Origin of the sequence: Veillonella montpellierensis DSM 17217 (assembly GCF_000426745.1) — a bacterium.
Taxonomy (GTDB): Bacteria; Bacillota; Negativicutes; order Veillonellales; family Veillonellaceae; genus Veillonella; species Veillonella montpellierensis.
Map to the genome: position 1 here is coordinate 57,672 of NZ_AUFY01000001.1, position 57,671 is coordinate 115,342.

The window sequence follows — 57,671 nt, forward strand, 5'->3', positions numbered from 1 at the left end:
ATGCTTGTCGTTGACCTACGCAAAGAAATACCAAGAAAAATAGTACTATGGCTAACAAAAAATTGAAAACAGCACCGGCTGCAATAACAATAAATCGTTTCCATACAGATTTGTTTAAAAAAGAACGTTCATTCAATTCCTCTTCATCCGTCATACCTGCTATTTTATTATAGCCACCCAAAGGTATCAGACGAATAGAATATAATGTTTCTCCTTTTCGTACTTTTACTAAGGCAGGCCCAAATCCAATAGCAAATTCATCGACTTGCATACCAGAAGCTTTAGCAGTAATGAAATGTCCAAATTCATGAATGAACACAATAATACCAAACACAAATATGGTAGCTAAAATCGTTGTCATATAGTCTCCTAATTATCTCTATCTATAATAAACTGTGCTTTTTCTCTTGCCCATCTATCAATGGCCAACAGATTTTCTAATGTGAATTCAGCAGCAGACTCCATGGATTCTAGTACTTTTACAACTGTACTATAAATTTGAGGAAATGATAGTTTGTCATCTAAAAATGCATATACAGCTGTTTCATTTGCTGCATTAAATACAGCAGGTGCAAAACCGCCTTGGCGTCCCACTTCAAAGGCTAATCGTAGTGCTGGGAAATCATCATACCGTGGGGGCATAAACTCTAATGTTAATGCTTTAGTAATATCCAATGTATCCATAGACAATGCTTCTCTCTTCGGGTATGTCAATGCATATTGTATAGGCTCACGCATATCTGGATTTCCCAATTGTGCTAATATAGCACCGTCTTTCATCATAATCATTGAGTGCACTATACTTTGCGGATGTACTACTACATCAATATGATCAAAATCAAAGCCAAAAAGCCAATGGGCTTCAATAACTTCTAATCCTTTATTAAAAAGACTCGCTGAATCTATAGTTATTTTATTGCCCATATTCCAAGTCGGATGTTGTAAACAGTCCTTAGCAGTAGCTTGTTTGATCCTTTCTGATGTCCAAGTTCGTAAAGGACCACCAGATGCAGTGATAATCAATTTATCTACATTATCTCTCTGTTGTCCTTCTAAACACTGAAAAATAGCACTATGTTCACTATCGATTGGCAAAATATCTACACCATGTTCTCGTGCTAATGATGTAATTAAAGGGCCTCCTGCTACTAAGGTTTCTTTGTTAGCTAGGCCAATCGTTTTATGATGCTTAATAGCTTCCACAGTAGGTTCGATACCTGCTGCACCAACAATAGCTGTAATTACCATTGTTGCTTCTGATAAAGTAGCTGCCTCTATCAACCCTTCTTTACCACATACTAATCGCGTATTACCTGTATATCGTGATTTTAATAAGCGATACGCCTCTTCATCAACTACACCTGCCATAATAGGGGCAAATTTATTAATTTGTTCTTCCAGCAAATCAATATTATGATAAGTAACTAACGCTACCGTCTTAAATAAATTAGGATGCTGCGATACTACATCTAATGTTTGCGTTCCAATAGATCCTGTACTACCTAGAATACTTAAAAATTTCATATGCTATCCTTCTTATATACGCAATAGTGACATAACTACACTAATGATAAACATTAGAATAATAAACCTATTTAAACAAAAAATAAATATATAACTGTTAGTGGTGCTGTAAATAGCAAACTATCAAAACGATCTAATACACCACCATGACCAGGAAGTAACACACCTGAATCTTTCACATGGCAATCTCGTTTCAACTTTGATTCCATTAAATCTCCTAAGGGAGCAAAAATGCCTGCTAATATACCTATAGAAAAACCTATATGTATAGGAAAATTAAAAATTAATCCCAATATAGTTCCTGTTATAATAGAACCAATAAATCCACCCACAAAGCCTTCTAATGTTTTATTGGGGCTAATGAGGGGAACAATCTTATGGTTTCCCCACGCACGCCCTGAAAAATAGGCAAATGTATCACTAGCCCATGTACAAAACAATAGTAGCCATAATACAAGTTCGCCCATATTAGTAGATACAACTGGTATATTAAAAAACGAGTAGATTTCATTTTGACGCAATACTAATAAAGCCCCAAATCCAAGAGTAATATATAACAAGCCCCATAGAGCATGTGCTATATCACTAATAGTATAAGATTTTGGCTTAAGAATATATAATAATCCCCCAAGAAATATAGACATCAAAGTTACAGTAATAGCTATGCTAAACGCATGCATAGCTATAGAAGCAAGAATAATGATTGCTAAAATATAACCTCCTAATACGGGAGGATGTATTTTATTATTCGCCATCATAGTGATAAATTCTCTCCATCCAATCAAGGCCAATAAGATAATTAACCCATCATAGATGTTTCCACCTGTAGTAATCGCAAAGATAGCAACTATAAAGCCAATCAAAGCGGTAATAACTCGTGTTTTAAGCATCCTTTACTCCTCTGTTTTTAAGCCACCAAAGCGACGTTCTCGCTGTTGAAAGTCCCATACAGCTTCACGTAATGTAGCCTCTGTAAATTCCGGCCAATGCAGATCAGTAAACCAAAATTCTGCATAAGCTAATTGCCATAATAAAAAATTACTAATTCGATAATCTTTACTTGGACGAATTAATAAATCTACATCAGAAAATTCTTTAGTCCATAATCTTGATCCTACATACTCTTCTGTAATAGCATTAACGTCTAATAATCCTGCTTTTACATCAGAGGCTATTTCTTTCATAGTACTCACAATTTCAGCACGACCGCCATAGTTGATAGCCAATTGTAAAGTAAGGCCTGTATTATTCATAGTTAATAATTCGGCATCATGAATAATTTTTTGTAATTCAGGAGCTAGTTCACCGATATTCCCTATAAAGCGAATTTTAACATTATGAGAATGCATATCCTCCATATTATGGCTTAAATATTCATGAATTAATGTCATTAATAGCGACACTTCTTTAGACGGACGTTTCCAATTTTCTGTAGAAAATCCATACACTGTCAACGCTTTAATCCCAATTTTATCAGCAGCAGTTACTATTGTTTTCAGTGTATCTGCTCCTGCTCGATGTCCCATTGCACGAGGTAAGCCACGTCGTCTAGCCCATCGACCATTACCATCCATAATAATAGCCACATGTTTTGGTATGTTATTAGGGTCAAGATTTTTCTGTACTACACTCTTAGGTTTTAAAAATTTCTTTAGCATATTCTACCTCTTTGCAGTCTTGAAAATTACTAGTAATCATAGGCCTATATAGTAAAATGTGCCATTCACCATCCTGGTAAGTTACACGACCCACATAAAATCCTTGTTCAGAAACATCAAAAAACCGATTAAACGAACCACCTATAGTTACTTTAAATGGAATAGAAGCAGCCTGCAAAATAGGTTTCACAAGCTGCCAAGGTAGTCCTACTATATGTTCAGAAATATTCATTATACTTCTAAAACATCCTTTTCTTTCACATTTTTTAATTCATCGATCATTTTGATTTTTGCATCTGTTAATTTTTGAATTCTATCTTGGCCATCTTTAGCTACATCTTCGGTAATTGTTTTTAATTTTTCTTCTTTTTTAATAGCATCATTGGCATCGCGACGAATATTGCGAATCGCCACTTTAGCATCTTCAGCTTTTTTATGAACAACTTTTACAATTTCTTTACGACGTTCTTCTGTCAATTGAGGAATAGCCAACCGAATTTGCGAACCATCATTATTGGGATTAAGACCTAAATCTGATTGTAAAATTGCCTTTTCAATAGCCCCAATCATAGATTTATCCCATGGAGCAATAATGATCATTCTTGGTTCTGGGGCAGATACGTTAGCTACTTGATTAACTGGTGTAGGTGTACCATAATAATCTACCATAACCTTGTCCAATAAAGATGTACTAGCGCGGCCTGTCCGAATCGAAGCAAATTCGTGTTTCATAGCATCGATCGTTTTATCCATACGAATCTCTTGTTGTGTTACTAATTCATTTAATTCCATTATTTCTCACCTCTTACGATAGTTCCAACGTCTTCACCCATTGCAGCACGAGTGATATTACCAGGAATATCCATACTAAATACTACAATAGGAATATCATTATCTTTGCATAGAGTTGTAGATGTAGCATCCATCACTTTTAATTCTCTACTAATAACATCCATATAAGTAAGTTCTTCAAATTTCTTAGCTTCTGGATTGATTTTTGGATCAGAATCATATACACCATCTGCAAATTTTTTAGCCATTAAAATTGCATCAGCTTCAATCTCAGCTGCTCGTAACGCAGCAGTTGTATCAGTAGAGAAATAAGGTTTACCTAAGCCCGCGCCAAAAATTACGATACGTTTTTTTTCTAAGTGACGAATTGCACGACGGCGAATATATGGTTCCGCAATTTCTTGCATTACAATAGCTGTTTGCACACGTGTATCAACGCCAGCTTGTTCCAATGCATCTTGTAGAGCTAACGAATTCATAACAGTCGCAAGCATCCCCATATAATCAGCAGTGGCTCTATCCATGCCTTTATTACTTCCAGCTAATCCACGCCAGAGATTACCACCACCTACAACGATAGCAATTTCCAAGTCTGTATTCTTAGCCAAGGCAGCAATTTCCTTAGCAATTTCTTCTACAGTTACTGGATTAATACCATATCCTTGTTCACCAGCTAATGCTTCACCACTTAATTTTAATACAATCCGTTTAAAGTCACGTTTTTTTGACATCTTATGTTACTCCTCTACTATATTGCAAAAATAAGAGAACACTATTCGGTGTTCTCTTATCTATATCTTACTTACCAGCGAATGCCATTACTTCTGCTGCGAAGTCATCATTACGTTTTTCAAGGCCTTCACCTAAACCATAACGAACAAAACGGCGTACGTTAATGTTTTCACCGATTTTTGCAATATTTTCATTAATGATATCAGTAACTGTTTTGTCACCATCTTTAATAAATACTTGCTCCAATAAGCAATTCTCTTTATAATATTTTTCAATACGGCCATTAACCATTTTTTCCAATACTGCCGCAGGTTTTGGTTTACGACCAGCTTTAACGTCTTCTTCTGCTTCTGTCTTAGCCTGTTCAAGAAGAACTGCTTTTTCATGCTCAATAACAGTTGCTGGCACATCTTCACGTTTTAAATATGCTGGATTAGTAGCAGCAATTTGCATAGCAATATCTTTTGCCAATGCTTGGAAATCATCTGTTTTAGCAACAAAGTCAGTTTCACAGTTAACTTCTACTAATACGCCAATACGTCCGCCGCCATGAATATAAGATGCAACAACACCTTCAGCAGCAATACGTCCAGCTTTTTTAGCGGCAGCAGCTAACCCTTTTTCACGAAGAAGATCAATCGCTTTTGCCATATCTCCATCAGTTTCAGTCAATGCTTTTTTGCAGTCCATCATTCCTGCACCAGTAGTTTCACGTAATTCTTTTACTTGAGCAGCTGTAATCGCCATTCTATTATCCTCCATTACACTAATTAAGGTAAGGATTATCCTTACCTTAATTATATTAAGTCATAAAAATAGTATAGTCTTATCTATTAAGCTTCTTCAACCTGTTCGCCTTGACGACCTTCCAAAATAGCATCGGTCATTTTACCGGCTAATAATTTGACTGCACGAATTGCATCATCATTAGCTGGAATTGGGAAATCAATTTCATCAGGATCACAATTAGTATCTACAGTAGCAACAACTGGGATACCCAATTTTTTAGCTTCTGCAATAGCAATACGTTCTTTTTTAGGGTCAATAACTAGCAATGCTCCTGGCATTTTAGGCATATCTTTAATACCACCAAGGTATTTTTCTAATTTTTCCATTTCATGGCGAAGACCGATAACTTCTTTTTTAGGTAATACTTCAAATGTACCGTTTTCAGCCATTGTTTCTAATTCTTTTAAACGTTTAATACGAGTTTCAATTGTTTTAAAGTTAGTTAACATACCACCCAACCAACGTTCATTAACATAGAACATGTTGGCACGAATGGCTTCGTCCTTAATAGATTCTTGAGCTTGTTTTTTTGTACCTACGAAAAGTACTACATCGCCGTTAGCAGCAACGTCGCGCAAGAATGCATATGCTTCTTCTACTTTTTTAACTGTTTTTGCAAGGTCAATAATATAAATACCATTGCGTTCTGTAAAAATATACTTCGCCATTTTAGGGTTCCAACGACGAGTTTGATGTCCGAAATGAACACCGGCTTCTAATAATTGTTTCATTGATACTACTGACATGGTAGTTACCTCCTGTTACTAAACCTCCGCAACTTCATCCTCCGGGCCACTCAAAATCGAGCACAGTACCGAAGTCCATCAACGTGCGTATTTTTTATACTGGTAAATTATACCATAAAGAAAGATAGAGTAGCAAGTATGTTTTTTACTTATATCGATAGACTGATGGCAATGATATATGCATATGATTATCTCCTAAACTAGTATCTATTAAAACTAGTTCTATCTATTCATCTGTTACTTGCCCCTATATATTAAGCTTTTAGTTGTTTAATGACAGCGGCTCTATCACGTGCTCCAAAAATCGCAGATCCAGCTACTAATAATTCAGCGCCCGCCCTCTTGACTGCTTCACATGTTGTAGTATTAATACCACCATCCACCTCAATGACTACGTGAGTGTTATCCATCAACTTTAATAGTGAGGATACTTGTTTAATTTTATCAATTGTTCTCGGTATAAAAGACTGTCCCCCATATCCAGGATTAACACTCATGATCAGCACCATATCTAGATCATTAATAATATTTTCTAACATAGCAACTGGAGTTGACGGATTTAAAGCAACCCCAGCTTTCATACCTGATGATTTAATTTGTTGAATCAATCGATGTGCATGTGGTGCAGCCTCCACATGAAATGTAAAGTATTCCACACCAATATTGGCATACTCATCAATATATGTTTCTGGATTTGTCACCATAAAATGAACATCAAAAGGCAATGTTGTATAAGGACGAATAGCCTTTACAATAGGCGTTCCAAATGTAAGATTAGGTACAAAGTGACCATCCATTACATCAATATGTAACATATCAGCGCCACATTGTTCAATATCTGCTAATTCCTTGGCTAATTCTGCAAAATTAGCCGATAACATAGATGGTAACACTTTAACCATAACTAATTCCTTTCTTATGAAGATACTTCTCTACACATACTAGTACTGCCTATATAAAATCCTATTTTCTATGATATATATACCTAGATTGTTAATTCAATACAACAAGAATGCTGTATATAACGCCATAATTATAGTGCGTATTCACGTGCCCGTATATAAATCTAGAACGTTTCAATATATTAACGCTGTCTTTGCTTGATGATTTCCTCTCGAATCGCCAGATACGATGCATATCGTTGTTCACTAATATATCCATTCTGCAAAGCATCTTTGATTCCACAAATTGGCTCATGATCATGATAACAAGGACTAAACTTGCACTGTGATTCATACTGTAAAAATTCTGGGTATAAAGAGGTTAACCGTTCCAATGATATATGGGTAAATCCAATGGCACTAAAACCAGGTGTATCCATAATAAACGACTCATCATTCAAGCTAAACAAAGACGCATGGCGAGTCGTATGACGACCACGCTTAATTTTTTCACTAACTTGACCTGTTTGAAAGGAAAAACTTGGCTCTATCTCATTAAGTAAACTACTTTTACCTACTCCAGATGGACCTGCAAAAGCACTTACCTTGCCTTGTAAACAATCTCTTAATTCATCAATCCCCTCATGTGTTCGAGTTGATGTAGTTAATACGCTGTACCCTAATTGACGATATTCATTAACCAATGCACTCGTTGATGCATCAGCTAAGTCGTATTTATTAATACAAATTCGTACATATATATCGGCATCTTCAATCATCACTAATAATTTATTTAGCAGTAATGTATTAATATCTGGGTCATGAGCCGCTACTACTAAAATAACTTGATTGATATTAGCAATAGCTGGACGAATTAAAGAATTGACTCTATGATGAATGCGTTCTATAAAAGCATCCTCTGATATATCAACATAATCCCCCACTAAAAGGGAATATCTGGTTTTTTTTAATCTTCCTCGCACTTTACATTCATGTACAATTCCATCCTTAGATTGTACATAAAAATAACCATTCATATTTTTTATTACAATACCTGTAGTCATATAACTCCTATAATGTTGAATCTTGTACTAATGCACCATCTAAATAGACTTGCACTCGCACTGTACCCACGCCAGATACTTTTTTCACTATACGGTCACCCGATTTTTTTACATCATCATAAATTACTTTTGTGCCTGTATCATCTGTGGTAAGAATTTTTAAATGTTGATTATTAGATCCAGATGGCACTGTTACATCGACTGTACCACTCGTTCCATCTGCATTAGATGCATTATTTTCTCGTTTTTTACTATCTTGCATTTCAGTAGTAATCGTAATGCCAGCTCCTACATCTACAGACTCATTAGCTTTCAAACTTTGCTTAGTTACCAATGCAGACTCATCAATTGATCCTTGAATATTTAATAATGAAAGCTGTGCAGAAGCTAATGTTTCTCTCGCTTCTTTTAAAGTCATTCCAATAACACTAGGAACTGTTGTTTTCTTGGCCACTAATTTATTAACAGTAATATTAACAATAGTTCCCTTAGAAACTTTAGCATTACCTGATGGATCTTGCATAATAATCACACCGTCAGGTTGTTCTGAATCATTCGCCGTCGATATTTTCCCAATGGCAAGCCCCAAATCCTTGAGTTTTTCCTTAGCTTGATCGATAGTGAGTCCTGTTAAATCCGGTATCGTAATATCTCCAATTCCTTTACTTACTACTAAATGAACTGTACGCTGTTCCTTAACCGTTTCTCCTGCCTGTGGTGTTTGTGAAATAACTTGTCCTGCTGGTACATCTGGATTAGTTACTTCGCTCACAGAAACTCGCAAATGCTTATCTTCCAAAATATGCTTTGCTACAGAGACTTGTTTACCTACTACATTAGGAACATCTACTGTTGCATTGCTCCAGAAATTTCCAAAACTCAAAAAGGCCCATAAAAAAGCTACTACAAAAATAGCAATAGATCCTAATAAAATATATTTTTGTGGAATACTTGCTAATTTATTTAATATACCTCTTTTTGACTCTCTATCACTAGGCTCATACTCATCTTCATAATCGCTAAGTGCATCCGCATTAACAGATGGTAATACTTGCGTCGCAAAGTCATGAGGAATCAAACGGCTACTTTTCGAATTAACAAACCCTTGAGACAATCGTAAATCACTAATCATGTCGGAAATAGAATGAAACCGCTCAATTGGATTTTTAGCCAATGCTTTCACAACAGCAGCCTCTAACAAAGGAGGTATACTTGGATTATACCGAGTAGGTGGGCATAGAGGTTCTCGTACATGTTTTAGAGCTACACTAATAGGCGTATCCCCTTCAAATGGAACATGACCTGTTAACATTTCATATAGGACTGCACCCAAAGAATAAATGTCTGTACTACCTGTTACTGGCTTTCCACTTGCTTGTTCTGGTGATAAATAATGTGCTGACCCCATAATAGAATTAGTATACATCATGGTATTAGTCGTATTCATAGCTCTAGCAATACCAAAATCAGTTACTTTAACACGCCCCTCTTTAGTAATTAATACATTATGAGGTTTAATATCACAGTGAACAATCCCCATAGCATGAGCATGTTCAAGTCCTTCAGCAATAGAAATCGCAATTTTAACAGCTGTATCAATGGATAAACGACCATGTCGTAAGATATACTCTTTTAATGTTTCTCCATCTACATACTCCATAACAATGTAGTGTAATCCCTGATCAAACCCAACATCATACATATTTACAATATTAGGATGGCTTAACTTTCCTGCTGCTTGTGCCTCTCTCTTAAAGCGACTAACAAATTCATCATCATTTGCAAAATTTTGGTGCAAGATTTTAATGGCCACTGTGCGACCTAATAAAGAATCTATTCCTTTATATACATCAGCCATACCACCGATGCCGATTTTTTCTAAAATTTTATATCGATTATCGAGGATGATTTCTTGATTATCATGTATTATATTCATCATTTCACCACTTTCCAGATTACACTGTTCCAATAATAATTGTTACATTATCACTAGCACCTAAATCATATACCATAGACATTAAATGGTTTAACGCCTCTTCATCTGACGAAATCTGTTCTAATGTGTCAGCAATGATTGTATCATCAGCATAACCTGTCAATCCATCTGAACATAATAATATACGGTCACCTGATTGTACTGATATTTCACCACTATCAACCTGAACCGTGCTCTCTACCCCCACAGCACGAGTTAACAAATTCCTTTGTGGGTGTTGTAACAACTCTTCCTTTTTAAGATGCCCATCCACATACAATTGGTGTACCATCGAATGGTCTGTTGTAATTTGTTCTAACTGATGATTAGAATACACATATAAACGGCTATCTCCTACATTAGCCCAATATAGTGTTTTATTAACCACAGAAGCTATAACAGCAGTAGTTCCCATCCCTTTCAACGCCGGTTCTTCTTTTGCCCGTCTAGAAATGCTCGTATTAGCACAAGTAATCGCATCAATTAATGTGCTTTGTTGAATCGGGCTATGAGACTCTAAAAAATGAACAATTTCATCAATAGCTAATGTACTGGCTAAAGCACCACCCTTATAGCCCCCCATACCATCTGTAACAATACAACTCGTACGAGTAATAGCAAATCTATCTTCATTTTGTTTGCGAACTAGTCCAATTTTACTCATGCCAACGCTTTTCATTGCATCGCCTCTTTCTTATATACTGCATGCTGCGCTTTCAATTGTCCACAAGCAGCTTGAATGGCATCACCCATTTCTTTTCTAACTGTAACCGATATACCGTAAGAAAAAATAATTTTTTTAAAATCAGAAATATCTTTTATCGTAGGTTTATATAAGTGAATATGTTCATTACCATTCACCGGGATTAAATTAACATTACAATTAGGAAAATTAGCTGCGATTTGACCTAATTGATGGGCACATTCTTTAGAGCTATTGATTCCTTCAATTAAAATATATTCAAATGTAACTCGTCGCTGTGTTTTTTCATAATAATACTGGAGGGCTTTCAAAATTTCCTCTAATGAATACGTAGCACCTATGGGCATAATTTTTTGTCGCATATCATCTGTCACTGCATGTAATGATAGAGCTAATGTAATCGGTAACCCCTCATCTGCTAATAAGTAAATATTTTCTACAATACCACATGTAGATATGGTAATTTTACGATAACTAATCATACATGTTTCTGATGCATGAATAAACTTCAAGGCTTTCATAACATTATCATAGTTCTGTAATGGTTCACCAGCACCCATAACCACTAGCGAATGGATATTCTCTTGCAGCATATAGGCAAATAGTAACACTTGTGAAACTATTTCATGAACTTCTAAATTTCTATATAGACCATTAACAGTAGATGCGCAAAAGATGCATCCCATAGCACAACCTACTTGAGAAGATACGCATACTGAATTTCCATAATGTTGTTTCATGAGCACTGTTTCAACACGGCTACCATCATTAAGTTCTAGTAACAATTTACGTGTCTTACCATCAGGTGCTACATGTTCTGCTATAACACGAGGTATCGATATTATACAATTTTCTTTTAACCACGTTCGTAGAGACTTAGGAAACTGTAGCATACTATCAAAATCAAAAATATATCGTTTATAGATATAATCCATCAATTGTTTAGCTCTGAATTTTTGTATATGATAAGTTATAAATAATTCTTGCAGTTCCTGTAAAGATTTACCTAGTAATTCTATCATAATTTCTCCTTACGCAACCGAGCCATAAAAAAACCATCCATACGATCCGTTGCTGGATTGATGGCAAGCATTTTATTTGGCGTAGGTAAATGAAGATACTCTGATATATCATCTACTATAAAATCTTTATGTGTCATTAAAAAATGATTTACTACATCTTCATTTTCCAAATGATTAATCGTACATGTAGAATACACTAATATACCACCTTCTTTCACTACTTTAGCTGCTTCATCAAGAATCATAGATTGCAATTTTGGCAATTCCTCAAGATGTTTCTCATTTTTTCTCCATCTCATGTCTAATTTTTTCTGTAAAATACCTAAACCTGAACAAGGGGCATCAACAAGAACTTTATCAAATGATTGACCATATAAGTCATGCAAATCTCTACCATCTTGCAGGCGCGTTTCTACATTGGTAACTCCCAATCGTTTAGCATTTTGATTCATCAATGCCAACTTATGCTCATGTATATCACTAGCTATAATATGTCCAGTATTATGCATCATGGCAGCTAAATGCATTGTTTTACCGCCTGGTGCGGCACAAACATCTAAAATGTAATCGCCATCCTTAGGTGCTACCACATGTGCCACAAGCATCGATGCTATATCCATAAAGGTAATTTTTCCTGTTACTACTAAAGGATGAGTAGATAGAGATTCCTTATGAGATATAATGTAAACTGCCTCTTTTATATACTCATGTTGCTTGATAGTCCATCCAGATTGCTCTAATTCTATCAAACAATCTTCTATAGATATTTTTAATGTATTAATGCGTGCTATTAAGCATGGTTGCTCATTAAACCATTCACATAAGCCAATTGTTTTAGATAAACCCATCTCACGTTGCCAACGTTGGATTAACCATAGTGGCTGATTATACGTATAAGCAATTCGCTCATCTTCATCATGAGCAAGTTTATCAATACTTAAATTATCTATTTTTCGAATGGCATTTCGCAATACACCATTAACAAATCCAGATAATCCTCGTACAAATTTTTTCGCTAATTTGACACTTTCATTGACGGCCGCCGTATGAGGTACTTTATCCATATAGAAAATTTGATATAAGCCTAATCGTAAAATTTCCACCACTATCGAGGATAATCTATGTATCGGCTTATTCGTTAAAGCTACAATAATTGCATCTAAATAATTTCGCCTACGAATAACGCCATATACTAACTCTGTAAAAAATCTCCGATCTAAATCATGCAATTCATAGGTCCTAATATAATGTGCCAATACGATATTAGCATACGCACCTTGCCGATTAATTTCCGTCAATGCTTTAATTGCCAGCAAACGAATATTTATTTTATTTATAGTAACTTGATTTTCTCCCATCAATTAGTCCTTCTACGATACGTCTAACTTTTTTTACGTCAACTCTTGTATTACAACAAGGTCCATTTGGTCTTTCATTTAATACGCCAATAACTGGTATGGGAAAGACATCAACCATTCCACTAGCCAAGTCACGTTCACAGGCAATTGCCACAATTGCTTTTGGCTTTATTTTTTTTACTTGCATACGAGCCAACGTGCCTCCCGTGACAACTATAAATTGACATCCATAGTCATTAGCAATTTCTAATAAGTCCCCTACTTGACACCTACCACATTGCTTACAATTATGTATATCATGTGTTACTTTATGAACACATGTACTTTCCTGTAAACAGTGAGGCGTTAATAATAAAATTTGACGAGCCTCTACCGTATACATATGAGAAGCAACTAAATGATTTATCATATCAATCATAGATTGCCTAAATTCATCTTTACTAATTCTACATAGCCATGCAATGCCAAGACTAATAGTAGAGCATGCATAGACAAATCGATTACTCATACGTAAAAGATAAGGCGGTACACGATAGATACCATAAACAGCTATCAGTAATATCCCGTATAAACTCCAAATTATCACAGGTAATATCAATATAGTACATTCGATGCCTAGTGCCACACTAAAGCCAAATTGACATAAACCTGGCCACAAAAGATACATAAACAAAGCAATCCATAATGTAATGATGATAAAAGTAACTGTCATCATAGCAATATAGAGATGATATGTTTTATAACTTTGTTCTTTCATATACTACACTCATTCCTCAAATTGTAAGCCTTTACTAATTTGATACCCTCTACAGTAATCACCTGCGTTAACCGCCTTTTTATTTTCTGGTTGAACCATTGTAATCTCAATAGTTCCTGCGCCAGTAAGAACAACAAAGGAACGTTTAGTAACTGCTAAAATAGTGCCAGGTTTTTCCATAGTAGTCGGCATATCACTAATGGTTGCTTCCCATATCTTTAACCGTTTCCCATTAATAAAAGAATAGCACCCTGGTGCAGGATTTAAAGCACGTATTCTATTTACAATATTTCTTGCACTATCTTTCCAAGAAATTCGCCCCATATCTTTTGTGATTTTATTAGTAAAAGTAGCCTTATCATGATCTTGTGGAGTTGGAATGAGCTTTCCCCCTACATAATCGCTGATTACTTTATTGATGCATGAGCCACCTAATATGGATAATTTGTGGAATAATTCGCCTGTTGTTTCTTTCTCATCAATCATAACTCGATGAATATAAAGAATATCACCTGTATCGAGGCCATTATCCATTTTCATAATCGTAACACCCGTCTCTGTATCACCGTTTAAGATGGCCCAATGGATTGGTGCCGGTCCACGATAAGACGGTAAAATAGAGGCATGTACATTAATACAACCATATTTTGGTAATGCAATAAGCCAAGGTGGTAAAATTTTACCATACGCCACCACAACTATAAGATCAGGTGCTAAGGACTTTAACAACTCTTCTGTTTTAGAATCCCGTAAAGTAACTGGCTGATAAACTGATAAATTATGAGATAACGCCACTTCTTTAACTGGTGGTTTCTGTATTTTTTTACCCCTCCCACTTTGCTTATCAGGTTGGCAAAACACGCCAACAATTTCATGTCCCTCCTCGATAAGAGCTTGTAATGTAGGAACTGCAAAGCTTGGTGTTCCCATATATACAATTTTTAACGGGCTCATAATAACCTCCCTTGCCAATCCACACTAGTCAACGTTATTTTGAACAACATTCTTCAAATCAGTTGCTTTCTCAATAAATAAAATTCCATCGAGATGATCGATTTCATGTTGTAAAATGCGTGCTAAAAAGCCTTCAGCCCGAATAACAACCTTTTTATTATGTTTATTAATAGCATGAACTACAACTTTATTAAATCGAACAACATCACCATAATATCCAGGTACACTTAAACAACCTTCTAACCCAATTTGTGTGCCCTCTTTATGTACAATAACTGGATTAATTAGTTCTAATAAACCATTTCCGTCATCTAACACAATAATTCGGCTGGATACACCAATTTGTGGTGCTGCCAATCCACATCCATCAGTTTTGTACATGGTTTCTGCCATATCTACTAATAAACTTCGTATCTTTTTATTTACAAATGACACAGGCTCCGCTACCTGTTTTAAAACTGGATTTCCTGCTTTTAACACGTCTAATACTGCCATATTACCTCCATTAAACAGGATCTACATCAATCAATACACCTTCTTGTGTAAATATCCACGAATTATATATATATTTCTTAATATGATTGAGATGTGATCCTCGTAACATAATCGATAACCGATATAAATCTCTAATTTTAGAAATTCCTTCTTCATAAGGGCCAAAAATACTAACTGATATATCCGCCTGTGCCGATATATCATCAACAATCGAAGTAGCAATTTTATCTGCTACTTCTTTATGTTTATGACGAACCACTATATGAATCATTTCTCCATAAGGTGGATACCCTAGGTCTCGTCTATTTTTAATTTCTTCATTGTAAAAGCCCACATAATCATGGGTCTTACTTTTTATTATAGCATAATGTAGCGGATTATATGTTTGAATCACTGCTTTTCCTGATTTATTTCTGCGTCCTGCTCGGCCTACTGTCTGTGTTAATAAATCAAAAGTACGTTCAGCTGCCGTATATAAAGGAATATTCAACACTGAGTCAGCTGTTAAAACGCCAACTGCTGTAACATTTGGAAAGTCGTGTCCTTTCGATACCATTTGTGTGCCCAACAAAATATCATAAGCACCTATTGCAAAATCATGTAAAATAGCATCGCCTTGTCCTTTTTTAGTAGCTATATCTTGATCTAATCGAGCAACCTTCGCATAGGGATACCGTTTTTTTAGTTCCTCCTCCACTCGTTGGGTACCAGAACCAAAGTATTTAATCTTTTTACTTTGACAGTGAGGACAAACCATAGGTATAGGCTCATGATATTCACAATAATGACACTTTAACTCTTTAGCCGATTGATGGTACACTAACGCCACGTCACAATGAGGACATAAAATTGGCTTTCCACATTCACGACACATAACAAAAGTACTATACCCACGACGATTTAATAAAATAATCATCTGTTCCCGTTTTTCTAATGTTTCTTGAATTAATGATGATAATGCATCAGAAAAAACAGAATAATTACCATATAATAATTCTTCTTTCATATCTACCAATTCAATGTGTGGCATCGGTTGATCAAAGATACGATGTGGTAATTCCAATAAATGATATTCAGATTGTAATGCTTTATAATAGGATACTACCGATGGAGTAGCTGATCCTAATATAACTGGGCATTGATGTGCTTGCGCCCTCCACAAAGCCACCTTTCGTGCATGGTACCTCACCATGTCTTCTTGTTTATAAGAGTTATCATGCTCTTCATCAACTATAATTAATCCAATATCATCCGATGGGGCAAATACTGCTGAGCGTGCCCCAATAATAATATGACTATCCTTTCGCCGTAATCGTTCCCAGTTATTATAACGTTCTTGTACAGTTAACTTACTATGAAAGACAACAACTTCATCACCAAAAGTATCTACAAATCGAGTAACAATTTGATCCGTTAGTATAATTTCTGGTACTAATATAATAACTGATTTTCCTTTTTCTAAACATGACGCAGCCGCACGCAAATATACTTGCGTTTTACCGCTTCCAGTAACACCATGTAATAAAAATGGTTCATAGATATCATGATTAATTGCATGTTCGATAGATATAAAACACTGTTGCTGTTCTTCTGTTAAAGGAATATGTATATGTCTATGGTCCACATATTGAAATTGAGTAGTTGTCTTAGATAGTCTCTCTTCTACTACCACTAAAGGATGATTCATCACCTGTTTAATCACAGCTAGTGTAAACCCTTTTGCCTTCACCAGCGATAGTGGCGCCACTTCTACTTCTTCTAAATAAGTAGCCAATGCTCGTTGCTTTTTTTTGCGTATTTCAAATTGTTCATGCGAAAAGCCTGGCAATATACGAATCCATTTTTCTTTAGGCCGCTCATAGCTTTTTAATTGCTTTTTAGTAATAGTAAATAATCGTAATGCATCACCGTATGAACAAAGATAGTATTCACTTAATTTTTTAGCAGTCCCTAACATTTCATCAGTAAACCAAGGTTCACTATCTAATACTGCTACAATAGGCTTAATAGCAAATGTTGGCTTTTCTAATAGTTCCCGATACCCTATGAGAATTCCTTCTTCTCGTGCTGTTCCCAATGGAACAACGACCCGTGTTCCTATCGGTATAGTACCTAAATCTGATGGCACTTCATAGCTATAAGGTTTATGTAATTGTTTCGTGGGGCGATTAATAATGACTTCCGCTACTACCATGTACTACTACCTCTTTAGCAACTATACTACATACTAATAATTTATTATATACCAACCCATGATATTATGAATAGTCTCTAAGCCAGAACCTACCAAAATATAACTCATAGCCATACCTACGTGTATCCGACAAAATCGTAGTCTTTGGTTCAACTTATATATAATTACTATTTTATCTAATCTATATTTCATATAATCTATCATCATAACTATAAATCATGTAATTGGCCTAGTAAACAATATATACTCCATACACAGCAACTTTATCATTAGTTATGTATAATCAAAATATAATTGTATTACCTAGTAAAAGAAAAATAAACAGCTACAATATCAGATATATAACACCTAATATTGTAGCTGTTCTCTAGTATACGATTCCTACAATATAAATTATATGCATACCAAACTATAAACGTTAAGCACGCTGTCTATTTTTAACTCTTGTTTTCCACATATTCCACAATGAAGTGGCAACACAAATAGAAGAATAACATCCACTAATAAAGCCAATGATCATAACCAATGCAAAGTTCTTAGTCGTATCTCCACCGAAAAAGAATAATGCTAAGCAGGCAAACAACGTTGTAGATAATGTATAAAAGCTACGATGAATACTTTGCGCAATACTTGCATTCGCTAAATCAGCAAATGTATCTGTTCGTTTATGAGTATGTGTATTTTCACGAATACGGTCAAAAATAACAACACATTCATTCATAGAATAGCCAATAACTGTTAAAATCGCAGCTAAGAATGAAGAGTCAATTTCCAATTGAAAGAAAGAAAACACACCAAGCACCATAATCAAATCATGGAAAATAGCTATTAATGCAGAAATGGCTATTTTATATTCAAAACGATAGGAAATATAGAGTGCTAACGCTACAAAAGCAACGACTAAATTAATAATAGCATGTTGCGTAACTTCGGACCCAATAACAGCCCCTACACTTTCAATACGTTTAGTTTGATTTTCACCAATTGTCTTAGTCATATTATCAATGACTGCCTTACTTTCATTAGGTGTTAAATTCCGTGTACGAATCATAACGTCTTTACCAGATGTATCATTAGATTCTCCTGATAACTGTATAACAGAATTTTCTAAATTAAATGTTTTTAAACTTTCACGAACCTGTGCAACTTCAACATTTTGTGTAAATTGAACTTCCACAATAGTACCACCAGTATAGTCGATACCAAGATTAAAACCTTTAGTAAAAATAGATACTAAGCTAATAATTACTAACAAAGAGGAAATAGTAAACCAAATGCGATGACGTGCTATTACATCAAATTTCATTATTTCTTCCCTCCTTTACTAGCTTCAATAACATCAAATACCGATTTAGATGGCGATATATTAGATCCAAACCAGAATGGGTGTTGGGTAAAATTACAAGCAATAAGCATTCGTAATAAATAGTGACTCATAGTAACTGCAGTAAACATACTTACCGCTACCCCTAGGGCTAAGGTGATTGCAAATCCCTTAACTGGACCAGATCCTAAGGCAATTAGAATAGCAGCAGTGATCATGACTGATACATTGGCATCTAGAATAGTCGCAAAGGCACGTTTAAAACCAGCTTCCATAGCTACACGCATAGATTTACCAGTAAACACCTCTTCTTTAAACCGTTCAAATATCAGAATATTAGCATCTACAGCCACGCCAATAGAAAGTATAATACCTGCAATGCCAGGAAGTGTCATCGTCGCATTAAATCCAATGGGACTTAAAATAACTAACAAAATCAAAACATAAATCAACAATGCTAAATTTGCCACAAATCCAGCCAATCTGTATAGCACTAATAAGAATACAACAATAAGTGCCAATCCAACAGTAAAAGCCATTACTGACTTATCTTTAGAATCTTGACCAAGACTTGGACCTACGGTACGTACTTCCATAACCTTAATTTTTACTGGTAATGCACCAGAACGTAACAAAATAGCAAGATTCTTAGCTTCTTCTAATGTTTTGCTACCCGTAATAACAGCTTTACCACCTGTAATAGCATCATTGACAACTGGTGCCGTTAATTCTTCTCCGTCAAGATGAATAGAAATACGTTTACCAATATTAGCAGCAGTTAGGTCACCAAATTTTTTAGCGCCTGCATCTGTCATTTCAATAGCAACTTCAGGTTTCTTATTCTGCCCTAATTCTTCTTTTGCATTTTTAAGATCATCACCAGTTAATTGAACTTGTCCAGCTTCATCCTTAAATTCAAGAACCGCTGTTTTACCAATCGTTTTAATTGCTTCGTCTGGATCCTTAACACCAGGCAATTCAATAATAATGCGTTTAGCGCCTTCACGTTGAATGATTGGTTCTGTTAACCCCATTTCATTGATACGTCGGCTCAAAATTTGAATAGTTCGCTCTACCGCATCATCGGTAACTTTATTTTCTCCAGCATCTTCTGCTTCTAAAACAATATGTGTGCCACCTTGTAAATCAAGACCTTGCTTAATCGATGTTGCTAATGGAACAATAAAATAAGCAAACAATCCAATAATTACAATGATGGCAAGTAAAAATTTTATAATTGCATTACGTTTCAAAAATGCCACCCTTTCTATTTTTATTACATTCAATACATCCCAGTTCAGTAATAATCTTTGGCATATAGCAATCATACATGTCCATAGGTAATAAAGCATCTGTTACCTGCATAGACCAACAAACTCCCATATACCGCGATGTATCCACGGATGCTAAAAATCGATCATAATAGCCAGCTCCCATGCCCATACGACCACCACAACGATCAAATACAAGACCAGGTACTAATAGTAAATCAATGTGATTTGGTGTTTCCATATACCATGGCTTTTTAGGAACTCTAATACCTAATACACCCTTATCAACCTCTTCTAAGTTCCTCAAACGAGCTGGCTCTATCAAGCTTTCATTCATACAAACAGGAACATATACAGTTTTTCCTGCTCCTAAAGCATGCGTAATCACACCATCCAAATTTGCTTCTTTTTCCATTGCCAAATACAACATAAGTGATGTTGCCTGTTCATATTCTGGTAAGGAAATAATTTGTTGTGTCAGTAATGATTGCCAAGCTTTACAATCTTCTGCACGCAAAGCAGCACGCCTAGCCTTGTATGCCAGACGCACTGCTTGCTTATCGCTCACTATTTAGCTTCCTTATGTTTAGTTACTATACTAGCAATACTAGAACGAGCAAATTTGATTTCTACTTTATCAGCCACTAGTAAAACAACAGTTTCATCATCAAGAGAAATAATTTCCCCATACATACCACCAATAGTTACAACTTTTTGTCCTTTTTTCAAACTATTCAACAATGTGTCGCGTTGTTTTTGCTGTTTCTTTTGAGGTCGATATAATAAAAAGTAAAAAATAACTACCATTAATAAAATCGGCCAACTAGTTTGAATAATCTGTTCAAAATCACCCATGATAAACCTCCAAAATAATAAAGTATTACTAAAAATAACTCATATGCTATTGTCACTGATAAACGAATTACATCTATCAGTACTCTAATGAGCTAAACAACTATATAATAATCAGTACTGCCAACTTGAATTTATTAATTTCTTATAACTATAACAAATTATTTTTTATGATAATTGGCCCAAAACTCCTCTCTAAACGCAGGGAATCGGTCTTCTAAGATAGCAGTACGCATACGACGCATAAATTCAAGTAAAAAGTATAAATTATGATATGTTACTAATCGAAATGCTAAAATTTCTTCTGCTTTATATAAATGACGGATATAAGCGCGAGAATAATTTTTACAAGTGTAACATTGACATCCATCTTCTATGGGATTCCAATCATGTGCAAATGTTGCATTTCTAAGTGTCAATCGACCTTGCCATGTCATAGCCATACCATTTCGAGCCACTCTTGTTGGATACACACAGTCAAACATGTCTACGCCTCGTGCAACACCTTCTACTAAGCAGTCTGGCGTACCAACGCCCATTAAATAACGTGCCTTATGAGATGGTAATAATGGTGTGGTATGTTCTAATATATCATTCATCATATCATGAGGCTCTCCTACTGAGAGACCACCAATACTATATCCATCAAAGTCTAAATCAACTAATTCTTTTGCACTTTGTGTGCGCAATTTTTTATACATGCCACCTTGTACAATCCCAAACATACCTTGTGTTTTTGAATCATGTATTTTACGGCAACGTTCCGCCCATCGAGTAGTTCTTTCTGTAGATGCCTTTGTATAATCATAATCTGCCGGATAAGGTATGCATTCATCAAAAGCCATAGCTATATCAGAATTCAATTTCATTTGTACTTGTGTAGCTACTTCTGGCGATAAAAATTGTGTAGATCCATCAATATGAGAACGAAACGTGACGCCCTTTTCTGTAATTTTTCTCATATCACCTAGACTAAATACTTGAAACCCACCACTATCTGTCAATATAGCTTGATTCCAATTCATGAACTGATGTAAGCCACCTGCTTCGGCAATCAAATCAGCTCCTGGTCTAAGAAAAAGATGGTATGTATTACTCAAAATAAGTTGAGCTCCCATCTCTTTTAACTCTTCCGGTGTCATTGTTTTTACTGTAGCTTGTGTACCTACCGGCATAAACATGGGTGTTTGAAATGTACCATGTGGTGTATGTAAAAGGCCAGCCCTCGCACCTGTATGAGGACATTTCTTTTGCAATTCATATGTAATAACCAATCGCACCCCTCCTTATAAAATCATTCATTATTATAACATATAACAGATTAATCTATCCAATAAATATAAATAGTAATTCCTAATATCATATGAATCACTACATGTCTAGCATTACCTAATAAAACTAGAGTACACTCCATACATCATCGAATAAACATGGCATCACCAAAGCTAAAAAATCTATACTTTTCCTTTACAGCCTCATGATAGGCGTTTAAGCAATGATCTCTTCCTGCTAATGCACTAATGAGCATTAACAAAGTAGATTGTGGTAAATGAAAGTTAGTGATTAACGCATCTACCATTTTATAGGTATAACCAGGATAGATAAATATTTCTGTATTTCCACTACCTGCTTGTAAGATACCTGCCTCATTAGTAGCAGATTCTAACGTGCGTACCGATGTGGTACCAACTGCAATAATACGTTTCCCTGCTTTTTTAGCTTGATTAATAATAGCAGCAGCATCTTCAGATACAGAATAAAACTCACTGTGCATCACATGATTTTCAACATTATCTACAGATACAGGTCTAAATGTACCCAATCCTACATGTAATGTAATAAATACTTCAGTAACGCCTTTATCCTGAATTCGTTTCAACAGTTCTGGTGTAAAATGTAACCCTGCTGTCGGTGCCGCTGCTGATCCTTTATGCTCAGCATATACTGTTTGATATCTATCTTGATCCTTTAATGTTTCATGAATATATGGTGGTAATGGCATTTGACCTAATTCTTCAATAATATCATCAAATACGCCTTCACAAGAAAATTCTACAATTCGTCCGCCAAAATCTGTTTTATCAATAACAGTAGCCGTTAAACGATGATCAAAAATAATCTCTTGACCAATAGGACATTTCTTACCCGGTTTTACTAAACATTCCCATCGATTCGAGCCACAAGGTGTTAATAGTAATACTTCAACCTTTCCACCACTCTCTTTTCTATGTCCAAACAAACGTGCTGGGATTACCTTCGTATTATTAAAAACAATGACATCGCCTTCTGATAATTCATCAATAATATCTGTAAAGGCATGTTTATGTTCTATGTTACCAGTAAGTTTGTCTAATATCATTAATCGTGATGAATCTCTTGGATATACAGGTGTTTGTGCAATTAATTCTTCTGGTAAATTATAATCAAAATCTGTTACTTTCATTAACAACCCTTCTTATTATCTTTAATCTGTTAACCATCAATTCACTAGTATGGAATCTAACAATCACATAATACGAAATAAATACACTCTGCTTGCACGGTATATGATAAAAATATTGCAGTATGAACGCCACCTATTTCTTATCTTGCTACCATCAATACTTAGTATATAGTATCAATGGAAACTCCCGTATAATAGTGACGCAAAATTGTTTTATAAAAATTTACATCTTCATGCGTAGCGCGTTTTGCCATCTCTGCAGCACCCCATTGTGATAACCCTACGCCATGTCCACATCCATGACCTTTTATATAAATCATGTCATTATTCTTAGTAAATGTGTGATATATTTTTTCTTGTTTTCTATCCCACGACATAGTAGTCGGCTTATGATTGATATAAAAATCAAATAGTGTGGATTTTAAACCTAATATAGCCATTAACGCATCACCCGATATAGTAACGTGTCCTTTTGAGCCTATAAAAACAGCTGATTTAATACGACCAGATACCCCTCTGTCAATCGTATATATTGGTGGAGCTACCAACGGAGACAACTGTATGGAATGCAACGTGCCCACTGACTTACCAGCATGATATAATTTTTCTTCCAATTGCTTTTTGCTAATACTCACAAGCCATGTAGCCGTAGGAGCTGATTGATTCTCATCTTTTACACCTTGTAAATACGGTAAATTAGTGCCCCATACATTTTCACTATTTTCCGTATATCCCCCACTATCCGAATGAAACAATGCATTAATAGGTCGTCCATTATATCTGATAATCACGCCACGAGTAGCATCTACAGCTCGAGTCGTATTCGTATATTCTCCAGATTTTCCTCCATACACTTGATTCTTTGTGGTTGGTTGAATATCATATAATTTATTTTTATTGTTATTCATTGTGTATATAGCATAGGTCCGAGCCGCTACGGCTTGTGCTTCTAATGCAGACATCGGCCAACTTGGTATGGCTTCCTGTGGTACAACACCATATAAATATTCTTCTAAGGGCACATGATTAATCATAGTCATAGAATTAGGACCTGTAGCAATGAAAAAAATACTACCTCTATAATCCTGTCCATCGATACTTATCGCCTCATTGGCAGAAATTGATTGTACAGTAATCATAGGGCCATATACTTTCTTATCAACAACTATATTATTATTTTTTACCATAATAGGTACTCTCACCATCGCCGGAAAGAATGTATCTACTGTTGTATCCTTATCGTCACCTACAACTATTCTAGCACGTGACATAACAGCTATTTGTTGGCATTGTTCTCTTAATAACACGCGTATATAAGGTGTAGTATCTTTTTTATCGATAGATGACTTTCTAATAGGTGTCAACTTTGCATAATTCTTCAACACCTTTTCATTATTACTAGATCTAATCGACTTTGTTAAAGGTTCACTTGAGGTAGATGATTTATGTAGAAGTAACCGTTTATTAATTTCCTTTTTCCCCACCCTATTAGTTATACTAGATTTAGCACTTCCTTGTTTAGGTATACCTACCATCTTAGTCGGTCTAGGTAAAACAATCGTTCCTACTTTCTTTTTTTCATGAACCCCTTGACTAGGAGCGTTAGCAATGATCATGCCATGACACATCATTATACTGCTTATGATAGTGCATATACTAATTGCTCTCAGCAATATTTTCTTAGAAATCATTATTTTTTTAGCTCCTCTGTCCATGGCACACCAAGATGTTTATAAGCAGCTTCTGTGGCAATACGGCCCCTTGTAGTACGCGCTAAAAAGCCTAATTGCATTAAATACGGTTCATATACATCTTCAATAGTTTCTCTTTCTTCACTAACAGATGCTGCAATCGTATCTACACCAACAGGTCCACCTTTAAACTTTTCAATAATAGCATATAGCACACGTCTATCAATCTTATCTAAGCCCATCGTATCCACATCAAGTCGCCGCAAAGCTTCATCAGCAATATTTTTTGTAATTATCCCATCTCCAACGACTTGTGCAAAATCGCGAACTCGTTTTAATAATCGATTCGCAATACGTGGCGTTCCCCGTGATCGCCGAGCAATCTCACTCGCCCCTTCCGAATCGATGCCAATCGATAAAATATCCGCTGCTCGTACAATAATGAGCTCTAATTCTCGCTGCTTATAATATTCCAATCGACTAACTACGCCAAATCTATCTCGTAATGGCGCAGCTAATGCACCTGCCCGTGTAGTAGCACCTACCAATGTAAACTTAGGCAAATCAATCCTCACGCTTCTTGCACTAGGACCTTTACCAATTACAATATCTAGTGCGTAATCCTCCATAGCAGAATATAAAACTTCTTCTACACTACGAGATAACCGATGAATCTCATCAATGAATAATAAATCACCATCATCTAAATTTGTTAATAACGCAGCTAAATCGCCGGCTCTTTCAATGGCAGGCCCTGAAGTTACACGAAAATTAACACCCATTTCATTAGAAATAATACCTGCTAACGTTGTCTTTCCTAGGCCAGGAGGCCCATATAACAACACATGATCTAATGGTTCTTTCCTTTTTTTAGCAGCTTGAATAAAAATTGATAAATTTTCTTTTACTTTTTCTTGTCCTATATACTCTTTAAACAATCGTGGTCGCAAACTATATTGCCAAATATCTTCTTCCTGTTCGCCCTTATCTACGATACGAACTTCTTCATTCATAGTTAACGTCCTTTCCCTAAGATAGCTAACGAAATTTTAATCAAAGTAGCCACATCATGCTGCCCATCATCACATTCTTCTACTACTGACTCTACTTCAGCTACGGTATAGCCTAATGATACCAATGCTTCAATAGCTTGATTAGCAACAGTGTTTTCTGTTTTTATAATTGGTGTAGATGGTACTGTTGACTCTTCAGTAGCTATAGCTAATTTTTTGATTTTATCCTTTAGCTCTAATACAAGTCGTTCTGCCGATTTTTTACCTATGCCTGGTAATTTTATCAATTGGTCGGTAGACTCATTACAAATTGCCCGAACAAAATCCGTTGGCCTAATTCCTGATAAAATACCTAATCCTGCTTTAGGGCCAATCCCCGATACAGATATTAACAAGCTAAATAATTCATATTCTTCTTCAGTAAAAAAACCATATAAGTGAATGGCATCTTCTCTAACATTAGTATACGTATATAATGTAGCTTCAGCTCCCGTTATTAATCGTTCTCTTGTACTAATTGGAATATATACTCGATATCCCACACCATGCACATCAACATAACAAAGATCATCATATAAGTGAGTAATAGTACCTCGTACATAACCAATCATAACTGCACCGTCCTTGTTAATCTATCTCGATGGGAACTATGAGCTGTACAAATCGCTACAGCTAATGCATCAGCCGTATCATCTGGCTTTATTTTTTCACGAATTCCCAAAATATTCATCGTCATATACGTAACTTGATCTTTGCTAGCTTTGCCATAGCCAACTACAGCTTGTTTAATTTGTAACGGTGTATATTCATAAATAGGGATATGTTTTTTCTCTGCGGCTAATAAAATAACACCACGTGCCTGGCCAACCGTAATGGCTGTCGTAACATTTCTATTAAAAAATAATTGCTCTACCCCAAATTTATCAGGCTTATATGTTTCTAGAATCGTAGTTAAATCATTAAATACTATTTCTAACCGTTGCGCATCTGTAAATTCAGGTGTTGTCGTAATAGCACCGTAGGCCACAGGCTTTATCTTGCTTCCCTGTACATCAATGACACCATATCCACAAATCGCTGTTCCTGGATCAATTCCTATAATTCTCACAATACGCTCCTTATTTAAATTGAAATTACTTTTTATTATACCATACTTATAGCAATTCTAAGTTACTCATTAATACTTTTATAGCACATCAATAAAAGAAACTATAAAAAAGCTTTCCCAAAATATATAATGTAGATTACATATCTCGGAAAAGCTTATATATCTATATAATTTTATTACAAAATAATATGTGCAATCACGTAGCCCACACAACAACCAGAAATTACCCCTATTAAACCAGGAATCATAAAACTATGATTTAAAATATATTTACCGATTCGTGTTGTTCCGGATCTATCAAACCCAATACATGCTAAATCAGATGGATACGTAGGTAGGAAAAAATATCCATAACAAGCAGAAATAAAAGATATTACTAAGATTGGATCCATCCCTACATGTAACGCCATCGGTACTACAATAGCTATGGCTGCACCTTGCGAATTAACTAATTTTGACGTAAAGAATACTAATATGGCATAGGCCCAAGGATATGATTGTACGGCTACACCTAATACCTCTTTTAAAATAGTCATATGATTTGAAAAATACGTATCTGCCATCCAAGCAACACCATATACTGATACTAGTGCAACAATACCAGATTTAAAGACTTGGCAATTTCCTACATCTTTTGCTTTAATTTTAGTAACAATTAATATCAACGCCGATACTAAAAGCATTACCATTTGTATGACAACAACCATAGAAATTGGCTTACTAGCCCCTGTTTTATCTACAAAATGAGGTAAAAAAGATGGCAAATTACCTAATGCAGCAATCACAATAATACCAACTAAAAATATATACATCGCCCAATGATACGATCTTGGCAACTCCTTATCGACAAGTGTTTCACTATCACCATATACATATTCTTTGTTTTCTTTATCCGCAATCAAGGCCTGAAAAGCAGGATCTTTATCTAAGTCTTTTCCTCGTCTATAACTCCATAATGCAGCTAATAACACTCCACAACCTGTGGCAGGTATTGATACTGATAATATTTGTAATACAGAGTAGTCATATCCTGCAGCCACAAAAAAAGCCGCCATAGATACTACTGCAACAGATACGGGAGATGCACAGATAGCCATTTGTGAGGCTACTGATGCAACAGCCATAGGCCGTTCTGGTCGAATGCCTTGCTTAATAGCTATATCATAAATAATGGGAAACATAGTATACACTACATGCCCAGTACCACACAAAATAGTTAAGAACCATGTGGTTAATGGAGCAAAAATTGTAACATGCTTAGGATTATTACGCAAAAACTTTTCTGCATATTTTAGCATAACCGTTAAGCCACCAGATGTTTGTAGAAAACCAGCACAAGTAACAACTGCTAAAATAATTAACATAACATCTACTGGTGGTTTGCCAGGCTTATAGCCGAAAACAAACGTAAAAATAGTAAGACCAATACCACTAATAACAGCTAAACCTAATCCTCCATGACGAACACCAAATAATAAACACAGTAAAAGTACAATAAATCCTAAAATAATTTCCATACAGACCTCCTATAATGATTATAATACTTATTAAGTGTTAAGTTGTTCTAGCTAAAATACTTATCCTAATAATTTACAAGGCTATTATAAAACGATATAACAAGAACTATAAAATAAAAAAAAATCATAAGACTCTAACTAATAGTTTTTTATATAGAATATACAAAATAGAATGCTATTGTGAATACATATAATGATATATAATATATATCCGTAATATATTGCTATATCTTAGACCACATTCAATATAATCCATCAAAAATCAAAAATATTCTGGTTAACTATATAAAAAAAGCATAGAACTGATATAAAAAAAACTTGCTTTTTTGTTACTAAGGAAAATCCACTTTAAAAAACCTTATCAATAAGGTAATCTCAAAAAATCAAGTTTTTTATTATATTTTTTTGAGATACCTCATCTTTTTATCGTACATATAATCTATACACAAAATACTTAATTTGTTATATAATACGAATACTGTAAGGTTAGAACGGATTAAAAGTAAACTATTCATCATACAATGAACCGTAACATATACAAGTACGTATCTGTATATGATATGATGATAATAATTTCTATTGTTAGTTAAAGGGGGATCGTTATATGTTTATGTTGTCATTGATGCAGCCATCAGGTCTGTATGAACTTGAACAAGATAGTTTAGAGGCTATCAGTGCACAATTATTGCAAATGATTCAAATGAAAAATCAACATCTATATACACATTCACTACAAGTAGCTAATTATGCAGTAAGTATTGCTGCTAAATTAGGATTGCCTTATAACGAAATAGAACAAATACGACATGCCGCCTTATTACATGATGTGGGATTACTTATAATCCCGAATGCAGTATTACAAAAAGCACCCTACTTAAATCGACAAGAACTAGCAAAATATAAACAACATCCTGTGAATGGTGCTAATATGATAGAGAACTATCCGTGTTGTCAGCAAATATTACCCTATATTCGCTATCATCATGAACGCTGGGACGGCGCTGGCTATCCAAAACATCTACGCGGTGCTAATATACCACTAGGTGCTAGAATTATTGCTGTGGCTGATTATTACGACTCTGTCATAAATCCTTCTAGTGAATGTTGGGTTAAAACTAAAAAAGAAGCAATTCAGGAATTATTTAGCGCTTCTGGTATTTTATTCGATCCAGATATTGTAAAGGCCTTTATTACAGTATTAGGATAATAACAACTATATAAAATACTGTACTAGTACAAATCACCTTTTATTTTGTAGTATTAGATTAATTCTATACATACATAGATTAGGTGATTTTTTTCTTTCCATTCACACTATGCTAATAAAAACAGCTATATTAAAAACTTCCACTAGCCAATGTAAGAGCTTGAATACTATGCGCATCTCCGTCTTTAAGAATAGTGGCTACTGCCTCTATAGTAGCACCAGTAGTGTAAATATCATCTACAATAAGGATATTTTTTCCTTGTATCTTAGAACAATCACTATAGTCTTTTAATAATCTAAATGTATGTAGTACGTTCGTAGATCTTTCGTTTTTCGTCAACTCCCACATCGACTTTCCCGTATCTATTTTAGTTAAACAATCGCACCATTGCCAATAACGTCTTCCCTTCCTTATCCATAACTCCCTAACCCACTCTTTAAATAATATATCAACTTGATTATAGCCTCTTTCTTCTATTTTTTCATCACTACTAGGCACTGGCACTACTATATCTGGCTCTATACTACATGCTGCTAATTGCAAAGAAAAGGATTGCAAAAAAGAAGCAGCCCATTTGGACTGCTTCTTTTGATGATTAAATTTAATATCATGTAGAATAGATTTAATACCTCCATCATAATGCGCTAATACCCAAACTCGATCCACAGGTGACCCCCAAGGCATATCAATCGAGTGAATATGTAATAATTCTTGATAACAACTTTCACACCAAACGCCTTCTGCCGCAACAGGTGTGCCGCAATGAGGGCAAACAGGTGGAAATAAGTAACTCCAAAGTATATCTAGCATATATATATCTCCCTATTCATGATGTAAGACACCATACTTACTATATTTTGCTATTTATTATGGCCATACTCTATATCATTTTATATTTCTATTTTTTATCTAAATAACCATCATATCCCGATCATAATCATCTACGAATGCTTCACTAATATAAAATAATGTTTTACACTACTTACGCTATAGTCTTCCATCATTACTAAAATGCTACTTAAAAATAGTATGATTACCTATTACAAATAAAGTCTATCTAATAAGTAATACTATAAATAATTAACATACTAATCTAAAGCTCTATTCACAAAGGCCCTGTAATCGCTCCTTAAATAAAGTATATCGATTATCTGTGCTAACAGAATGAACTGCCCTTTCAATAGCACTACTGGTGCCTACAAGTACTACTTTATTCTTTGCACGAGTAACCGCTGTATATAATAGGTTTCTCTGCAACATACCACCATAATTAGGGATAAAAGGAATGATAACTGTACCATATTCGCTACCTTGACTCTTATGAACAGTAATAGCATAAGCAGGCATAATCATAGTCGCTTCATCAATAGAAAGTCGTACCTCTTTATGAATAAAACGAATTAATATATCTGTTTTAGAAATCCCAAAAATAATTCCTATATCACCATTAAATACTTCTAACTCATAATTATTAATTACTTGAATGACCTTATCACCTACTCGATATATAATACCATTTACTTTTATATCTGGTTTCATAGATGATGACGGATTTACAATATTTTGTATATGCTTAGAAATCGCAAGACTACCAGCCTGACCACGTCGCATAGGAGAAATAATCTGCAAGTCTAGTTCATCATGTACTATTTCCTTTTCTTTTTCATATATAGTAGCTATTGTATTCATCAATTCCGGCAAATTAGATACAGTAATAAAGATAAATTCTCCTTCCGATGATAATGTAGGCATCTCCCCTTGATTAATTCTATAGGCATTAGAAATAATACTATTACCTGAATCCTGTCGATATATCCTATATAGCTTTGTAAAAGGGACTATACCGCTATCTAATAAATCTTTTAGTACAAAACCAGCACCTATCGGTGGCAACTGATTCACGTCACCAATAATTATAATTCTTGCCTCTTCAGGAATCGCATTTAATAAAGAATAATATAATCTCACATTTAGCATAGATGCTTCATCAATAATAACCACATCTGCCTCTAATGGATCTTCTTCATTTTTCATAAAATCATAGGAGTCACTGCCTTGAACTGGCAATAATAATCTATGAATCGTAGTAGCTTCATAATCTGTAGCTTCTGTAAGCCGCTTAGCAGCACGTCCTGTAGGCGCACATAGTACAATGCGATGTTCACCAGCTAATTGAAACCCCTCTACTAATGTTTTAATAATTGTTGTTTTCCCTGTACCTGGTCCACCGGTAATAAGAGAGAATTGCTCTGTAAAAGCAAGTGTAATCGCTTCCTTTTGATCCTCTCCCAATAAAATATGATTCGTTGTTTCGAAATTCTGAATAAACTCTTCATAGTCTAAACTAATAGGAGCACTGTGCTGCAATAATCGTTTAGTTTTTTCTACACTTTCATATTCTGCTACATATAACTCTGGTGGATATACATATAAAATACCTGACTCATTGGTAGCACATATCTGCCCTATATCGATTAATTCTTCAATATAATCAGCTATTTCATCAGCATACCCAATCAATAAGTCAGATGCTTTCTGAATTAACTCATCTACAGGTAAACAGGTGTGTCCATAATTAGAAATGTTCTGTAAAATCCAAGATATCCCCGCTTCAATGCGTCGTGTATCATTCCCTTCCAACCCTAAATTACTTGCCAATGTATCTACTACATTGAATGTAATATCATTAGCTATTTGCAATAAGGAATACGGATTATTTTCCAACACCTGTATCGCTGATGCCCCATAAAATGTATATACTAATCGGCTCCATTTCCCACTAATACCATGCTCTTCAAAGAACTTCGTAAGTTCTGATAACATGCCTTCTCCTAATAAAGTATTATACAATTCATTTTTAATGGAATTTCTTAGCCCTGGTACGTCCTTAATTTCTTTGGGATTGTTAGATTTTAATAACTCTAATAAGGCCTCGCCAAAATAGTCTATTATTTTTTCAACTGATTTTTCTCCTAATCCTTTAACCCCTAGATTAAATAAATATTGTTTTGCGGTGCCTAAGTTATCTGGTTTTAATTTCTCTATTGCTATAGCTTCAAATTGAAAACCATATTTTTCATGCTCCCTATAACGTCCTGATAATTCAATATCATCGCCTTCTCTAGGAGCCTCAAATTTACCAGTACAAGTAACGTATTCATCATTATAATCACGCAATCGAAACACACAATACGTATTAGTCGTATTACTATAAATGAGCCGATATACAAAACCTCTAATTGATTCTATCATGATTCTGACATAGGTAATGCTTTAACAATAGCTGCTACTGTATCTGATACATTACTAGAATTTTCAATTTTAATATGACCAACTTTTTCATATAATGGATATCGTTCTTCATATAGTCGGAAAATATACTCAATACTTTCTTTTAATAACGGGCGAATTTCCATATCTAAATCATCAAGAATTTGCTTAACATTACGATGAATAAATACAACAAAGCCATTCTCTCTCATAAGCTGAACTGTTTTTTCTGATAATACAGTCCCACCACCTGTAGCAATAACACTTGGGTTTTTGTCAGCAATGATAGCACTAATGACATCATATTCATATTGTCTAAATGTATCTTCTCCATCATGAATGATAATATTCTGAATCGATTTACCAGTTTTTTCTTGAATTTCTGCATCTACATCAAAAAATTCTAATCCTTGTTCCTGAGCTAATGCTTTGCCTACCGTAGTCTTACCAGCTCCTGGCATACCAATTAAGAAAATATGTTGCCGCATATGATTCTTTAAAAACTTATTACTAATCGCAATAACAGATTCTAAATATTCTTCAATATACACCTTTATCGATTCATCTGTACACGCATCAGATTGTTTTTTCACAATTTCCCGATCTCTACTGTCATCAGTGATTGGCAAATGATGTTCATCTTTATATTTAGCAATGTCCAATACAATTTTTAATCGTTCTGCATATGTATTAGCTAGTATGGTATCTATAGCATCAATTTTATTTCTTGCTTCTTGTAAATCCATGATTACACCTCTTCATGTACCTTCTATATAGTAACTTCTACCAATGACTAAAAGTCTCCTTTATCATACACTGATAGTATAGCATAAAAAAATAGTAGAGAGCCAAACTTTCTCTCTACCACTATTTTATACACTCTATCTTTGCCACAACAAAGATATAACCTTTATGCTATGATAAAATAATTCTCCACAGTAAAAGCATATAACTATTCTTATATCCCCTTAGATAAAATTCTTATCAGCTAAAATACGTAATGCTTTTTCTTCATCTAGCTTCATCTGCTCTATCAAAGCAGATAAACTATCAAACTTTTCTTCTCCTCGCAAAAAAGCAATAAACTCAACCATAACGGTTTCTCCATACACAGATTGATCAAAATCAAATACATGAACTTCACAACGATGATATTGATTTAAAAAAGTAGGATTATCTCCAATATTACCTACTCCATTATACCATGTACCTTTTATGCACACACGATTTGCATATACGCCATCCATTGGTGTTACCATACATGAAGGAAATAAGAAATTTAATGTAGGAAAACCCAATGTACGACCTCGCTGATCACCTTTAATAACCGTTCCTGTAAAAGAATAGGCCCTGCCGAGTAATTCGTTAGCATATTCGATTTGTCCACAACTAATAGCGTCTCGTATAACGGTGCTAGAAATAGGCGTATCAGAATTATGCCACTTGCTTAATGGTTCGACATATACAGTTGTCATCGTACCTGTAAAGTAACTCTGCAACGTAGTAACATTACCAAGTCCCTTTGCTCCATACGTATAATTTTCGCCTACAACGACAGCTAACAAATTATTTTGTATCGACAATGCTTCCATGAAATCATGAGCTGACATCCGTAGTAAATCTATGGTCATCGGCAATGATACTACATACTGCACTCCAAGCTCATCAAGAACTGCATACATCGTTTCCTTTAACGCCAGTGATTTAGGTGCATGACTTGGGGATAAAATGGATAATGGATGTGCTTCAAAAGTAACCACTACAAGCACTGCATCATGAGAAGTAGCAATTTGTTTAGCATGATTGATAACAGCACGATGTCCTATATGAATACCATCAAAAGTACCTAATGCAATAACTATATTATGTTGTATCTCATGTAATTCTTCAAAAGAATGAATAATTCTCATAATAGCCCTTTTATAAAAATATATTTTTTTCCACTTTAATACTATCCTTTGTCCGTCGAGCTAATCCCAAAAAGCCTTTCGGTGAATATACTCGATAACATGTACCTACTTGTGTATGGGCAAAATGTTTAGTAATGCCTAACTGTTTTCCTTGCGTTAAATCTAATAGTTCTCTGTTATCAATAGTAATTGTATCAAGAAAAGATACACAAGAATCTACGGGTAATAAAGCTGCATCAGTCTGCAACATCAACTCTTCTGCCGTAACAGTATCTGCTATTTTATAAGAGCCTACTTGTGTACGTGCCAACTGTGTCATCGTGCCTGGAATACCTACCTGTAAAAAGATATCTCTCAACAGGGAACGTATATAAGTACCTGATGAGCAGGTAACGCGAAGCGTAAAATAGGGATACTGATAGGCCAATAATTGTATATTAAAAATAGTAATTGTCCGTTCAGGCAATGTTACTGTCTTACCAGCTCGCGCTAATTCATAGGCACGTACACCGTTCACTTTAATCGCTGAATAAGAAGATGGTCGCTGCTGAGATACGCCTAAAAATTTGTGACAAACAGTCTCCAACTCTTTCATTGTAGGAATATAATTACTTACCTTAATCATAGATTCTATAGGCACTCCAGAACTATCTTCTGTATCAGTAAAATGACCAAACATGCCTTCTGCTACATATGTTTTTTCTAAGTCATTCGTATATTCAATTAACCTTGTTGCTTTCCCCACAAAAATAGGTAACACCCCATACGCTAGTGGATCTAATGTCCCACTATGTCCAATTTTTCGTTCTTTTAGAATACGTCGACAAATGCCAATAGCATCATGACTAGTAATTCCAGGGGGTTTAAAAAATGCAAGTACTCCGTCCATTAATCAATTACCTGTAATAACTTACGTTTAGCTTCTTCCAATGAGGCAGAAATAGTGCATCCTGCTGCACGTATATGTCCTCCGCCACCAAAATGATTAGCAATAGCATTAACATCAGTTTGTTTAGACCGTAGGCTAACTCGAGTCGTCGTATCATCTTGTGCTTTTAATAAAATAGCAATATCCACTGAATTAATATTTCGAATAAGATCTACAAAACCATCTGTATCATTGCCTAATGTTTTCATAGCCTCTTGATGTAACTCTATCGTTGCAACGGTTCCATTTTTATAAAATGAAATCGTTTGCATCGCCAATTTAGTAATTTCAATACGCTCTATCGTCGTTGATTCAATCGCTTCTGATACGATATGTGGCATAGCACCACAATCAACACAATAAGCTGCCATCGCCAACGTATGTCCTGTAGTATTACTAAACTTGAAGAATCCACAATCTGTAGCAATAGCCATATATAGTGCATTAGCCATGGATGGAGTAATTTTCCAATTCCATTCTTTGTAAAGATAGGTCAGAATTTCTCCTGTGGCTGCAAAATTAGTTTGCAAATATAATCCATCTGCAAAATTTGTATTAGATACGTGATGATCAATATTATATATCGTTGCGTACGAAAGTTCTCCAACTCGACCAATCCGTTCATACGTACTTGCGTCTAGCACCAGTAACATATCTGCTCTATGAGATTGTACATAGTCATTTACATGATAAATGGCATCCACATGATCCAAAAATTTATATTTTATAGGAATGCTATCATCTACTACCATAACTACATCTTTTCCTTGTTGTAATAATGTTTCATACATTGATAACATAGACCCTAAGGCATCTCCATCAGGATGAACATGTACCGTAAGAATAATAGTCTGTGCTTGCTTAATAGCTTGATGAAGTTCTGATATAGTAATCTTACTCATTGTTAGACTCGTCTTTCTTAATGGTTTGTAAAATAGATTCAATATGCATACTGTAATCGAGCGAAGTATCCTGGTCAAATAAAATTTCTGGAGTATATCTTAGATGTAATACTTTTCCAAGTTCAGACCGTATATGTCCACTAGCATGTTGCAAAGCTCGTAATGTTTCCGCTTTAGCCGTTTCATCACCAAATAAACTCACATAGATAGTAGCCTGTCGCAAATCACCAGTCACTTCTACATCAGTAACGGTAGTAAAACCAATACGTGGATCTTTTAATCCACGCATTAGCATGCCACTCACTTCTTGCTTTATAAATTGTTGTAATTTTCTTACTCGTACATCACTCATATAAAACCTCCTATAATGTAGGTTTAATTTCTTCCATCAGAAAGGCTTCAATAACATCGCCTTCTTTAATATCACGATACCCTTCGATAGAAATACCACATTCAAATGTAGCCTTCACTTCCTTCACTTCGTCCTTAAAACGTCGTAAAGAATCAACTTTACCTTCATGAACTACAATACCATCGCGAATTAAACGGATTTCAGAGTCATTAGTAATGCGGCCTTCTGTAACAAAACAGCCTGCTACTATTGCTTTTGGTGTAGAAATAACTTGGCGTACATCAGCACGACCAACTATAACTTCTTTAAATTCAGGCGCCAACATCCCAACCATAGCCGATTCAACGTCATTAATTGCATCATAAATAACACGATATGTCCGTAAGTCTACTTTTTCTTTTTCTGCCGCATTGCGAACGACTGCATCTGGGCGAACATTGAATCCAAGAATAATTGCATTGGACGCAGAGGCTAACATAATATCAGATTCATTAATAGTCCCTACTGCAGCATGAACGATAACAATACGAACTTGATCATTTTTAATGCTTTCTAATGATTGACGTAATGCTTCCACAGACCCTTGTACATCGGCTTTAATGATAATATTTAAATCAGACATTTCCCCTTCTTTAATTTGTTGGAAAATATCATCTAAAGAAATCTTATGTGATGCTTTTGCTTCTTCAGCTCTCTGTTTTGCAATACGTTTTTCTGCAATTGTTCTTGCTTCATTATCATCAACGGATACCATTACTTCACCAGCTAATGGTACATCGGACAAACCAAGAATTTCCACTGGCATTGAAGGCCGTGCTACTTTTACTTTTTCGCCCCGTTCATTTGTCATAGCACGCACTTTACCATAAGCAGTACCTGCTAAAATAGTATCACCTACACGCAAAGATCCTTTTTGCACCAACATTGTGCAAACTGGACCGCGCCCTTTATCCAACTGAGCTTCAATAACAACACCTTGTGCATGTCGATTTGGATTTGCTTTCAATTCCATCACTTCTGCTACAAGAAGAATATTTTCTAATAAATCATCAATACCTTCTCGTTTCTTAGCAGATACAGGAACCATAATAACATCGCCGCCCCATTCTTCTGGCAATAAGCCATGTTCAGATAATTGCTGCTTCACATGGTCTGGGTTAGCTCCTGGTTTATCCATTTTATTAATCGCCACAATGATAGGCACTTCTGCTGACTTAGCATGATTAATAGCCTCTACAGTTTGTGGCATAACACCATCATCAGCTGCTACAACTAATACAGCAATATCAGTAGATTTGGCCCCACGTAAACGCATCGCTGTAAACGCTTCGTGACCTGGAGTATCTAAGAAAGTAACTTTATTTCCTTTATAACGAACTTGATACGCCCCAATATGTTGAGTGATGCCACCAGCTTCTGTAGAAGTAACATTCGTTTGTCGAATAACATCTAACAAAGATGTCTTACCATGGTCAACATGACCCATAATAGTGACAACTGGTGGTCGTGGTTGTAACGTTTCTGGTGCATCTTCAATATCAACAATATCAGTTGGATCCTCTTCAGGTTCAACTTCTACAACTTCTACACCAAAATCTTCTGCTACGATTGTAGCTGTTTCCATATCAATTTCTTGATTAATGGTGGCCATAACTCCTAGCAACATCAACTTCTTAATAATTTCGCTAACTTCACGCCCCATCTTCTCTGCTAATTCTTTAACTGTTAAAGAACCACTTAATTCAATGGATGTAGCAATAGCGGCTTCTGCTTTACGACGTTCTTCTTCTTTATGACGAATATTTTGTTCATTACGTTGTTTTACACGATTTTTATTTTTAGCAATCGATGTAGATAATAATGACTGTACTCTGCCCTTTGAATTATTTTTCTTCTTATTCCGTCGATCATTACGATCATTACGTTCATTACGTTCATTACGTTCATTATGATTATTACTATTTTTCTCATTATGAATATGTTTAGTGTGACTGTGTGCTGAATGATTAACTTTTCCCTCAGCTTTATCCATATGAGTATGTTTTTGATGTGCTACTTTATCCGTATTTTGAACTACTCTGCCATCATGTTCATCATCATGCTTCTGATTTTTTTGAACCTCTTTTTTATGAGATTTATTACTTTCTTGTTTATGATGAGTAGTTACATGATTTTCTTGTGTATGGCTAACTCTTTCTGTTGTTTTAGGTGAAAGTGCTTTTTTTACCGTTTCATAAGCAACATCATCAATACCACTCAATACACTTTTAACTTGAATGTTATGTTGCTCTAAAATAGCCATAACTTTTTTTGTGTCAATACCCATTTCTTTTGCTACTTCATGTACTCTTTTTTTAGACATCTACATACCCCCTTAACTCATATTTCACCGATTTCCTTTAATAATGCCTTAGCAAAACCATCATCATTAATAGCCAATACGACTCGTAGCTCCTTACCGATGGCATGTCCCAACTGCTCTTTTGTTAGAATTTTTCGCATTGGAATATTATATTTCTTAGTTAATTCTTCATACTTTTTTTCATTATTAGCTGCACAATCCGTTGCCATCACTAGTAACTTGACGGTTCTTTTCTTGACAGCTTTCTCTACAATAAAGTCACCTGACTGCAGCTCTCCCGCTCGTTGTGCTAAGCCTAATAAATTAACTATTTTAATTTCATTCATATCCTAAATCATCTTTCAATGTATCATATACATCTTTTGATATAGCCCGTTTAAATGATTTTTCTAAACGTTTACCTGTATAGGCTGCTTCAAAACACATACTGTTAGGACAAATATAAGCACCACGGCCTGCGGCTTTACCAGTTCTATCAATAGACACAGTGCCATTAGGACTCATAACTATACGTAACAAATCCCGCTTATTTTTAGATTCACCACAGCCTATACACAAACGCATAGGTTGAGATTTCTTTTTCATTAAGCATCACCTTCTGCAAAATCAACTAATACATTTTCTTCAGTAATACTATCATCTTCTTCTGCAGCTTGACTTTCACTTTTTATATCGATTTTCCAATTTGTCAATTTAGCTGCTAATCGTGCATTTTGTCCCGATTTACCAATAGCCAATGAAAGTTGATAGTCAGGGACAATAACTCGTGATGTTTTCTCTTCTAAATCAACATCTACAGATATCACTTTGGCAGGGCTTAATGAGTTTGCAATATATACTACTGGGTCTTCATCCCATTTTACAATATCAATTTTTTCATCATGCAATTCATCAACAATATTTTGTACCCGTTGCCCCTTAGGCCCTACACATGCCCCTACAGGATCAATATTTTCATCTCTAGATGTGACCGCGATTTTCGATCGTTGACCCGGTTCTCGAGCTACTGATTTTAATTCCACTACCCCTTCATAAATTTCAGGCACTTCCAACTCAAACAAGCGTTTTAACAAGCCTGGATGAGTACGCGAAATCATAATTTGTGGACCCTTATTCGTTTTCTTAACTTCTACTATATAGCATTTAATACGCTGGCCTTCTACATAGGTTTCTGTACTAATTTGTTCTGTAGGTGGTAAAATTGCTTCTGTTTTTCCTAAATCAATAAAGACATTTTTCCCATCAACTCGTTGAATAGTACCGGTAATAATATCTCCTTCTCGACTAGAAAATTCTTCAAAAACAACACTGCGTTCCGCTTCTTTTAGGCGCTGAATTAGCATTTGTTTTGCCGTATGAGCCGCACTGCGTCCAAAGTTTTTAGGTGTTACATCTACTTTTATTACATCACCTATATCATGACGTACATCGTAATGATGACGTGCCTCTTGTAGAGAAATTTCACTTTCTTCATTCTCTACATCAGTAACCACTTTCTTTTTAGCAAATACCTTATATTCCCCTGTTTCTCGATTTAATTCCACATAGGCTTCTGGGTTAGCATTTAGTTCTCTGCGATAAGCCTGCAATAAAGCAGCCTCTAAAGATTCAAAAATCACCTCTGGCGAAAAACCACGTTGTTTTGTTAATACCAACACTGCTTGTATTAGTTCTTGACTCACTACAATTCCTCCATAACTATATAATATATTTAAAAATCAAGGTGTAATCTAATCTGTGCAATTGTTTTTCTTTCTAATGCTATAACCCTCTCATCAATAATAATAACAATTGTGTCCTCATCAAAACCATGCAATATACCTACATAGTGCTTATTACCATTCACCGGTTTAAATAACTGTACGTCTACTTCTCTTCCATTATAACGAATCAAATCTTTATCTTTTTTTAATACTCTATCGAGGCCCGGAGAAGACACTTCTAAAAGATAATTTTCTTCGATTGGATCTTGTTTGTCCAATTCTTCGCTAAGTTTTTCACTTACCATCTGACAATCGTCTAAATCAATGCCGGTCTCCTTATCTAAGTATACACGTAAATACCAGTCACGTTCTCTAACATATTCTACGTCAACCAACTCCATCGTTGTGCCTTCTATAATATTCTCAACAATGGCAGATACTAACTCCTCTATATCTTGTTTCTTCACAACTATCACCTCCCTAGCATAAAGTAAAGAGTGAGCTATTGCCCACTCTTTTAAAATTCACATATAAAAGTTGCCTTTATTATAGCATTAATATCGTAATATTACAAGTATTGTCTACATAGATATAAAAATAGATAGGAACGCAAATGACTTGCTAAAAACTCACTCGTACTTTTCCACAATTAATAAACGATAGTAGTTTACTATATCAAAATGTACTCATAGCATACTACATAGGCTACTACTTTATAAGCGATTTTCTAATTCTCTTAACACAGTAATTAATGACGTATCTAATGCTACTTCTAATGCTGCAATGCTATCTGCATCAAGATCATGATTAATTTCTGGATAATTATGATGTCGTAATTCGGCAAAAAATTCATCACGAAAAACGTTATAGAATAATAGCAACCCATTTTTATTAGTACTATCTTTATATTCTGCAATAATATATGAACCATTAATCATTTTAATCGCATTACTAGGGGTAATATCACATGTAAATGGTCCTACCGAAGATGGTAAATACTTAGAAAAATCCCAATTAACCAATCCTTTTTTCCGATATTGATAGGTAAACCTATTCTCTGGGCTTATAAATAAGCCTTCCATTTCTTGTACCATACGTTCTTGCAAGATATGCCAAAATTCACTGATTTTTGTTTTTATAAAATTGATATCCACAAATGAAAATAGAGGCATCACGATATGAACTGTATAATCTTCAACTTCTTTATCATATAATGCTTCCCATCGCCATCCAGCTTGATTTTGATAATGAAATAAACGATAAAAATCACCATCTATACATGTATCAATTGTTAAAGAAAAATCTCCCACAGTCGATGGAAGCCACGCATAATCTAATTTTGCGCATTCCTCAATAATTTTATCCATATCTGACTAATTCCTTTCTAGCGGATATAACACTTCATATTGCTTTTGATAGGCCAGTACCATTTCTACATATTTTCGTGTTTCTGGGAAAGGAATATCGCGAATATTAGAAAACTCATAATCCCATCCATTTTCTTTCATCCAATCATCCACATGTCCACGCCCCGCATTATAAGCTGCTAATGCTAAAATTTCATTATCATGATACTCCTCTAACAAATGTGCTATATACCAAGTTCCTAATTTTATATTCACCTTAGGATTTTTAATATCATTTTCAGATAATTCTGATTGGTTTAACTCCTTGCCGATCCAAAGAGCCGTATCGGGCATTAACTGCATCAATCCTACAGCCCCTCTGTCTGATGTTGCTTCTTCTTTAAACTTGCTTTCTGCTAAAATAATCCCTGCAATTAATGAAGCTGGCACATGATTCTCGATTGCTTCTTGTTCAACTACGTCTCGATACATAAAAGGATACGCATAATGTCTAGCCATATACGGTTCAATATGCACGAAATAACCAATCGACACAATAATAATAACCCACGCTAAGAAAGTATTACCACGCACTTATTTTCTCCTTACAAATCTATGACATTCTTTTCTCCACAGTTCATTTAATTGTTCATACAAATCACGCTCACTACCATTATTATCAATGATAACCTGAGCATATTTTTTCTTATCTGCTAACGGCATTTGACTATCAATACGCGCTTTAGCCTGTTCTTGGGTATAACCGTTTCTCTCCATTAACCTTGCTAACTGCACATCATAATCCACATAGACAAGCCAAATTTCATCCATCATAGTAACCCATCCAGTTTCAATAAGTAGAGGAATATCATAAATAATAGTCTCATATCCCTTCGCTTCATACTCAGCAGTTAAGTCCATCATCTTTTCGTAAATATATGTATGAAGTATTGTATTTAATTGATGTCGTTTATCTTCATCTCGAAATACAATAGCCCCCAATTCTTCACGATTTAATGTGCCATCATTTCTCACTATATCTTTTCCAAATGCTGCTACAACAGCCTCTAGCCCAGGTGTATGTGGTTCTACGACTTGCCGTGCTACAACATCCGCATCAACAGTTGCTATATCATGTGTCAATAACCAGTTTAAAACAGTACTTTTCCCTGCCGCAATGCCTCCTGTTAAGCCAATTTTATACATACTATCACCTTATCCTTATAAACAGCTATTTTACAAGCGCCCAATTTCTAGCACTATGAATATCTACAATTAATGGTACTTGTAAGGACACTACATGTTCCATAACAGAACGTAGTAATTCTACAATCGCTTGTTCTTCTGATTGTTTTACCTCTAACACTAATTCATCATGCACTTGTAATAATAAACGTGATGCAAACTTACCCTTTTCTAACTCTTGTTCAACACGATTCATGGCAATCTTAATAATATCCGCTGCGGTCCCTTGGATAGGTGTATTCATAGCTGTTCGTTCTGCAAAGGATCGACGATTAAAGTTTTTACTATTAATGTCATCTAATTGACGAAGGCGACCAAACATTGTACGTACTTCACCAGTTTCATGTGCTTGTTGAATTACTGAATTCATATATTTTTTGATGTTAGGATACCGTTGATAATATAAATCAATATATTTTTTTGCCTCCTGTCGAGTAATGCCTAAATCTCTAGATAATCCAAAATCACTAATGCCGTAAATAATCCCAAAATTAACTGCTTTGGCATGAGATCGTTCTAAACTTGTAACATCTTCAGGTTTTTTACCTAGCACCTCTGCAGCTGTAAATCTATGAATATCAGCACCATCCTTGAAAGCCTGGATAAGTGCCTCATCTCCTGATAAATGAGCTAATATGCGTAGCTCAATTTGTGAATAGTCAGCACTAACCAATATATCATATCCCTCACCTGGCAAAAATAAAGCTCGAATTTCTTTCCCCTTTTCCGTACGAACTGGTATATTTTGTAAATTAGGTTCAGAACTACTAAGTCTACCTGTAGCCGTTACCATTTGATTAAAATGCGTATGAATGCGATGTGTGTTTTTATTAATGAGAACAGCTAGGCCTTCTAAATAGGTTGATACCAACTTAGCAACGGTGCGATAAGCTACTATCTTTTCAATAATAGGACTTTCATGTCGCAACATTTCTAATACTTCTGCATCAGTAGAGTAACCCGTCTTAGTTTTTTTTATGACTGGTAGTCCTAGTTTTTCAAACAAAATAATTCCCAATTGCTTAGGCGAATTAATGTTAAATGTTTCTCCTGCTTCTTTATATATATCATCTTTCAATACATCGAGTTCTGCAGTAAATTTAAGACGCGTTTCATCTAACGCTATAGGATCAATATATATACCATTTTTTTCCATAATAGCTAAGGTTCTAACTAAAGGCAATTCAATCGTCATATATAAATCCCACAACTTACGTGCTATCATTTCCTCTTGTGCAGTAGATACCATGGCATACAACGATGTTACCATCGATATAAATTCTTGTTCATTTCCCGATGCATGAATCATAGGGGCTTTAAAACGTTCACACAAATATAGCATTCCATAATTAGTACGTGTAGGGTCAAGTAAATACGCCATTAATGCTACATCTAGCACATGTGCTTTTCCTGTTTCATTAAACAAAGGAATCTTATCTATCATGTCAGTATCAAATATTTCTAACAACTGTTTACTTTGTATCGTAATAATGCGATTTGCTTTGTGAAGTGCCGCTACCACTTGTTGTATACCTGCACCATCATCACCATGAACAGTAATAACATCTTCTCCATTATACAAATACACAGTTACTGCTTTTTCAAAAGGTGCTATGCCATCTGTTCGTACATATATAGCAATATCTTTTTCTGTATAATATTCCGCTGTTAAGGAGGAACTTTCCAATGATTGTATAGCAGGTACTAAGGTGTTATCAAAAAATAATGAATCCTCATCACCACTTACTTCATTAGGCGCCATGACTTTTACAAGACGAGGTATTAGATTATGAAATCCCAAGCGATTAAACAATGGTGTTACTTCTGATAGATGAAAGTTAGTTGTAAAATCTTCTAATGTAACATCTAACGCCATATCTGTTTTAATAGTGGCTAGTTGCTTCGATAGAAAAGCTAATTCTTTATTATCTATTAACTTCTCCTTTAACTTTTTCCCACTAATTTCATCAATATGGTCATATACACCTTCTAATGTTTGATGCGCCGTAATTAATTTTAATGCCGTTTTTTCCCCTACCCCTGGTACACCTGGAATATTATCAGAACTATCTCCCATCAACGCCTTCATTTCTATCACTTTATCTGGTCCATATCCGTATAATGATTCCATCGTACTCATAGTGACCTCTAACATATCAGAAATCCCTTTTTTGGTGAGCATCACATCTGCATGCTCACTCACCAATTGTAGAGTATCGCGATCGCCAGTAATAATCTTAACCCCTAGATCAGGAGTAGCAAATATCTTGCTTAATGATCCAATAATATCATCGCCTTCAAAGCCTTCTTGTTCAATAACACGTATCCCCATAGCTTCTAAAACTTCTCTAATCAAAGCAAATTGAGGCCGTAAATCATCAGGTGCTTCTGGACGATTGCCTTTATAGTCAGTATATAGTTCTGTACGAAATGTTACCTTTCCCTTATCAAAAGCTACCACTATATAATCAGGATGAATCTCTTCATATAATTTAATCAACATGGTCAAAAAACCATATACTGCATTTGTTGGCACGCCTAGCGCACTCTTTAGTGGAGGCAATGCAAAAAAAGCTCGATACAACAAACTACTACCATCTATAATCATTAACTGTTTCATATAGCACCTCATTATTACATATATCATCAACTTACTAGAAAATATTTATTTACTTAGTAAACTATAGTCTATTATCGCACTTTCTTGTTTCTATTATATCATATAACCCAACTCTGAAAGTATTGCAGAATATAAAGCACTATGATATAATGCTTTAGGTATAGTATTATTAACATAAGGAGGTGACTCAATTGCCAAATATTAAATCCAGTATTAGAAGCGTAAAAACGGATGCTGAACGTCGTGCAAAAAACTCTGCTGTTAAATCCCAGATTCGTACTGCCACTCGTAAAACCGTTGAAGCTGTTCAAGCAGGCGCAGTAGAAGATGCTAAACAAGCACTAGTTCAAGCGACTAGCGTAATTGATAAAGCAGCCTCCAAGGGCATTCTTCACAAAAATACAGCAGCTCGAAAAAAATCTAAATTAGCTGCAAAAGTAAATGCTTTATAAGATACTCTATCTTTTAAGCATTAGGGCCATAACATAGAGTTCCCACTCTAATGTTGTGGCTTTTTTACAAATATTATACACATCATAGATGACACTTAATCATCTGTAGATAGGGGATATTATGTCAAAAGAAATTTCTAATTCTAATCAAGTTCAGCGGGGGTTGACCAATCGTCATATACAAATGATCGCTATTGGTGGATCTATTGGGACGGGTCTTTTTTATGGTTCTGCCACATCGATTCAAATGGCGGGCCCCGCTATTTCTCTCTCCTATGTAATCGCCAGTATTATTATCTTTTTAATTATGCGTATGCTCGGTGAAATGTGCGTAGAAGAACCTGTTTCTGGATCGTTTAGTTATTTTGCAAAAAAATACTGTGGTGAGTTTTCTGGCTTCATGGCCGGTTGGAATTATTATATATTATACTTATTATGTGCCATGTCAGAATTAACTGCTGTTGGCATTTATATTAACTATTGGCTTCCTGACATGCCCCAATGGTTATCTGCTTTTATTTGCCTAGCCGTTATCACTACAGCTAATTTAATTAATGTTCGCATGTATGGCGAGATGGAATCAGCCATGTCAGTTATTAAAATTAGTGCTATTATCGCCATGATTATATTGGGCATATACCTACTCTTCTCCAATGGTACTCCTTGCCCACAAAATCTCAGCAACTTATGGGCCCATGGTGGTTTCTTACCTAATGGATGGCACGGCCTACTAACCTCATTAGTTATTGTAGTATTCTCATTTGGTGGTATAGAATTAATCGGTATGACGGCTGCTGAAGTGCAACGTCCTGAAAAAGTACTGCCTCGTGCAATCAATGAAGTTATTGTTCGTATTCTACTATTTTATGTAGGCACTATGCTTGTATTAACCGCCCTCTTTCCTTGGAATCAAATTGGTTTAGATGGTAGTCCATTTGTTACTATTTTCCGTGATATAGGCATTACATCTGCCTCCCATATCTTCAATTTTGTAATTTTAGTAGCCGCTATTTCTGTATACAATAGTGCCATTTATTCTAATTCTCGCATGTTATACAGTTTAGCTAAAAATGGACAAGCTCCCAAAATATTCACTAATCTATCTGTTCACGGCGTACCAATTCTTGGTATTTTCTTCTCATCCGGTATTACCTTAATTGCAGTAGCACTTAATTATATTATTCCTAAAGATGTATTTATGTATATATTGTTAGTAACCGTTGTGGCCATTATTATGACATGGTTTTCTATCATTATCACTCATTTAGGGTTTAGAAAAGCTAAAATCAAAGCTGGTCTTGTAGAGACACTAAAATTCAAATCTCTATTCTATCCTATTTCCAATTACATATGTCTCGCTTTCCTTGCCCTAATTGTAATCGAAATGTGTTTAATGGATAGCATGCGTCCTGCAGCTTATTTAATTCCTATATGGATGATACTACTATATATAGGTTTTAAATGTATGAAAGCCAAACAAAATCGTGATAAATAGGATCCAGTGATACCATAGATGATAGTATTTTCTTAATGAAAGTACTATCATCTATATAGTGACATAAGTGAATAGTAACCAATTAACTGACATATGCAAATTAATTGGTTACTATATCTGTAGTATACTAATGAAACAATATATGCCAAATATTTCCACATCTATACAACAACAATAGAGGAAAGTTGATTGCCCTATAATCAACTTTCCTCTATTTCGTATATCCTATATCTGTAATCTACTATCAGATTTATTACATGGTATATAGCTTATATGAGTGATCCCAGACTAACTACCTATGTTCTAGGATAAACAAAATTTGTTATACCCACTCTCTTAGTATATAAATATGCATACATCAAGATTTCATATATAAACTATATAAAACATAAACACCATTTCTCAATGAAGAACAATTGTATTGATTTCATATAACCAATTATACTAACAATCCATTTTTAGGATAACATACGATTCTGATTTTCTATCCGCTTCATCAAATTATTCTCTTATAAGCTCATGTAGAAAACTTTTTCCGTAAGGACTAGAACAGTTAAAATTATCTAAAATAGTTTGGCCTAAATCAGCAAAAGTTGACCTAACACCTACGTTAATCGACTTAGTAAATTGTTTAGAATATCCTAATAACGGAACTCGTTCCCTTGTATGATCTGTGCCAGTCCAAGTAGGATCATTTCCGTGATCTGCTGTAATTAACAATAAATCACTCTCATCAAGCAAAGGTAAAACCCCTCGCAATTGACAATCAAATTCTTCAATAGCTCGCTTATATCCTGTTACATTACGGCGATGACCATACAAACTATCAAACTCAACAAGATTAACCATCATTAATCCATTGGTAAATTCATGATTCAATAAATATGAAACCATTGCCATTCCATGTGCATTTGACTCTGTAGGATACGATGCACTCCATCCTACATGAGCATAAATATCACCAATCTTTCCTACCGCTATCGTTTGATAGCCTGCCCGTTGTAATAATTCTTGATTCATGGTGTGTTCCGGCATTCGGCTATAATCATGACGGTGAGAGGTTCTTTCAAAGGATCCTAAGTTACCAATAAAAGGACGAGCTATAACGCGTCCTACTGCATAAGGACCAATGCATACCTTTTCACGAACAATATGACATATGTCATATAACTCATCAAGAGGAATAATATCTTCATGGGCGGCAATTTGGAATACCGAATCTGCTGACGTATAAACGATAGGTTTTTTCGTAGCCATATGCTCTTTTCCCAATCGTTCAATGATTTCAGTACCTGATGCAACTTCATTTCCCAAATAACCAACACCAGTTTCTCTTTCAAAAGCCTCCATCAATTCACTAGGAAACCCTTTATAAAATGTAGGAAACGGTGTATCTACTGGATGTCCCATCATTTCCCAGTGGCCACTAGTTGTATCTTTACCCACACTAACTTCTTGCATTTTTCCATATATTCTTGCCATAGATTTATGGTTTGTTTTAGTCATATCCGCGATAGATTCAAGCCCTAGTGATCGCAGCATGGGGCAATAAATAGGGCCCGCAACTTCTTCGATGTGACCTAACGTATTCGCCCCATCATCACCAAATTTTTTAGCATTAGGATCATGTCCAATTCCTACACTATCCATAACTAATACAATAATCCGTTTAAACATAATAACACCTCCTACCGATAGGAATCTCTATTTGATAAACGGCATGGCTAACAATAACGCCGATAATGTTTTCGTATCTTTAATACGTTCTTTCTGAATTACTCTTAATAACTCATCTACTGTATAATATTCTAATTCCACGTATTCATCTTCATCCCAATGAACTTGACCAGAAGATAAATCTTTAGCTACATATAAATGAATTACTTCATTACAAAATCCTGCACTAGTAGCGATAGTTCCCAAAGGAATCCATGTCGATGCCCGATAACCTGTTTCTTCCTCCAACTCTCGTTTAGCACACGCCAAAGGATCTTCATCACCATCCAATTTACCGGCAGGTATTTCTAGTAATGTTTGTTGCAAAGCATATCGATATTGTTTCTCCATAACAATTTTTCCGTCATCAGTTACGGCTACCACCGCACTAGCACCTGGATGATGTACTACTTCACGCCATGCCTGTTTGCCATTTACCTCTGCCATATCATATGTTACTTTAATCAATTTTCCATCAAATTTCATATCTGATGATAATGTTCGTTCTATCATATCTCTCATACATACCATCTTTCTTTTTATATATTTATATAAGGAATAAGAAAATAGCCATAGGCATACGCCTACGGCTATTATTATTTATTTATTTCCTGTACTTCCAATACCGCCTTTACGAATGCCTTGTGCATCATCTTCATTTGTTAATAAGTATTTAGAAAAAATTCCCTGTGCTACACGTTCACCTTTATCCAGTGACACTGCTTCTGAACCTAAATTATAAAGTCCAATAAGAATATGCCCTTCATTTTCCTCATTATTATAGTAATCACTGTCAATAATACCAGTACAATTTGCCAACATCAAATGACGTTTAATAGCTATACTAGAACGTATATGAATTGCTAAATATTCATCATAATTCATAAATGCTTTTACGCCAGTAGCAACTAATCGCACTTCACCTGGTTGAATGGTAACACTTTCACCACATTCTATATCATAACCAGCACTTTCTGATGTCTTACGTTGCGGTAGATTAATATTTTTTTCTTCAAAACTAGATATAACTTCAAAGCCTCGAATATCCATACAAAACTCCTTACATACGATGAGGTCATCAGAAATATATTATTTCAAACAGTCTTTACGAGATAAATTAATACGACCTTTATCATCAATTTCAATCACTTTGACCATAATCTGATCACCTACATTAACAATGTCTTCTACTTTTTCTACTCGTTCTTTAGCTAATTTAGAAATATGAACTAATCCTTCTTTACCAGGTAAAATTTCTACAAATGCACCAAACTGCATTAAACGAGTAACAGTACCTAAATAAGTCTCGCCCACTTCAGGTTCTTTAACAATATTAGTAATAATTTCTACAGCTTTCTCTGCACCAGTAGATTCAACAGAAGCGATGGATACTAATCCATTATCATCAATATCAATTTTAGCACCTGTTTCTTCAATTATGCTCCGAATCACTTTACCACCTGTGCCAATCACATCTCTAATTTTATCAGGATCAATTTGCATGGTAATGATTCGTGGTGCCCATTGTGACATAGTATCACGAGGTTTTGAAATAGTATCAAGCATAATGTTCATAATATGCATACGGCCAATATGAGCTTGTTGTAGTGCTTCTTCTAATATTTCACGGGACAAACCAGAAATTTTAATATCCATTTGAATGGCTGTAACGCCTTTAGCAGTACCAGCTACTTTAAAATCCATATCTCCCAAAGCATCTTCCATACCTTGAATATCTGTCAATATGGTATAATGTTCACCTTGTGTCACAAGACCCATTGCAATCCCTGCTACTGGTGCTTTAATAGGTACACCTGCGTCCATTAACGATAAAGTACTACCACAAACAGATGCCATAGAGCTAGAGCCATTCGATTCTAATACTTCAGACACTAAGCGCAATGTATAAGGAAATTCTTCTTCCGATGGAATAACAGGAACTAATGCGCGTTCCGCCAAGGCACCATGTCCAATTTCACGACGTCCTGGACCGCGCGAGGAACGAGTTTCGCCTACTGAAAAGGATGGGAAATTATAATGATGAATATATCGTTTTTCTGTTTCAGCGCCAATACCATCAATTGTTTGTTTTTCAGAAAGAGGCGCCAATGTACAAACATTTAACACCTGTGTCTGTCCACGTGTAAATAGGCCTGATCCATGTGTACGTGCTAATAGACCTGTGCGGCATGAAATTGGCCGTACTTCATCTAGCTTACGCCCATCTGGACGAATTTTTTCCACCGTAATCATATGCCGTACAATTTCTTTAATTAATTTATCAAACGCCATATGCACCTGATCCATATCATCTGCATATATATCTGTGAAATGAGCTTCCACATCATTCCATACAGCCTCTTGTTGCATATCACGTTGCTGTTTATCGACACATCGAACGGCTTTATCTAAAGCTTCATAGCAATAGTCTTTAACAGCATTCACTATATCTTCTGAAATCTCTTTTGTTGGAAATACACGTTTAGGTTTGCCAACTTTAGCTATAACTTCTTCCTGGAAAGCTACAATTTTTTTAATTTCTTCATGCGCCGCCATAATAACTTCTAATAAAGTTTCTTCTGGGACTTCTTCGGCGCCACCTTCAACCATCAAAATGGCATCTTTTGTACCAGCCACTACTACATTCAAATCTGAGATTGCTAATTCTTCAACTGTTGGATTCACTACCAGCGAGCCATTAACACGCCCCATTCGTACCCCTGCAACAGGGCCTGCCCATGGAATATCAGAAATGGCCAATGCTAATGAGGCACCAATCATACCACAAATTTCTGGTGCATTATCTGGATCTGCAGACATAACTGTTGCCACTACATGAACTTCATTACGGCAACCTTTATCAAATAAAGGACGAATTGGTCGATCAATTAAGCGACTAAATAAGATAGCACTTTCTGGTGGACGTGCTTCACGTTTAATAAATCCACCTGGCAAACGACCTACGGCATACATTTTTTCTTCATAATCCACTGTTAATGGAAAGAAATCAATATCTTTCGCATCTTTAGAACCTGTTGCTGTTACTAATACCGCGGTATCACCATATCGTACCATAACAGCGCCACTTGCTTGTTTTGCCAATTCGCCAGTTTCAATAGAAAGTGTTCGACCAGCTAATTGCATTTGGAATTCTTCCATTCCAATTCCTCCTCTTAATCACTGTATATTATAATCTTTATTATTATAGCATGACCTAATCATTTATACAAAAATCTCATCAATTAATTCACAAACAACTTACATGTAAAACACTAGTCGCTACTAGTAGCAATACACGATATAAGATTAATATGATTGTTAACTATATCTTTCCCTGATAGATTAAGTTTAAAATTTTTTCTTTATTATATAAATCTTTAAAAATATAGTAGGTCATAATAAGACGTATACGTCTTATTACAACCTATGCATAAATCTATCTATGTCATTATATAATACGTACTATAAAACACCCTATATATTCCCATACACTTTCATACTAATTAAGCATTATTCCATATTTCAAGTATTCTTTTATTATCAAGTGTTAAGGCAAAGAAAATAGAGTCCTAGTATCTTACTATCATAGAAATGTAAAGTTTCTGAACTATATCTGATTATTTTTTATCGAACCAAGCTCCCACTGCTGAAAGCATGGCTTTCATTCCCGTAACTAATGTTGTTTCTAAATCAACCACCCAAAATGGTGAGTGCGGTCCTGGTAGACTGCCGATATCATCATTGGCTTCTGCTTTATTATATAATTCAGGCGCAGTACTCCCAACAAACCAATATACATACGGTATATGCCAAGCACGCCCATAACGACTAAAATCTTCACTAGCACCTAACGGACTCATTTCAAAAGCATCATCACCAAATGTCAAAGCAAACTCTTTTTCTATCTTTTCAGTAGCAACTACATCATTAACTGTAAGAGGATAATTATTAATTTCTTCAAATATTGGCATTTTAGGTGCCTTTGACGCTTGCGCTTCTGCATTGCAAATCCGTTTAATTGCCTCTAACATATGAGCTCTAACGCTTTCATCAATAGTACGAATATTCAATTTAATATAGGCTTCATCAGGAATAATATTTTCTGCTTTGCCCGCATGAAATTCACCAATAGTAAGTACTGCCTGTGTTTGTGGTGCCACTTCTCGAGCCACAATAGTTTGCAATCTAACCACTGCCGAAGCGGCCATAACGATAGGATCAATCGCATTATTTGGCATGCCCCCATGCCCTCCTGCCCCGAAGAAGGTTACTTTTAAACTATCTCCAGCTGTCAAAATTTGACCTGGTCGATAGCCAACAGTTCCCGATTTAAAAGACATTAAATGCTGTCCTAATATAACTTCAGGCTTAGGAATATGGGCCAACAAATTATCATCTATCATGGCTTGTGACCCTTCTGCCGTTTCTTCTCCTGGTTGAAAGATGGCTACAATAGTCCCAGACCAGGCATCTTTTTTCTTGGCCAATACGGTAACAGCACCCAATAGCATAGTAGCATGCATATCATGTCCACACATATGTGATACAGGCGTTTCATTTCCTTTGCGATCAATCATAGTCTTGACACTAGCATAGGATAAGCCGTTAGACTCTTTCATTGGCAAGGCATCCATATCAGCGCGAAGCATAATAGTAGGACCTTCTCCATTACGAATGATGGCTACTACACCAGTGCCTCCTATCCCTTCAGTAACATCAATGTCTAATTCTTTTAGTTGATTAGCTATATAAGAACTAGTCTCATATTCTTGCATAGATAGCTCAGGATTTTGATGGATATGTATATATACCTCTTTTAAGACAGGCAATTCACCTATAATAATAGATTCTACCTTCTCTATTAATCGCATAAAAGCACCTACTTTCTTAATGTATACTCCAAATATATTAACAGTTACAGTATACTCTTTCCTCATAGTAACTACAATATAATGCCTGTAATAACTTAACTAATCATATCCATACGCTAAGGTCAATGCATACCTATCATTTATAAAAATTCCATTGTCTGCCCCTTTAAAATCTATACAACTGATATACAAAAAAGGCATCAGTGCCATGCACTGATGCCTTTACTTTTGGCGGAGAGCCAGGGATTTGAACCCTGGGTACGGAGTTCACCGCACACATGATTTCCAATCATGCTCCTTAAGCCACTCGGACAGCTCTCCATAAGGTACTTTATGAGTATACCTTGTAATCAAATAGATGTCAACCAAATTTTTATAAATCTGCAAATTTATAAATTTACATACAATAAACGGTCCATCTTTACATATAATGTGAGTAGTAATACAACAGACATCGAATTACCATCACTTCATCTTATAAAACAAAGTGAACTTATACTACTAATTAGATTGTCATAGCTTCACTCATCATAGCAATACCATCAACACCCCATGTTAATACATCTTGATAGGTATGACTTGTAACTCCACCTAATGCATATATTCTAAAAGGTAATGTCTTGTCATTTTTAGTTTTATAAACTATATCCATATCTCTAGTATCATAGTTCCTATCTAAATTTATATCACCACAATTAGTATGTATTTCATTAATAATCGATACTACTCCAGATTTACCCAACGCTATAGCATTAGGTTTACATGATGTAGGTAATACAGGACTGATGAGGATATAGTCCCAACCTGTAATAGAGTACTGTTTTACATAGGCAAGCCAACTTTCCCATTGCCCGACGGAATGAATCGACGTACCTTTAATATGTTTCAATAAAAATCGACCAATCATAGGACTTGTATCTATAGACTTACCAAATTTTCTTATCATATCTTGCAATGAATACAATGGCATATGAACATACAAGTCTCGAGTAACAATTCTATCTATATCTTCTAATCCTTGCACCATCATTCCATGAATAAGCATCCGACACTGATTCATTGTGGGGAGTAACTCATCAATTAATTGCCAATACGTATCATGATCCATATCAGGTTCTCTAATAATAATTTGACAATCCCCATAATTTGTAATCCAATGTGAATCTTCATAGAAATGTAGATGTTCTTTATGATGAATTGCATCTTTATGACACTCTATTATATACGTAATTTGATCTTTCAAGGGTCTCTTGGCTAATCTTCGATTACTAATAATAGTAATAGGATACATCTTAATTCACCCGTCTTTTATCCTACATAAATATAATCGCTCATCACTGGTTGCATGTTTTTATCTTTAATGGCCTTCATCACTTCTTCTACGCTGCGACTATCAGAAATTTCAAATTGTGCATCGCCTTCAGCTTCTTCTTGATTAATGCCCCCATGACTACCAATGCCTGTGCTAACACCAGCTGATATTTTAGTTGCTCCCAAGGTGATAACATGATCTCTAAAAGTAGGTTTTTCTCGCGTAGAAATCGTAATGCTAGCAAATGGTAAGAACAACCGATAGGCTAATATAACTTGCAATAATTGTGTTTCATGAACATCTTTAGGATTAATAGTAGCATCATTAACGATAGGACATAATCGAGGGCAAGAAATAGAAATTTCTGCATGTGGATATTTTCGTTGTAATAACCATGCATGATATCCTGTAGCAAACGCATCTTTTCTAAAATCATCAAGGCCTAATAGAGCCGCAAAGCCAACTCCACGCATGCCACCCATAAGTGCTCGCTCTTGTGCTTCTAAGCGATATGGGAAAATACGTTTATTGCCTCCCAAATGCAAAGTTTCATATTTTTTATCATTATATGTTTCTTGAAATACAGTAACATAGTCGCAACCACATTCATGTAAATAACGATAATTTTCTATATTAGTCGGATAGATTTCAATGCCCACCACCGAAAAATATTGTTTAGCTAATTCACAAGCACGTCCAATATACTTTATATCGCTCCAATATTCACTTTCACCAGTTAGAATCAAAATTTCTTGCAATCCAGTTTTCGCAATGGACTCTAATTCAATAATAATTTCAGCTTCATTCAATTTAGCTCGGTGAATATTATTATGGCAATTAAATCCACAATATACACAATAATTTTCACAATAATTGGAAATGTATAAAGGTGTAAATAATTGTACATTATTACCAAAATAACGATGACGAACAGAGGCCGCTTTTGCCGCTATTTCTTCTAGAAATGGTTCTGCTGCAGGTGATAATAAGGCTTGAAAATCTTGCACTGATAAGATATCTTTCTGTAAGACTCTCTTTACATCTTTTTCTGTATAATTACAATAATCATAAGCATTCATAGCTGTGATTACAGATTCACGTACAGTACTATCAATT

The 57,671-nt window shown here is 35.2% G+C and carries 56 protein-coding genes and 1 tRNA gene (2 of these 57 cut by a window edge); 3 read left to right on the plus strand and 54 right to left on the minus strand.

Annotated features, from left to right (window positions below; all coding sequences use genetic code 11):
* The 30 genes from rseP to K357_RS0100420 form a co-directional block, all read right to left on the minus strand.
* Positions 1-361 carry the start of an RIP metalloprotease RseP gene (rseP, locus tag K357_RS0100275; RefSeq protein ID WP_028256909.1) on the minus strand. It extends 653 nt beyond the left edge of the window, so the window shows 361 of its 1,014 coding nt (coding positions 1-361); the start codon lies at positions 359-361; its stop codon lies beyond the left edge, outside the window.
* An 8-nt stretch (positions 362-369) separates the two neighbouring features.
* A complete protein-coding gene (locus K357_RS0100280; protein WP_028256910.1) occupies positions 370-1,524 on the minus strand; it encodes a 1-deoxy-D-xylulose-5-phosphate reductoisomerase in 1,155 nt (384 codons plus the stop codon).
* 71 nt (positions 1,525-1,595) lie between these two features.
* The gene (locus tag K357_RS0100285; RefSeq protein WP_028256911.1) at positions 1,596-2,414 is read right to left on the minus strand and encodes a phosphatidate cytidylyltransferase; all 819 of its coding nucleotides are present in this window, start codon (positions 2,412-2,414) and stop codon (positions 1,596-1,598) included.
* 3 nt (positions 2,415-2,417) lie between these two features.
* Positions 2,418-3,182, minus strand: coding sequence for an undecaprenyl pyrophosphate synthase (locus K357_RS0100290; protein WP_028256912.1), 765 nt, complete (start codon positions 3,180-3,182; stop codon positions 2,418-2,420).
* A complete protein-coding gene (locus tag K357_RS0100295; RefSeq protein WP_028256913.1) occupies positions 3,157-3,414 on the minus strand; it encodes a hypothetical protein in 258 nt (85 codons plus the stop codon). The genes K357_RS0100290 and K357_RS0100295 overlap by 26 nt, the downstream gene beginning before the upstream one ends.
* The gene (frr, locus tag K357_RS0100300; RefSeq protein WP_028256914.1) at positions 3,414-3,974 is read right to left on the minus strand and encodes a ribosome recycling factor; all 561 of its coding nucleotides are present in this window, start codon (positions 3,972-3,974) and stop codon (positions 3,414-3,416) included. The genes K357_RS0100295 and frr overlap by 1 nt, the downstream gene beginning before the upstream one ends.
* The gene (pyrH, locus tag K357_RS0100305; RefSeq protein ID WP_028256915.1) at positions 3,974-4,705 is read right to left on the minus strand and encodes a UMP kinase; all 732 of its coding nucleotides are present in this window, start codon (positions 4,703-4,705) and stop codon (positions 3,974-3,976) included. The genes frr and pyrH overlap by 1 nt, the downstream gene beginning before the upstream one ends.
* Before the next feature lie 67 nt (positions 4,706-4,772).
* Complete coding sequence (gene tsf, locus K357_RS0100310) at positions 4,773-5,453, minus strand: translation elongation factor Ts (RefSeq protein ID WP_028256916.1); 681 nt, start codon at positions 5,451-5,453, stop codon at positions 4,773-4,775.
* 86 nt (positions 5,454-5,539) lie between these two features.
* Complete coding sequence (gene rpsB, locus K357_RS0100315) at positions 5,540-6,241, minus strand: 30S ribosomal protein S2 (RefSeq protein ID WP_028256917.1); 702 nt, start codon at positions 6,239-6,241, stop codon at positions 5,540-5,542.
* Between the two features lie 254 nt (positions 6,242-6,495).
* Entirely contained in the window at positions 6,496-7,143 is a 648-nt protein-coding gene (rpe, locus tag K357_RS0100320) for a ribulose-phosphate 3-epimerase (protein ID WP_028256918.1), read from the minus strand.
* Between the two features lie 182 nt (positions 7,144-7,325).
* Entirely contained in the window at positions 7,326-8,186 is an 861-nt protein-coding gene (rsgA, locus tag K357_RS0100325) for a ribosome small subunit-dependent GTPase A (protein ID WP_028256919.1), read from the minus strand.
* Positions 8,187-8,193: 7 nt separating this feature from the next.
* On the minus strand, positions 8,194-10,125 hold the full coding sequence (pknB, locus tag K357_RS0100330) for a Stk1 family PASTA domain-containing Ser/Thr kinase (protein ID WP_425314966.1): 1,932 nt from the start codon (positions 10,123-10,125) through the stop codon (positions 8,194-8,196).
* A gap of 16 nt (positions 10,126-10,141) precedes the next feature.
* Positions 10,142-10,840, minus strand: coding sequence for a Stp1/IreP family PP2C-type Ser/Thr phosphatase (locus K357_RS0100335; RefSeq protein WP_028256921.1), 699 nt, complete (start codon positions 10,838-10,840; stop codon positions 10,142-10,144).
* Positions 10,837-11,886 carry a dual-specificity RNA methyltransferase RlmN gene (rlmN, locus tag K357_RS0100340; RefSeq protein WP_028256922.1) on the minus strand — a complete coding sequence of 350 codons (1,050 nt, stop codon included), beginning with the start codon at positions 11,884-11,886 and terminating at the stop codon, positions 10,837-10,839. The genes K357_RS0100335 and rlmN overlap by 4 nt, the downstream gene beginning before the upstream one ends.
* Entirely contained in the window at positions 11,883-13,244 is a 1,362-nt protein-coding gene (gene rsmB / locus K357_RS0100345; protein WP_028256923.1) for a 16S rRNA (cytosine(967)-C(5))-methyltransferase RsmB, read from the minus strand. Before rsmB ends, rlmN begins: the two co-directional genes overlap by 4 nt.
* Complete coding sequence (locus K357_RS0100350) at positions 13,216-14,001, minus strand: DUF116 domain-containing protein (RefSeq protein WP_028256924.1); 786 nt, start codon at positions 13,999-14,001, stop codon at positions 13,216-13,218. Before K357_RS0100350 ends, rsmB begins: the two co-directional genes overlap by 29 nt.
* 9 nt (positions 14,002-14,010) lie before the next feature.
* Positions 14,011-14,955, minus strand: a complete 945-nt coding sequence (gene fmt, locus K357_RS0100355) for a methionyl-tRNA formyltransferase (protein ID WP_028256925.1) — start codon at positions 14,953-14,955, stop codon at positions 14,011-14,013.
* 24 nt (positions 14,956-14,979) lie between these two features.
* Positions 14,980-15,450 (minus strand): peptide deformylase, encoded by a 471-nt coding sequence (gene def / locus K357_RS0100360; RefSeq protein ID WP_028256926.1) that lies wholly within the window; start codon positions 15,448-15,450, stop codon positions 14,980-14,982.
* Positions 15,451-15,460: 10 nt separating this feature from the next.
* Positions 15,461-17,644: a replication restart helicase PriA gene (gene priA, locus K357_RS0100365; RefSeq protein WP_028256927.1), complete on the minus strand. Its 2,184-nt coding sequence runs from the start codon at positions 17,642-17,644 to the stop codon at positions 15,461-15,463.
* A 418-nt stretch (positions 17,645-18,062) separates the two neighbouring features.
* Positions 18,063-18,950, minus strand: a complete 888-nt coding sequence (gene secF, locus K357_RS0100370; RefSeq protein WP_028256928.1) for a protein translocase subunit SecF — start codon at positions 18,948-18,950, stop codon at positions 18,063-18,065.
* A complete protein-coding gene (gene secD, locus K357_RS0100375) occupies positions 18,950-20,221 on the minus strand; it encodes a protein translocase subunit SecD (protein WP_028256929.1) in 1,272 nt (423 codons plus the stop codon). Before secD ends, secF begins: the two co-directional genes overlap by 1 nt.
* A complete protein-coding gene (locus K357_RS08450) occupies positions 20,211-20,807 on the minus strand; it encodes a 5-formyltetrahydrofolate cyclo-ligase (RefSeq protein WP_051211922.1) in 597 nt (198 codons plus the stop codon). Before K357_RS08450 ends, secD begins: the two co-directional genes overlap by 11 nt.
* A complete protein-coding gene (gene yajC / locus K357_RS0100385) occupies positions 20,807-21,094 on the minus strand; it encodes a preprotein translocase subunit YajC (protein ID WP_028256930.1) in 288 nt (95 codons plus the stop codon). The genes K357_RS08450 and yajC overlap by 1 nt, the downstream gene beginning before the upstream one ends.
* Positions 21,095-21,252: 158 nt before the next feature.
* Positions 21,253-22,365, minus strand: a complete 1,113-nt coding sequence (gene tgt / locus K357_RS0100390; RefSeq protein ID WP_028256931.1) for a tRNA guanosine(34) transglycosylase Tgt — start codon at positions 22,363-22,365, stop codon at positions 21,253-21,255.
* A gap of 143 nt (positions 22,366-22,508) precedes the next feature.
* Positions 22,509-23,534, minus strand: a complete 1,026-nt coding sequence (queA, locus tag K357_RS0100395; protein WP_028256932.1) for a tRNA preQ1(34) S-adenosylmethionine ribosyltransferase-isomerase QueA — start codon at positions 23,532-23,534, stop codon at positions 22,509-22,511.
* 161 nt (positions 23,535-23,695) lie between these two features.
* Complete coding sequence (locus K357_RS0100400; protein WP_244869358.1) at positions 23,696-25,162, minus strand: SpoIID/LytB domain-containing protein; 1,467 nt, start codon at positions 25,160-25,162, stop codon at positions 23,696-23,698.
* 62 nt (positions 25,163-25,224) lie between these two features.
* A complete protein-coding gene (ruvB, locus tag K357_RS0100405) occupies positions 25,225-26,238 on the minus strand; it encodes a Holliday junction branch migration DNA helicase RuvB (RefSeq protein ID WP_028256934.1) in 1,014 nt (337 codons plus the stop codon).
* A 2-nt stretch (positions 26,239-26,240) separates the two neighbouring features.
* Positions 26,241-26,849, minus strand: a complete 609-nt coding sequence (gene ruvA, locus K357_RS0100410; RefSeq protein WP_028256935.1) for a Holliday junction branch migration protein RuvA — start codon at positions 26,847-26,849, stop codon at positions 26,241-26,243.
* Positions 26,846-27,346: a crossover junction endodeoxyribonuclease RuvC gene (gene ruvC, locus K357_RS0100415; RefSeq protein WP_028256936.1), complete on the minus strand. Its 501-nt coding sequence runs from the start codon at positions 27,344-27,346 to the stop codon at positions 26,846-26,848. The genes ruvA and ruvC overlap by 4 nt, the downstream gene beginning before the upstream one ends.
* Before the next feature lie 176 nt (positions 27,347-27,522).
* The gene (locus K357_RS0100420; RefSeq protein ID WP_028256937.1) at positions 27,523-28,863 is read right to left on the minus strand and encodes an anaerobic C4-dicarboxylate transporter; all 1,341 of its coding nucleotides are present in this window, start codon (positions 28,861-28,863) and stop codon (positions 27,523-27,525) included.
* 604 nt (positions 28,864-29,467) lie between these two features.
* On the opposite strand from K357_RS0100420, the gene K357_RS0100425 reads away from it, so the two are divergent.
* Complete coding sequence (locus K357_RS0100425; RefSeq protein WP_028256938.1) at positions 29,468-30,070, plus strand: HD-GYP domain-containing protein; 603 nt, start codon at positions 29,468-29,470, stop codon at positions 30,068-30,070.
* Positions 30,071-30,200: 130 nt separating this feature from the next.
* Here K357_RS0100425 and K357_RS0100430 read toward each other — a convergent pair whose 3' ends face one another.
* The 16 genes from K357_RS0100430 to polA all read right to left on the minus strand — a co-directional run bounded on the left by K357_RS0100430 (position 30,201) and on the right by polA (position 46,709).
* Positions 30,201-30,881 (minus strand): ComF family protein, encoded by a 681-nt coding sequence (locus K357_RS0100430; RefSeq protein ID WP_038113245.1) that lies wholly within the window; start codon positions 30,879-30,881, stop codon positions 30,201-30,203.
* 291 nt (positions 30,882-31,172) lie between these two features.
* Positions 31,173-33,323, minus strand: coding sequence for an SF1B family DNA helicase RecD2 (gene recD2, locus K357_RS0100435; RefSeq protein WP_244869359.1), 2,151 nt, complete (start codon positions 33,321-33,323; stop codon positions 31,173-31,175).
* The gene (locus K357_RS0100440) at positions 33,320-34,087 is read right to left on the minus strand and encodes a shikimate kinase (protein WP_028256941.1); all 768 of its coding nucleotides are present in this window, start codon (positions 34,085-34,087) and stop codon (positions 33,320-33,322) included. The genes recD2 and K357_RS0100440 overlap by 4 nt, the downstream gene beginning before the upstream one ends.
* Before the next feature lie 222 nt (positions 34,088-34,309).
* Entirely contained in the window at positions 34,310-35,251 is a 942-nt protein-coding gene (ribF, locus tag K357_RS0100445; protein ID WP_028256942.1) for a riboflavin biosynthesis protein RibF, read from the minus strand.
* A 10-nt stretch (positions 35,252-35,261) separates the two neighbouring features.
* Positions 35,262-36,140, minus strand: a complete 879-nt coding sequence (gene truB, locus K357_RS0100450) for a tRNA pseudouridine(55) synthase TruB (RefSeq protein WP_028256943.1) — start codon at positions 36,138-36,140, stop codon at positions 35,262-35,264.
* Positions 36,140-37,081, minus strand: a complete 942-nt coding sequence (locus tag K357_RS0100455) for a DHH family phosphoesterase (RefSeq protein ID WP_028256944.1) — start codon at positions 37,079-37,081, stop codon at positions 36,140-36,142. The genes truB and K357_RS0100455 overlap by 1 nt, the downstream gene beginning before the upstream one ends.
* Positions 37,074-37,433: a 30S ribosome-binding factor RbfA gene (gene rbfA, locus K357_RS0100460; protein ID WP_028256945.1), complete on the minus strand. Its 360-nt coding sequence runs from the start codon at positions 37,431-37,433 to the stop codon at positions 37,074-37,076. The genes K357_RS0100455 and rbfA overlap by 8 nt, the downstream gene beginning before the upstream one ends.
* Before the next feature lie 10 nt (positions 37,434-37,443).
* Positions 37,444-39,795 (minus strand): translation initiation factor IF-2, encoded by a 2,352-nt coding sequence (gene infB, locus K357_RS0100465; protein ID WP_028256946.1) that lies wholly within the window; start codon positions 39,793-39,795, stop codon positions 37,444-37,446.
* 17 nt (positions 39,796-39,812) lie between these two features.
* Positions 39,813-40,121: a L7Ae/L30e/S12e/Gadd45 family ribosomal protein gene (locus tag K357_RS0100470; protein WP_028256947.1), complete on the minus strand. Its 309-nt coding sequence runs from the start codon at positions 40,119-40,121 to the stop codon at positions 39,813-39,815.
* Positions 40,114-40,380 carry an RNase P modulator RnpM gene (gene rnpM / locus K357_RS0100475; RefSeq protein WP_028256948.1) on the minus strand — a complete coding sequence of 89 codons (267 nt, stop codon included), beginning with the start codon at positions 40,378-40,380 and terminating at the stop codon, positions 40,114-40,116. Before rnpM ends, K357_RS0100470 begins: the two co-directional genes overlap by 8 nt.
* Positions 40,380-41,477 (minus strand): transcription termination factor NusA, encoded by a 1,098-nt coding sequence (gene nusA, locus K357_RS0100480; protein ID WP_028256949.1) that lies wholly within the window; start codon positions 41,475-41,477, stop codon positions 40,380-40,382. Before nusA ends, rnpM begins: the two co-directional genes overlap by 1 nt.
* Before the next feature lie 29 nt (positions 41,478-41,506).
* Positions 41,507-41,965, minus strand: a complete 459-nt coding sequence (locus tag K357_RS0100485) for a ribosome maturation factor RimP (RefSeq protein ID WP_028256950.1) — start codon at positions 41,963-41,965, stop codon at positions 41,507-41,509.
* Positions 41,966-42,211: 246 nt separating this feature from the next.
* Complete coding sequence (locus tag K357_RS0100490; RefSeq protein ID WP_028256951.1) at positions 42,212-42,865, minus strand: hypothetical protein; 654 nt, start codon at positions 42,863-42,865, stop codon at positions 42,212-42,214.
* Between the two features lie 6 nt (positions 42,866-42,871).
* Positions 42,872-43,438 carry a lytic transglycosylase domain-containing protein gene (locus tag K357_RS0100495; protein WP_028256952.1) on the minus strand — a complete coding sequence of 189 codons (567 nt, stop codon included), beginning with the start codon at positions 43,436-43,438 and terminating at the stop codon, positions 42,872-42,874.
* Positions 43,439-44,050, minus strand: coding sequence for a dephospho-CoA kinase (gene coaE / locus K357_RS0100500; RefSeq protein ID WP_028256953.1), 612 nt, complete (start codon positions 44,048-44,050; stop codon positions 43,439-43,441).
* A gap of 25 nt (positions 44,051-44,075) precedes the next feature.
* Positions 44,076-46,709 carry a DNA polymerase I gene (gene polA, locus K357_RS0100505; RefSeq protein WP_028256954.1) on the minus strand — a complete coding sequence of 878 codons (2,634 nt, stop codon included), beginning with the start codon at positions 46,707-46,709 and terminating at the stop codon, positions 44,076-44,078.
* A gap of 191 nt (positions 46,710-46,900) precedes the next feature.
* Between polA and rpsT the strand changes: the two genes are divergently transcribed.
* Together rpsT and K357_RS0100515 are read left to right on the plus strand one after the other, a co-directional pair.
* Positions 46,901-47,161, plus strand: a complete 261-nt coding sequence (gene rpsT / locus K357_RS0100510; protein WP_028256955.1) for a 30S ribosomal protein S20 — start codon at positions 46,901-46,903, stop codon at positions 47,159-47,161.
* Positions 47,162-47,282: 121 nt separating this feature from the next.
* Positions 47,283-48,656: an amino acid permease gene (locus K357_RS0100515; RefSeq protein ID WP_028256956.1), complete on the plus strand. Its 1,374-nt coding sequence runs from the start codon at positions 47,283-47,285 to the stop codon at positions 48,654-48,656.
* A 501-nt stretch (positions 48,657-49,157) separates the two neighbouring features.
* Here K357_RS0100515 and K357_RS0100520 read toward each other — a convergent pair.
* From K357_RS0100520 to thiH, 8 genes are all read right to left on the minus strand, one after another.
* Positions 49,158-50,333: a phosphopentomutase gene (locus K357_RS0100520; RefSeq protein ID WP_028256957.1), complete on the minus strand. Its 1,176-nt coding sequence runs from the start codon at positions 50,331-50,333 to the stop codon at positions 49,158-49,160.
* Between the two features lie 27 nt (positions 50,334-50,360).
* Complete coding sequence (locus K357_RS0100525) at positions 50,361-50,885, minus strand: NUDIX domain-containing protein (protein ID WP_156004849.1); 525 nt, start codon at positions 50,883-50,885, stop codon at positions 50,361-50,363.
* 87 nt (positions 50,886-50,972) lie between these two features.
* A complete protein-coding gene (locus K357_RS0100530) occupies positions 50,973-51,422 on the minus strand; it encodes a dCTP deaminase/dUTPase family protein (protein WP_028256959.1) in 450 nt (149 codons plus the stop codon).
* A 39-nt stretch (positions 51,423-51,461) separates the two neighbouring features.
* Positions 51,462-53,531, minus strand: coding sequence for a polyribonucleotide nucleotidyltransferase (locus tag K357_RS0100535; RefSeq protein ID WP_028256960.1), 2,070 nt, complete (start codon positions 53,529-53,531; stop codon positions 51,462-51,464).
* A 458-nt stretch (positions 53,532-53,989) separates the two neighbouring features.
* Positions 53,990-55,243, minus strand: a complete 1,254-nt coding sequence (locus K357_RS0100540) for an amidohydrolase (protein WP_028256961.1) — start codon at positions 55,241-55,243, stop codon at positions 53,990-53,992.
* A gap of 229 nt (positions 55,244-55,472) precedes the next feature.
* A tRNA-Ser gene (locus tag K357_RS0100545) sits at positions 55,473-55,564 on the minus strand.
* A 184-nt stretch (positions 55,565-55,748) separates the two neighbouring features.
* Positions 55,749-56,534 carry a thiamine phosphate synthase gene (locus tag K357_RS0100550; protein ID WP_028256962.1) on the minus strand — a complete coding sequence of 262 codons (786 nt, stop codon included), beginning with the start codon at positions 56,532-56,534 and terminating at the stop codon, positions 55,749-55,751.
* 17 nt (positions 56,535-56,551) lie between these two features.
* On the minus strand, positions 56,552-57,671 hold the 3' portion of the coding sequence (gene thiH, locus K357_RS0100555; RefSeq protein WP_028256963.1) for a 2-iminoacetate synthase ThiH. It continues 65 nt past the right edge of the window; 1,120 of the gene's 1,185 nt are visible here — the last part of the coding sequence; the start codon falls outside the window, past its right edge; the stop codon is at positions 56,552-56,554.

What these genes read in the sequence shown, in the direction of transcription:
- K357_RS0100280 (WP_028256910.1), bottom strand. Translation starts at nt 1,524, where the DNA reads ATGAAATTTTTAAGTATTCTAGGTAGTACAGGATCTATTGGAACGCAA.
- K357_RS0100285 (WP_028256911.1), bottom strand. Translation starts at nt 2,414, where the DNA reads ATGCTTAAAACACGAGTTATTACCGCTTTGATTGGCTTTATAGTTGCT.
- K357_RS0100290 (WP_028256912.1), bottom strand. Translation starts at nt 3,182, where the DNA reads ATGCTAAAGAAATTTTTAAAACCTAAGAGTGTAGTACAGAAAAATCTT.
- K357_RS0100295 (WP_028256913.1), bottom strand. Translation starts at nt 3,414, where the DNA reads ATGAATATTTCTGAACATATAGTAGGACTACCTTGGCAGCTTGTGAAA.
- frr (WP_028256914.1), bottom strand. Translation starts at nt 3,974, where the DNA reads ATGGAATTAAATGAATTAGTAACACAACAAGAGATTCGTATGGATAAA.
- pyrH (WP_028256915.1), bottom strand. Translation starts at nt 4,705, where the DNA reads ATGTCAAAAAAACGTGACTTTAAACGGATTGTATTAAAATTAAGTGGT.
- tsf (WP_028256916.1), bottom strand. Translation starts at nt 5,453, where the DNA reads ATGGCGATTACAGCTGCTCAAGTAAAAGAATTACGTGAAACTACTGGT.
- rpsB (WP_028256917.1), bottom strand. Translation starts at nt 6,241, where the DNA reads ATGTCAGTAGTATCAATGAAACAATTATTAGAAGCCGGTGTTCATTTC.
- rpe (WP_028256918.1), bottom strand. Translation starts at nt 7,143, where the DNA reads ATGGTTAAAGTGTTACCATCTATGTTATCGGCTAATTTTGCAGAATTA.
- rsgA (WP_028256919.1), bottom strand. Translation starts at nt 8,186, where the DNA reads ATGACTACAGGTATTGTAATAAAAAATATGAATGGTTATTTTTATGTA.
- pknB (WP_425314966.1), bottom strand. Translation starts at nt 10,125, where the DNA reads ATGATGAATATAATACATGATAATCAAGAAATCATCCTCGATAATCGA.
- K357_RS0100335 (WP_028256921.1), bottom strand. Translation starts at nt 10,840, where the DNA reads ATGAAAAGCGTTGGCATGAGTAAAATTGGACTAGTTCGCAAACAAAAT.
- rlmN (WP_028256922.1), bottom strand. Translation starts at nt 11,886, where the DNA reads ATGATAGAATTACTAGGTAAATCTTTACAGGAACTGCAAGAATTATTT.
- rsmB (WP_028256923.1), bottom strand. Translation starts at nt 13,244, where the DNA reads ATGGGAGAAAATCAAGTTACTATAAATAAAATAAATATTCGTTTGCTG.
- K357_RS0100350 (WP_028256924.1), bottom strand. Translation starts at nt 14,001, where the DNA reads ATGAAAGAACAAAGTTATAAAACATATCATCTCTATATTGCTATGATG.
- fmt (WP_028256925.1), bottom strand. Translation starts at nt 14,955, where the DNA reads ATGAGCCCGTTAAAAATTGTATATATGGGAACACCAAGCTTTGCAGTT.
- def (WP_028256926.1), bottom strand. Translation starts at nt 15,450, where the DNA reads ATGGCAGTATTAGACGTGTTAAAAGCAGGAAATCCAGTTTTAAAACAG.
- priA (WP_028256927.1), bottom strand. Translation starts at nt 17,644, where the DNA reads ATGGTAGTAGCGGAAGTCATTATTAATCGCCCCACGAAACAATTACAT.
- secF (WP_028256928.1), bottom strand. Translation starts at nt 18,950, where the DNA reads ATGAAATTTGATGTAATAGCACGTCATCGCATTTGGTTTACTATTTCC.
- yajC (WP_028256930.1), bottom strand. Translation starts at nt 21,094, where the DNA reads ATGGGTGATTTTGAACAGATTATTCAAACTAGTTGGCCGATTTTATTA.
- queA (WP_028256932.1), bottom strand. Translation starts at nt 23,534, where the DNA reads ATGAAAGTAACAGATTTTGATTATAATTTACCAGAAGAATTAATTGCA.
- K357_RS0100400 (WP_244869358.1), bottom strand. Translation starts at nt 25,162, where the DNA reads ATGTGTCATGGCATGATCATTGCTAACGCTCCTAGTCAAGGGGTTCAT.
- ruvB (WP_028256934.1), bottom strand. Translation starts at nt 26,238, where the DNA reads ATGAATGAAGAAGTTCGTATCGTAGATAAGGGCGAACAGGAAGAAGAT.
- ruvA (WP_028256935.1), bottom strand. Translation starts at nt 26,849, where the DNA reads ATGATTGGTTATGTACGAGGTACTATTACTCACTTATATGATGATCTT.
- K357_RS0100420 (WP_028256937.1), bottom strand. Translation starts at nt 28,863, where the DNA reads ATGGAAATTATTTTAGGATTTATTGTACTTTTACTGTGTTTATTATTT.
- K357_RS0100425 (WP_028256938.1), top strand. Translation starts at nt 29,468, where the DNA reads ATGTTTATGTTGTCATTGATGCAGCCATCAGGTCTGTATGAACTTGAA.
- K357_RS0100430 (WP_038113245.1), bottom strand. Translation starts at nt 30,881, where the DNA reads ATGCTAGATATACTTTGGAGTTACTTATTTCCACCTGTTTGCCCTCAT.
- recD2 (WP_244869359.1), bottom strand. Translation starts at nt 33,323, where the DNA reads ATGATAGAATCAATTAGAGGTTTTGTATATCGGCTCATTTATAGTAAT.
- K357_RS0100440 (WP_028256941.1), bottom strand. Translation starts at nt 34,087, where the DNA reads ATGGATTTACAAGAAGCAAGAAATAAAATTGATGCTATAGATACCATA.
- ribF (WP_028256942.1), bottom strand. Translation starts at nt 35,251, where the DNA reads ATGAGAATTATTCATTCTTTTGAAGAATTACATGAGATACAACATAAT.
- truB (WP_028256943.1), bottom strand. Translation starts at nt 36,140, where the DNA reads ATGGACGGAGTACTTGCATTTTTTAAACCCCCTGGAATTACTAGTCAT.
- K357_RS0100455 (WP_028256944.1), bottom strand. Translation starts at nt 37,081, where the DNA reads ATGAGTAAGATTACTATATCAGAACTTCATCAAGCTATTAAGCAAGCA.
- rbfA (WP_028256945.1), bottom strand. Translation starts at nt 37,433, where the DNA reads ATGAGTGATGTACGAGTAAGAAAATTACAACAATTTATAAAGCAAGAA.
- infB (WP_028256946.1), bottom strand. Translation starts at nt 39,795, where the DNA reads ATGTCTAAAAAAAGAGTACATGAAGTAGCAAAAGAAATGGGTATTGAC.
- K357_RS0100470 (WP_028256947.1), bottom strand. Translation starts at nt 40,121, where the DNA reads ATGAATGAAATTAAAATAGTTAATTTATTAGGCTTAGCACAACGAGCG.
- rnpM (WP_028256948.1), bottom strand. Translation starts at nt 40,380, where the DNA reads ATGAAAAAGAAATCTCAACCTATGCGTTTGTGTATAGGCTGTGGTGAA.
- K357_RS0100490 (WP_028256951.1), bottom strand. Translation starts at nt 42,865, where the DNA reads ATGGATAAAATTATTGAGGAATGCGCAAAATTAGATTATGCGTGGCTT.
- coaE (WP_028256953.1), bottom strand. Translation starts at nt 44,050, where the DNA reads ATGTATAAAATTGGCTTAACAGGAGGCATTGCGGCAGGGAAAAGTACT.
- polA (WP_028256954.1), bottom strand. Translation starts at nt 46,709, where the DNA reads ATGAAACAGTTAATGATTATAGATGGTAGTAGTTTGTTGTATCGAGCT.
- K357_RS0100515 (WP_028256956.1), top strand. Translation starts at nt 47,283, where the DNA reads ATGTCAAAAGAAATTTCTAATTCTAATCAAGTTCAGCGGGGGTTGACC.
- K357_RS0100520 (WP_028256957.1), bottom strand. Translation starts at nt 50,333, where the DNA reads ATGTTTAAACGGATTATTGTATTAGTTATGGATAGTGTAGGAATTGGA.
- K357_RS0100525 (WP_156004849.1), bottom strand. Translation starts at nt 50,885, where the DNA reads ATGATAGAACGAACATTATCATCAGATATGAAATTTGATGGAAAATTG.
- K357_RS0100530 (WP_028256959.1), bottom strand. Translation starts at nt 51,422, where the DNA reads ATGGATATTCGAGGCTTTGAAGTTATATCTAGTTTTGAAGAAAAAAAT.
- K357_RS0100535 (WP_028256960.1), bottom strand. Translation starts at nt 53,531, where the DNA reads ATGGAAGAATTCCAAATGCAATTAGCTGGTCGAACACTTTCTATTGAA.
- K357_RS0100540 (WP_028256961.1), bottom strand. Translation starts at nt 55,243, where the DNA reads ATGCGATTAATAGAGAAGGTAGAATCTATTATTATAGGTGAATTGCCT.
- K357_RS0100550 (WP_028256962.1), bottom strand. Translation starts at nt 56,534, where the DNA reads ATGTATCCTATTACTATTATTAGTAATCGAAGATTAGCCAAGAGACCC.